Raw genomic sequence first — 56,274 nt, 5'->3', positions numbered from 1 at the left:
CCATAGAGGTTGATTCAGCCATGGCCAAAACGTCCCTGGACAAGAGCAAGATCAAGATCCTGCTGCTCGAGGGCGTCCACCAAAGCGCGGTGGACAATTTTCACAACGCAGGTTACGAAAACATCGAGCACCTGCCGACCTCGCTAGATGAGGCGTCGCTGATCGAAAAGATTCGCGATGTTCACTTTATCGGCATTCGCTCACGTACGCAGCTCAATGAGCGCGTATTTGAAGCGGCAGAAAAGCTGGTGGGCGTTGGCTGTTTCTGTATCGGAACAAACCAGGTTGATTTGACGGCAGCCCTTAAGCGTGGCATCGCGGTATTTAACGCGCCGTACTCGAATACTCGTTCGGTTGCAGAGCTGGTGCTGGCAGAAGCCATTATGTTGCTGCGGGGTATTCCCGAAAAGAACGTTCGCGCCCATCAAGGCGGCTGGCTGAAATCGGCGAAAAACTCTCACGAGGCGCGGGGCAAAACCCTGGGGATCGTAGGCTACGGTAGCATTGGCGCGCAGCTCTCAGTATTGGCTGAATCGCTTGGCTTTAATGTCATTTTCTATGATGTGATCACTAAGCTTGGCATGGGTAATGCCAGTCAGGTAGCGAGTCTTGAACAGCTGCTACAGCGCTCCGACGTGGTCAGCTTGCATGTGCCTGACTTGCAGTCCACCCGCTGGATGATTGGCGAGAAAGAGATTGCGGCGATGAAGCAGGGCGCGATCTTGATTAATGCCGCCCGTGGTAGCGTTGTTGAGATTGAGCCACTGGCAGACGCGATTAAAGCAGGCAAGCTGAATGGCGCTGCGATTGATGTTTTCCCAGTAGAGCCGAAAGGCAATGATGAAGAGTTCCAGAGCCCGCTGCGCGGCCTGGAAAATGTGATTCTGACACCGCATATCGGTGGTTCTACCCTGGAAGCACAGGAGAACATCGGTATTGAAGTGGCTGAAAAGCTCATCACCTATTCAGACAACGGCACCACGGTTACTTCTGTTAACTTCCCAGAAGTTGCGCTGCCTGCTCACCCGGATAAGCATCGCTTGCTGCATATTCATGACAACGTGCCCGGCGTGCTATCGCAGATTAACCGCGTATTGTCTGAAAATGGCATCAATATTTCAGGCCAGTACCTGCAAACCAACGATAAAGTGGGCTACGTGGTCATTGATGTTGATAAGGCCTATGGCCCTCAAGCCCTAGAAGCGTTGAAACAAGTAGATCACACGCTAAAAATTCGCGTGCTGTACTCGGCGCATAACAGCTAGATGCTGCTGTCAGCGTAACCGTCTAAAACGGCCCCTTCTTGGGGCCGTTTTACTTAGGGCGTTTTGCGCTTCAGTGGCTGGCTTAAGCTAAGTCAAACAGCAGCACTTCGGCGGGCTGCTTGCCGGTCACGCTGAACGTTTCACCCGGTTGAAACGCAGCAGCGTCACCAGTGCTTAGCGTTTCACCGTTAATATCTACCGTTCCTTTCACCACATGCAGCCACGCATAGCGCGTAGCGGGGGCATCCACTTGTTCGCCCGCGTCGAACAACCCCGCGTAAAGGTTAACGTCCTGGTTAACGCTTACCGACCCTTCGCGACCCTGTTGAGAAACCACTAGGCGCCACTGTCCTTGGCGTTCAGTGGCTGGAAAGGCTTTCTGCTCATAGCTAGGGGCAATGCCGCGCTTGGCAGGCTCAATCCAGATTTGTAGGAAGTGCAGGCCGTTCTCTTTTGAGTGGTTAAACTCGCTATGCAGCACGCCAGTACCTGCGGACATGCGCTGTACATCGCCTGGCCGCATAACCTCGCCGTTACCCATATTGTCGCGATGCTCCATTTCCCCTTCCAGTACATAGGAGATAATTTCCATATCCCGGTGAGGATGGGCACCAAAACCGTTACCCGGCGTTACCCGGTCTTCGTTGATCACCCGCAGCGCTCGGAACCCCATATAGTTAGGGTCCCTATAATTGGCGAACGAGAAAGTATGGTATGAACGCAGCCAGCCATGGTCGGCATAACCGCGTTCGTCAGAACGGCGGATGTGCATGATGTACTCCGAAAATATTATAAAGGAATGGTCTCAATATACGCCCGCTTGCTTAGCGCGTGGGGTGAAGCTTTTTAGACGGTCAGATCGAATAAATCGATGAATGACCATCAAGCCCCTAGCTATCAGCAAGCAGGGCAGCACGTTGCCTAAATTGTTTGCTAAACTATGCGCGTTTATTTACCCGGTCCGCCCTTTGCGAGGGCGACTACCAGGAGTATTCCATGACGGAAACCACCCAAATGCCGCCCATTGTGGTCGCGGCGCTGTATAAATTTGTTACGCTGAACGACTTCGAAGCGCTGCGTGAGCCGCTGCGTCAAGTGATGGTCGATAACGATGTTAAGGGCACACTGCTGCTGGCTAAAGAAGGCATAAACGGTACCGTAGCCGGCACCCGCGATGGCATTGACGCCCTGCTGGCCTGGCTGACCGCCGATCCTCGCTTAAGCGATATCGACCACAAAGAGTCCTACTGCGACGAAACGCCGTTCTACCGCACGAAGGTGAAGTTGAAGAAAGAGATCGTCACCCTGGGCGTGCCAGATATTGACCCCAACGATACCGTGGGTACCTACGTTGAACCGGAAGATTGGAACGCCGTGATCTCTGACCCGGAGGTGCTGGTCATTGACACTCGTAACGATTACGAGGTGGCGATTGGTAGCTTTGAGCGGGCAATTGACCCGAAAACGACTACCTTCCGTGAGTTTCCTGAGTACGTGCGCGAGCACTACAACCCGGAACAGCACAAGAAAGTTGCCATGTTCTGCACCGGCGGTATCCGCTGTGAAAAGGCTTCCAGCTTTATGCTGAAAGAGGGCTTTGAAGAGGTCTATCACCTAAAAGGTGGCGTGCTGAACTACCTCGAAAAAGTGCCGGAAGAGCAGTCGCTATGGCGCGGTGAGTGTTTCGTGTTTGATAACCGGGTCACCGTGCGCCACGACCTCAGCGAAGGTGAGCATGAGCAGTGCCATGCTTGCCGTATGCCCATCTCGCTTGATGATATGCAGTCGTCGGCCTACGAGCCGGGCATCAGCTGCCCTCACTGCATCGACACCCTCCCCGAGAAAACCCGTGCTGCCGCCCGCGAGCGTCAACGCCAAATCGAACTGGCTAAGGCCCGTGGCGAACCTCATCCTCTAGGCTATAACCATCGCAAAGGCAGCCGCGCAAACACGTAACTCACGAGGCCTCCTGCTTTTCAGGAGGCCTCTTTGGTCGTATCTCGCTAACATTAGCTTTTGTACGCGCTAGACTGAGCAACACTCGACTGTCTAGGAGTTTTCTATGCCTGCCTCTTCAGATACGCCACTGGCGTCTTCAGATCTGCTGCAACGCACTGACTATCAAGGGGTAACGACCCTGACGTTAAACCAGCCTGAACGCTTTAATGCACTTTCTGAGGAGATGTTGGCGACGCTGCAAGGTGCGTTAGATGACATTGCCCAGGATGAGCAGGTGCGCTGCGTGGTGTTGGCCGCGAACGGCAAGGCATTTTGCGCAGGGCATGATTTAAAGCAGATGCGTGCAAACCCTGAAAAAGCCTACTACCAGGCGCTGTTTGCTCGCTGCGGCGCGGTGATGCAGGCCATTGTTAACTTGCCTGTTCCTGTGATTGCTAAAGTTCAGGGCATTGCGACAGCCGCTGGCTGCCAGCTCGTCGCTAGCTGCGATTTGGCTGTAGCGGCTAGCAGTGCCCGATTTGCCGTGTCAGGGATTAATGTGGGGCTTTTCTGTTCGACACCTGCAGTAGCGCTGTCGCGCAATGTATCGCGAAAGCGAGCCATGGAAATGCTCCTGACTGGGGAGTTTATCAGTGCCTCCCAGGCCGCGGACTGGGGACTTATAAATCGCGTTGCCGAAGAGGGCGAGCTTGATCGTACCGTGGAAGCGCTTACTGCGAGTATTTGTGCCAAAAGCGCAGTGGCGGTACGCACTGGGAAGGCGATGTTCGCCCGTCAGCTAGCCATGCCGTTAGAGGAAGCCTACGCTTTTGCTGGCGAAACCATGGCGTGCAATATGCTGGCAGACGATGTGGCCGAAGGAATCGATGCCTTTATCGAAAAGCGCCCACCCCAGTGGCGTCATCGCTAATAAGCTCTGCGCTATCATTGGTGGAATTTGTTTCCGTAAACGCGACAGCGGCCCCGCTGGCGCGTTATCCTCACTCACTTTATGCCTTCAGGAGAGGCGCCTTCAGGAGAAAGTAAGGTGAGTGATGTTAAGCGCAGGTCAGTCGGACGTCCGGCAGGGGCCACCAAGGCGAGTGGTGGGCACAGCCAATCATTAGTACGAGGCCTCACGCTGTTAGAGTATTTGTCGGCCAGCCCATTAGGGTTAGCCCTGTCAGAGTTAGCGGAAATGGCTGATTTGGCACCCTCCACCACTCACCGCTTGTTGCAGGCGCTACAGAGCCAGGGGTTTGTAACTCAAGAGAGTGAGCAGGGGCTTTGGCGTATTGATGTTAAAACCTTCCGTATTGGTAACAGCTTTTTAGAAGCACGCGATGTCGTCACCCAAAGCAGGCTTTTTTTGCGCCGTTTAACCGCAGAAACGGGCGAAACGGCAAACTTGGGCATTCGGGATGGTGCGACGGCGGTATTTCTTGCCCAGCATGAGTCGCCGCAGATGATGCGTATGATTACTCGTTTAGGCTCTCGGGCGCCGCTGCATGCCTCCGGGGTGGGTAAAGCCTTACTGGCCTGGATGAGCGAAGACGAGCGTGCCCGTCTGCTTAAAGGTTATGACCTTGCCCGGGTGACTGAAAATACCCTGCATCAATCCGATGAACTATTGGCCGAAATGGCGGCTATTCGCACTCAGGGGTTTGCCTGTGACCGTGAGGAGCATGCGGTGGGCTTACACTGCGTTGCTGCCTGTATTCACGATGAACATGGTACGCCGCTAGCGGCCATTTCCGTGTCTGGCCCCATGGCACGCATTCCTGAAGAGCGCTTGCTAGCGCTGGGTGCATTAGTGCGCACAATCGCTAACGAAATCACCTTACAACTAGGTGGCCAACTGCCCCAATAAGCAGTGCTTTGCTCATCAGTGATGACTGATAAAGGCGGCTCTTATTATGTTTAGCCTGTTCTGGGTGGCGCTGGCTAGCGCCACCCTGCTACCGGGTGGCTCAGAAGTGTGGCTGGCTCGGTTGCGGTGCTTAGGTGAGCCAGCGCTCGGACTTTGGCTTGTCGCCACCGCTGGTAACACACTAGGCAGTATGATCAATGTGGCGCTGGGGCGTTATGCTCGCCAGTTTCAACATCGCCGCTGGTTCCCAGCGTCGCCGGCTGGCTTAGCGCGGGCAGAGCATTGGTACAAACGTTTTGGCGAAGTCAGCTTACTGCTTTCCTGGGCACCCGTTCTTGGTGACCCCCTCACTGTGCTCGCAGGCGTTTTTAGATTGCCCTGGTGGCGTGCGTTACTTTGGATTGTGGTCGCCAAGGGGGCACGCTATGGGCTGCTGTTGGCGTTAGCCCACCAATGGCTGGCGCCGCTTTGTGGTTAGGTCTAAAAAAAGCAAGCTTAAGTAACATTAATGTTGCTGGTGTTGACAAAGCGAGTGGCGAGCCACGCTCTTTTTCTCATGTTACCCTGTTTATCTTTATACAACTCTTGCACCCACGTGGAGTGCAATGTGAATAGGGTGCACTATGATGTGCATAAACGAATGATGTGCATAAAACGATGATGCGCATAAGACGAGTTAGTAATGATATTGAGTAAAAGACTCACCCAAAGGGAGGTTTAGGTGTGACGCCATTACGTTTATTCCCCTGGCTAGGCGTCTGGTTAGTGATGCTATTTGCCTTTCTGACAACGCCTGCGTTGGCTCAAACTACGCTAAGTGCAGGAAGCGAAGACACCACTAACGCAGAAGAACAGCCCTCTTATTCGGCACTGGCCGATCTGCTAGAGGATGATCAGGCGCGCCAAGAGCTGATTGAGCTGTTGCGAAATCAAGCATCCGGGTTGCCCAATGAGTTGACCAGCGAGCTGTCACCTCAAGCTGCTGCACAGGGGAGCGATATTGCCCCTGAAGATGTATCGCTGCCTCGCCAGCTTGCTGAGCTGACCAGCCGCGTGGTCGGTGATGTTGGCGGGCAGATAGAGCAGGCAGTGGCCGTTATCGGTGGCCTGTTTACTGGTCAAGGTACTAGCACGTTCGACATGGCCGCGTTCGTTAGTGCTGCGATTAACTTAGGTATTGTGATCGTTGCGACCTTCGCAATATTTATACTTTTCCGTCGTTTGGCGAAATCATTATTTACTAAGATAAGTGGTTGGTCTCAGCAAGGCAGTGGCTTAACACCTGTGCTGCGGTTAGTGCTGTGTGTTGCCATTGCCGCGGTAGTCGACGTTTTACTAGTAGCTTTCGCCTACGTTGGCGGTAACTTAGTAGCAGCGTTTGCGGTGGGTGAAACCGGTGAGCTTTCCACCCGCGCTTCGTTATTCCTCAATGCCTTCTTGGTTATTGAGCTGCTGAAGGCCGGTGTGCGTATGCTGTTCTCTTCACGCTATGAAGGGCTGCGGCTGCTACCAATTTCAGCGCAAGAAGCCTCCTACTGGAACCGCTGGTTGGCGCGCTTAATTGGCATGGTTGGTTATGGTTTAATGGTGGTTGTACCGCTAGTTAATTTCTATATCGCAGCCACCCTCGGCCAAGCAGTTGGCACCTTTATCATGCTGTTGGCGTTCATTTATGCCGTGGTGGTCGTGCTTAAAAATCGGTTGCGCCTGCGTGACAACCTAAACCTAATGGCTGGGCGCTCCACATTAACTGCTAGCCGGGTCTCACTACAGTTATTTGCTCGCACTTGGCATTTGTTTGCGCTGTTCTACTTCTTGATGGTGTTCGTACTGACACTGATACGCCCTGGCGATGCACTGCCGTTTGTCCTGTTTGCCACCTTGAAAACACTTGCTGCCGTGGTTATCGGTCTTTTAGTCTCGGCGTTTCTTACGCAAACGATTGGCCGTCGTATTCAGCTATCCGATGACCTGCGCCGCAAGTTGCCCCTGTTGGAAGTGCGCTTAAATAGTTATGTACCGAATGCGCTGCGTGTGCTGCGTACGGTCATTGTGGTGGCCGTTATTATGGTGGTGCTAGATGCCTGGGGAGCGTTCGACCTAGCCTCTTGGTACGCCTCAGAACGTGGCGCTAACCTCGTTGGTAAATTGATCAGCGTGGCGGTTATCTTAATTGTTTCGCTGGGTATCTGGCTGGGGTTAGCAAGCCTGATTGAGCACAAACTCAACCCCGAAACCGGCCACGGCGAACCCTCAGCGCGTACTAAAACACTGCTAAGTTTGTTCCGTAATGCCTTGGCTATTGCCATGGTGACGATTACCGGCATGATCGTGCTATCGGAAATCGGTATTAATATCGGGCCATTGATTGCCGGTGCAGGTGTGCTAGGCCTTGCCATTGGTTTTGGTGCCCAAAAACTAGTGCAGGACGTTATTACCGGTGTTTTCATTCAGGTAGAAAACGCCATGAATACTGGCGATGTAGTGACCGTTGGCGGTGTCACAGGTACCGCTGAGCGACTCAGTATTCGCTCAGTGGGTATTCGCGATCTGTCGGGCACTTACCATATCGTGCCGTTCTCCAGTGTTGATACTGTGTCTAACTATATGCGTGAGTACGGTAATCACGTTGGTGAATACGGTATTGGCTATAACGAAAGCATTGACGAAGCAATTGAGCAGCTGCAGCTGGCGTTTGAAGATCTGCAAGCCAGCGAAGAGCATGGCCATAAGCTGTTGGCCGATCTGACCGTTGCAGGCGTTACCGCACTGGCTGATAGTTCTGTCAATATTCGTGTGGTGATCAAAACCACGCCGGGCGATCAGTGGGGAGTAGGCCGTGCCTACAATCGTTTAGTGAAACTGCGTTTTGATGCGGCCGGTATCGAGATACCGTTCCCGCATACCACGCTCTATTTCGGTGAAACGAAAGGGGGGAAAACACCACCCGCTAATGTGCGCGTGTTGGATTCCACCGCTGAACGGAAAAAGGTAGAAACATCGCCAATCCGTGAGGGAAGCGAACCGTCAACAGGACAGTCAGGTCAGTCAACTCAGGCTACCAGTGAGCCTGACCATCTGAAGCCTGATCATGATGACGTTGACGATGTTTAAGTCGTAACGGCGTGTCATCACTGAAGACGCGATGAGAGCGTTGATACTAGGGCTGCCTGCGGGCAGCCCTAATTTTTTGGGCGTGTGGCTATCAACCTAGATAATTTTCGGAATGACGCCCTTCAAGGTTGATTGATTCGCCGCCGTCAACAAACAGAATTTGTCCAGCAACAAAATCATTGTCTAATAAATAGTGCAAGGCTTGTACAAGGTGGGCTGGGTTGCCCTGGTGCTTAACCGGAATACCTTCAATACGCCATTGAATATAGTCGCTGGTGCGTTGAGAGGCGGGCAGCACCACGCCGGGGGCAATACCGTTAATACGCAGACGAGGTGCAAATTCTAATGCCGCCATGCGTGTCATCTCGGCAAGACTCTTTTTGGACAGTAAATACGCCGCATAGGGGTATTGGTGATAAGCCACTTTATTATCAATAATGTTGATGACTTGCCCATTTTCTACGGCTTCTGAAAAGTACCGCGTCAGTAACAAAGGCGTAAACATGTTGACCCTAAATTGGGTTTCCAGCATGGCTATATCGGTCTCTGCTATGGGCGAAGGTTCATAGGCAGAGGCGCTATTAAGCAGCACACTAAGGTTCGGGAAGTGCTGTTTGGCAGTGGTAATAAGTGCTTGAGGCGAATCGCTCAAGAAATTGCATGGGACTATTTCACAGCGCTGACCCTTGGCGCGAATCGTCTTGGCAACGACTTCGGCTTCATCACGTGAGCTGTTGACGTGTAAGGCAATATCATAGCCTTTATCTGCAAGGGCTTCAGCGAAATAGCGGCCTAGGCGCGTTGCGCCGCCAGTAACGAGTGCTGCAGGTGTGCTCATTCAAAGTTCCCCAAGGTGGAGTCATGGTTCATCGTATCGCGCGTTAAGTAGAACTTTCTGCGTGAGCGTAGCGTTTGTCAATAACTTGTACAGGGCTTGAACAAATTAGCAGGCCAGCTAATCTTATCAGTCACCTTAAATGATTCAGAGTCAGTTATTGCCTTATGCGCTTTGCGCTATGCCCCCTAGATTAGGATGCAGCTATGCCACGAATGCCGTTACACACGCCCACCAATACGGCCCACCATGAATGCTTAATCTCTCTGGGCACTAACATTGAACCAGAGCGCCACTTTAATGAAGCGTTGTCCATCTTGAGCAGTGAATGCGAGCTTATCGCACGTTCAGAGGCGATCCGCACGGCGCCAGTGGGTTACCAGCATCAGCCGGACTTCCTGAACTCGGCGCTACTTGTGCGTACTTCTCTGGACCACGATGCCTTTCGCGCTTACTTAAAAGAGGTAGAAAGCCGACTGGGACGGGTGCGTGGCCCCATCAAATCAGGGCCGAGAACGATGGATTTAGATATCGTGGCATGGGATGGGGAGGTCATCGATGACGGTTACTATCAACACAGCTATGTGCGTCGTCCGGTAGATGACGTTCTTGCTGCTAGTGGTCGCAGCCTAAAGCAACGAGCACATTCATGATTTTCGTCTAGCTGCCGATAATAGGTCTATAGCCGCCACTGTTGACATGGCGAGGCTAGCCTTCTTCGGAGACGCGTGTTGCTCAGCCTAAATACGAATTTGATGTCTCTTGTCGTGCAGAACAATCTGCGTGGCAGCCAGCAGGCCATGCTCACTGCCATGGAGCGTCTCTCTTCTGGGCTGCGTATCAATAGTGCCAAAGATGACCCTGCTGGCCTGGCGATTGCCAACCGCATGGGGGCGCAAATTCGTGGTATGAACCAAGCCATTCGCAATACCAATGATGGTATTTCCATGGTGCAAACAGCGGAAGGCTCGCTCAACCAAATCAACGATAATTTACAGCGTATCCGTGAACTGAGTGTACAAGCAGCTAATGGTACTAACGCTTCCGAGGATCTTATTTCCATTCAAGACGAAATTGATCAGCGTTTAGAAGAGATTGATCGTATTGCCGAGCAGAGCAACTTCAACGGCATTGGTTTTTTTGATAGTACCAAGGCGGTCAATATTCAGGTGGGTGCTAACGATGGCGATAGCATTGCGGTGCGCTTTGCAGCCATGAATAGACAGGCACTGGGGCTGGAAGGGTTTAGCGTGTTAGACGGTGGCAGCGCAACCGACGGCCCGCTAAAGGCAATGGATGACGCGATCAAACAGGTGGATCGCCAGCGGAGTTATTTAGGCGCGGTGCAAAATCGCTTCGAGAGTGTGATTGATGGACTCAATACCAACATTATTAATACGTCTGCCGCTCAGTCACGCATTCAAGATGCTGACTATGCCAAAGAAGTCTCTAACCTAATTCGCGCGCAAATTCTGCAACAGGCCGGTATCGCTATTTTGGCACAGGCTAACCAGCAGCCGCAGATGCTTCTACGACTGCTGGAAGGGTTATGATAAAAGAGCTATCGACGGTTATTCGATAATGCCTTGTTCACGCGCCATGGCGTAGGCCGCTTGTGGGCCATTCCACAGTGATGGTAGCAAGATGAGTGAAACAGGAATCGCCGTAATTACAATAAACTGCTGCAACGCGCCAATTTGACCGGCCCCCATATACAGCAGCACCGCCGCCATTAGCGCCATGGCAATCCCCCAAAAGGCACGCACGTAAGGGTTAGGATCATCATGGCCGGCACCCACAACGGCAATGGCGTAGCTCATAGAATCGCCGGTAGTGGCGACAAAAATGGTGGTTAGTAATAGAATCGCCAGCGCCATCCATGTGCCGCCGGGCAGGGCTTGGGCCACGGTGAGCGTCGCTACATCAAACTGGAAGTTATTCAGCGCCTCGGTCAGATCAATTACGCCCGTGAGCTGATAATAAATGCCCGATCCGCCCAGCAGGGTAAACCATATGGTAGTCGCAATAGGGGCGAGTATCGCCACGGCAAGAATCATTTCGCGAATACTACGCCCGCGTGAAATACGCGCCACGAAAATCGCCATCAGCGGTGCATAGCCAATAAACCAAGCAAAGAAAAACACTGTCCACCACTGCATCCACCAATCGGGTGCGGTATCCGCAGTCATGGTGGCCATGGTGAAGAACTCGCTCACGTAAGCGCCCATGCTAGACACATAGGTGTTAACCAAAAACAGCGTAGGGCCAAATACAATAATCACCGCGCCGATAGCGAGGGCCAGTAGCACATTAAAACGGCTGAGCAACTGGATGCCTTTATGTACACCACTCATGGAGGAGAGCACGTAAATACAACCCAATACCGCAAGAATAATTAGCTGTCCTGGATAGCCTTCGGGTAAGCCGAACAGTTCGTGTAAGCCAAAGCTGACCTGGGTGGCCAGAAACCCGATGGGGCCGACCGTACCGGCTACCAACGCAATCACGCAGCAGGCATCTACCACGCCACCAAGCGGGCCGCGCATGAGGCGCTCGCCAAATATGGGGTAGAGCAGCGTGCGTGGCTGCAGAGGCTGGCCTTTTACATAGTGGGCATGAGCAAGCACCACCGCCGTTAGCGAGCCCAGTACAGCCCAGGCTAAAAAGCCCCAGTGCATGAACGATTGGGCAAGGGCGCTTGAAACAGCATCAGCAGTGCCCGGTTCAGTATCAAAGGCGGGAGGCGTTACCACAAAATGATAGACCGGCTCTCCGGCGGCAAAAAATACGCCACCACCTGCTAATAATGTACAAAGAATGATCGAAAGCCACTTAAATGTGCTCATTTCTGGTGCGTCGAGATTGCCGATTTTAGCCTTTGACGCGGGCGAAATGGCCACTCCAATAGCAATGAAAAAAGTTAATAAAAGTAGTAGTTGAAAGTAGCTGCCAAGGACTAGGGCCGTCCAGGCAAAGCCCGTACTAATTGAGTCTGCGACTAGGTCGACGTCGTATAAGGAGAGCGCGAGAAACGCAACGATGAAGCCGATGCTGAGCACCAGCACGATGGGGTCGCCAAGGGAAAACCGTGAAGGACCCTCGCTATTGTGGGCAGGTTGGTTCATTAAGAACACCTATTTTGATGGGTAGTAAGGAGGCGGAGCAAAGAGCTTAACAAAACCGTGCGTGAGCAGGCTAAACGCCTCACCACGCGCATTTTTGAAACAAAAAAAGCGCCATTCAATGAATGGCGCGAGGACAGGAAACTGGCCATAGTATAGCGTCAATTTAGACCAAGGTCTAATGATAAAAAGAAAAATGCATGGAAATGGTGCGAAAAGCGTTAGTGATGCACCATTGTGAACAGGTGAGTAATTGCCTTAATTAGTTAAAAAAATATGCTAACTATTTGATTTTTATTGATAATAAATTAGATTTTTGCTGAGGAAGTAATGGCGTGTCACCAGTGGTAGAGCAATGAGGCGCTGGTGGTGTTGTCGGTGCGTTCGCTGGCATCTTCAGGCGGCTGCGAGTTATGTTTGATTTCATGGGAAAGGCGCAACGAAAGCCGTGAGTTAAGCCTAGCCGTTAGTGATGTCAATGAACGTGCAGTGGTATTCTTGCGGGTATATTCCAGCGACATTTCCTGAGCAATATCAGCATAATCTGAAAACCCAAATCGATAGTCAAAAGCCGTATATGCAACGGCCAGTCGTTCATTATCGGCATCGCGTAGCCGATCATTTCGGTACCCAGGCCCCGCTTCCAACGACAGCGAATGCCGTTCACCGGTTAGCAACTGGCGGCCATAACCACCAATGGCGGAAAGCTGCTGATCGTAGCCAGCAAAACGGTCTTTTTCCCAGCGGGCAAAGCCAAACAAGTAGTGAGGCCCACTAAAGTCAAAACGCTCTCGGCCTGCCACCAAATATTGTTCTGCACTGGTTTCTCCATTTTTGCTTACATTGCGAACTTCACCGCGCAACGAATGGGTGAAATCTCCCGTTAGCCACGTCAGCCGCGTTTTGCCAATTAGCGTTTGGCTATTGGTATTGCCTGAAAGATGGGTAAAGCCAAGCTCGGCATCACCACTGAATACAGGCGTATCATCTTGTGGCGGTGGCGGAGCGTAAAATGGATAAGCGGTGGCGGACGTTGCCCACAGCGACAAGCTAGCCAAGACAAGCCGTAGTAAACTCAACACGTAACTCCTCCGTGAGTATTGGTCATTGTGAGAGGCAGGATGTTGCAGGATGATAGTTCGTCATGCACGCTTTAAACGTTGAGAGTATATCGATAAAAATAAATTCAGTGACTGCTAAATAAGTAAGCAGGCGAAAAAGTACAGCGGCTAACGCCACTTGGCGCTGCATGCCATAATGACGCTGTCGCGCCTAGTGAGTTCCTTTATGACCGCCCCACGCCCCCGTACGTTGGCTGAATTACAGCGCTGGCGCCGTACTCGCGCTAAACGCCGCTGGTATAAGCGCAGTTTTCGCTTGCAAGTTATGCTGCTGGTCGGCCTGCTGTTGGCTGGCATGCTGCTTGCTCAGGGTACCTACCTGAATCACCGTAAAGCAGAGATTATTACCCAGCAAATGGGTGAACGGGCATTGGCAGTGGCCAAGACCGTTGCGGGGATGCCGCACATTATTAATGCTTTCTCGACACCCAACCCCTCGCTGATTATTCAGCCGCTTGCTGAGCGAGTTCGCCAGGAAACCGGTGCCCGCTATGTGGTGGTCGGTAATGCCCAATCGATTCGCTACTCGCACCCAGTGCCTGAGCGTATTGGTCAGCCCATGGTGGGAGGGGATAACGATCAGGCGCTAATTTACGGTCAGTCATACGTATCGGAAGCTACTGGAACGCTAGGGACTGCCATGCGTGGTAAAACCCCTATCTGGGATGAAGAAGGCAATATCATTGGGGTGGTTTCAGTGGGCTTCATGCTAGAGCGGGTTGATATGGATGTGGCCCGCTATACCAGCTTAGGGTGGGCGCTGGTGGCGCTGATGATTTTGCTTGGTTTTGCAGGGGCGTATTGGCTATCGCAGCATCTTAAAAAGGTCATACTTGGTTTAGAGCCCTACGAAATAGCGCGCTTAGCCATGGAGAAAGAGGCGATTTTACAATCCATCCATGAAGGTATTCTAGCCGTTAACCGCGATGGCCAGATCACCTTAGTCAATCAGCAGGCGCGACGATTTCTAGGGCTACCCGATGAACAGGTCTTACTGGGTCAGCCAATTCGAGAGGTAGTGCCCAACTCGCGCTTGATTGAGGTGCTAAAGCACGGCGAGCAGGAATTTGACCAAGAAATGTGGCTGGGTGACCATCCTGTGGTGGCTAACCGTGTGCCCATTTTGCACGAAGGCGAAATTGAAGGTGCCGTTGCTACGTTTCGCAGTCGCCGTGAAATTATTGATCTTTCCCATGCACTTACCCAGGCAAGCCGTGATGTCGATATCCTGCGTGCTCAGGCCCACGAGTTTTCCAACAAACTTTACACCATTTCTGGCCTGTTGCAGCTTAACCGCGTTGACGAGGCGCTAGCGCTGATTCATCACGAAACCGAACGTGCCCAAGCGCAAATGAGCTTTTTAATGCGCCACGTGGCTGACGCGGTATTAAGCGGTACGCTGCTGGGTAAATTGACGCGAGCCAGAGAGCTGGGGGTAGCGCTGGAAATTGATGAACAGAGCTCGCTCTCCTGCCCGCTGACGGTCACTGGGCAAGAGGTCATGATGAGCGTTGTGGGCAATTTACTGGATAATGCCTGCCATGCTGCACTTAATGGCCCAAACAGTGATACCCCTAAAGTCCGGCTGTTCTTCACGGATTTGGGTGAGCAGTTGTTGATTGAGGTAGAAGATAACGGCCCAGGCGTCCCGGGTGAGCATGCACAATCAATTTTTCAAGAAGGATTTTCGACCAAAACCGGCAAGCATCGTGGTATTGGTTTAGCCTTGGTCGCGCGGTTGTGCCGTCAATATGGTGGTGAGGTGACTCTGGAAGAGAGCGAATTAGGCGGTGCGTGTTTTATTGCCGTGTTGGATCGCTCGCTTTGTGACCAAGTCACCGCGATGTCCTAATCATAATAACGATGCCAGTAAGAGGAATAACTATGTCTACGGCGCAATACGGTATTTTGGTCGTCGAAGACGATTTTCGCATTGCCGATATTCATAAGGTTTTTATTGAGCAGAGCGACGGTTTTTATGTGGTGGGGATGGCACGCAACGGCAGCGAAGCAAAAGCGCTGATGGCCGAGCATGCCGATGCTATCCAACTGATTTTATTGGATGCGTATTTGCCTGATGTGGAAGGTTTGGAACTGTTATGGGCGATTCGCCGCGACTATGTGCATGTGGATATCGTCATGGTAACCGCCGCCCGCGAGGTGGAAACTATCAGCGAAGCGTTGCGTGGTGGTGTATTTGATTATTTGATTAAACCGATTGAAGCGACGCGTATGACGCAAATGCTGACGCGTTTTCGTCGCGAGCGAGAGGCATTGGCGAATAGGGCTGAAATGAGTCAAGACGAGCTGGACCAGGTGCTCGCACGGCTGCAGCCAGGCGAGCCTCAGCGGCTAGCAGCGCAGACGTTGCCTAAGGGCATAGATCGCTTAACGCTGCGTCGTGTGGTGGACTCTCTGGCAGCCGAACAGGATTCCCAAACGGCGATGCAGGTAGCGCAGGCAATGGGTGCAAGTCGCTCAACAGCGCGGCGTTACTTGGAGTTCTTAGTGGCTGAGCAGGCGGTTAACGCCGAAATTGGCTATGGGGATGTTGGCCGTCCCGAACGGCGTTATCGGCTGCTGGAGTCTTCCTCAACCTGGCTGGAATCACTGTAAACGTGCCGTGATAAGCAGGCGGTGAACAAAATGAACAAAACGCACAAAAAGCACATTTTGTTATTAATCATCATAAGCTTGTTGTAGTAGAGGACAGTCTTTTAACGTTCATTGCGTAACCACACAAATATACGTTCGTAACAAAACAAACACCTGTGGAGAACGCCCATGAACACGCTTCCTCTTAAGCGCTTTGCCGTGCTTGCTTTACCCATGGCTGTCCTCGCCATGACGACGTCTGCCAATGCCCAAGAGTGGACTCCTAGCCGTTCGATCGAATTTGTTGCCCCTGCCAACCCCGGTGGCGGTTGGGATACGCTTGTGCGCACCATGTCCCGCGTTATTCAACAAGAAGCGTTGGCCGACGAAAGCTTTGCAGCCATTAACGTGCCTGGCGGCGGCGGTGCAGTAGCTTGGGCTCAAGTAGCTCGTGACAGCGGCAATCCGCATAAACTTTTTGCTACCAGTCCGCCGATGATTTTAGTACCCCTGGCAGGCGCCTCGCGTTACGACCACACTGATTTCACCCCGATAGCGCGTATTAATACCGACTATTCAATCATTTTGGTGGCGGCAGATTCTGAGTACCAAACTCTGGATGACCTTTTCACGGCGCTGAAAGAGAACCCTAGTCTTAGCGTGGGGGGTGGTAGCGCACCGGGTTCCATGGACCACATTTCGGTGGCTGGCCTTGCTTCTGCAGCGGGTATGGAAGCCTCCGCGGTCAATTACATCCCCTTCTCGGGTGGTGGTGATGCTATGACCAACCTAATGGGCGGCCATATTGAGGCGGTGATTGGCGGTGCTGGTGAAGCAGTAGGTCAGCTAGGCGAAGGTAGCCAGCTGCGCGCCTTGGGCGTTTCTTCTGAAGAACGTTTGGGTGGCGGTCTAGCCGAAGTTCCTACCTACCAAGAACAGGATTTTGACTACACCTTCGACATTTGGCGTGGCGTAATGGGTGCGCCGGAAATGCCTGACGAAGCGGTTGAATATTACGAGACGCTCTTCGCCGAGATGCTCGAAACTGAGGCATGGCGCGAAGCAAGCGACCAGCTTGGCTGGATTGATGCCTACCAGGATAGTGACGCCTTCGCTACTTTCCTGGATGAGCAACAAGAGCAGTTCAGCAGTGTGTTGACCGACCTGGGGCTAATGCGCCAGTAAGCGCTCGTCCCAAAGGCTCCCCCGGTGGCAGCGTGCCACCGGGATCATCCGTCTGAAACCGCAAGGGTCTTGCTATTTAGCAATGACATCTTCGGAGAGCTTTCCCATGACTCGATTCAATACCAACCAATGGCTAGCGCTTGTGTTGGCGTTAGTGGCGGCTGCCTATCTGGCAATGGCCTGGCAAATTCCAAACTTTCCGCTGCCCCGCCCAGTGGATTCTGATCTGTTTCCAAAAGTGTTAGGTGTTTCCCTGCTATTGCTGTCGGCGTGCTTATTTTTTGAGCGTCCTGGTCCTATTGCGGGTGTCGATCAGATTGATCAAACCGAAACCCAGGGGCCGTTGTTGCTTACGCCTTGGGCGCGGGTGATTGTCACCGCCATCGCTATCGCAGCGTATGCGTTATTACTCGTGCCGCTGGGCTTTGTGCTGGCTTCGACGCTGCTGTGCGTTGGCCTAACCGCTTACTACGGCTACCGCCGCCATGGGGTCAATCTGGCAACATCGCTTGGGGTGGTGCTGGCGCTGTATCTGACCATGACGCGGGTAATGGATGTTTACCTACCCACTGGCGTGCTGCCGTTTTAATCAAGCCGCGCTTGCCCACTGTTAGCGGGTTTAAAAGAGAGACACTCCCATGGATGCCTTTAACAATCTAATGTATGGCTTTGGCATCGCGCTTGAGCCTATCAATATCGCTTACGTCTTTGCCGGCGTTTTTGCTGGCACTATTATCGGCATGTTGCCCGGCCTTGGGCCGATTAGCGCGCTGGCGCTGATGATTCCAATTACCTTCGCTATGGAGCCTTCTTCAGGACTGATTTTGATGGCCGGGGTGTATTACGGTGCTATTTTTGGCGGCTCCACCTCGTCTATTTTGCTTAACGCCCCTGGTGTAGCAGGAACGGTAGCCACCTCGTTTGACGGCTATCCGATGGCCAAGCAAGGGTTGGCAGGTAAGGCGCTGGCGATTGCCGCTTACTCCTCCTTCGTTGGCGGTACCATCTCGGTTGTTTTCTTGATGTTGATTGCGCCACTGCTCTCCAAAGTGGCGGTGAGCTTTGGCCCTGCTGAATACTTCGCACTGATGGTACTGGGGCTAACGGCGGTTGTGTCGTTATCCGATAAGTCGCTGGTCAAAGGGTTAATTGCGGCTGTGATTGGGGTAATGATCTCGATCATCGGGATTGATATGCAAACCGGCACCGAGCGCTTTACCTTTGGCTCTATTCACCTGCTCGACGGAGTCGACTTTCTGGTCGTCGCGCTGGGTATCTTCGCGTTAGCCGAAGTGTTTTACATGCTACTGCGCGGTGGCGGTGGTAAAGAAGCGCCTCGTAATGCCATTGGTTCGTTGAAGTTGACCCGCAGTGAAGTGAAGCAGATTGCTGGTCCGGTTAGCCGCAGTTCAGTACTGGGCTTCTTTACTGGCGTACTGCCGGGTGCCGGGGCGACCATTGGCTCGTTTCTGGGTTACAGCATGGAAAAACGCATTGCCAAAGACGGGGATACGTTTGGTAAAGGCAACATCAAAGGCGTTGCTGCCCCGGAAGCGGCGAATAATGCGGCGTGTACCGGTTCGTTTGTACCGCTGTTAACCTTGGGTGTGCCGGGTTCAGGCACCACCGCTGTACTGCTTGGCGCACTGCTGGTGATGGGGGTTAATCCTGGCCCGATGATGCTCGAACAGCGCCCGGATGTGTTCTGGGGCGTGGTCGCCAGTATGTACATTGGCAATATCTTCTTGCTGGTGCTTAACCTACCGTTGATTCCGTTGATCGCCAAAATTCTCGATCTGCCCAAGCCGTTGCTGCTGTCACTGATTTTGATCTTCTGCATGATCGGTGTTTACGGCATGAGCTTCAGCGTATTCGACTTATTGCTGCTGCTTGGTTTTGGCTTGGTTGGCCTAGGGATGCGCTTGTTCGGTTTCCCCGCCGCGCCGCTGATTCTGGCATTAATTTTAGGCAACATCATGGAAGAGTCCATGCGTCGCGCGTTACAGATCTCCGGTGGTGATTGGATGACCTTTATCGACAAGCCGATTTCCCTATCGTTGCTGGTTATCGCTGTGCTGTCGCTTGGTTTGCCACTGCTGAAAAAGCGCCGCACTAAGCGTTTGAATACCGCTGAATAGAACACTGACATGCGTGTAAAGCGCCCTAGGGTTTCCTAGGGCGCTTTTTTTATGAAAAAAATGGGTGAAATAAATAGGCGCGTGAGACGGAAGGCGCTTTATTGGTGCGAGGTGCCGTTGTGGTGCATAAACAGCGTGCATTTTTTGAATATTGGCGCGCCACGATAGTGCGATGCCTGTAGATTGGGCTGCTTTTTTTAAAGCTAACCGTTTGATTTTATTTTTTTTAATGTTTCTTTTTGTAGTGTGGCGCAAACCTTGCAAAAGCTAGGAGCTAGTGGATGCACCAAGCCCCGTAATGGCCGTACCCACGTTACATAACGGGAGTCCTTGGCCGCGAAGCTCAAATAACGAGCCCCGCCATAGGGGCGCAAGGAGGTTCAAGTGACCACATTGCAGCGCAAGACACACCCTCGTATCGTTGGCCGTTTCGCCACTGCCTTAATTGCCGCCGCTGTCATGGGTGCCAGTGCCCAGGCTATCGCTCAAGATGACGATCCGATCAAGGTCGGTATTCTCCACTCGCTTTCAGGCACCATGGCGATTAGTGAGTCAGCTCTGAAAGATACCGTTGAAATGCTCATTGAGCAGCAGAATGAAGCGGGTGGCCTCCTTGGACGCCAGCTTGAAGCGGTTGTTGTTGATCCAGCCTCTAACTGGCCGCTATTTGCTGAACGCGCTAGAGAGCTTCTAGCGCAAGAAGAGGTCGACGTCATCTTTGGTAACTGGACCTCCGTTTCCCGTAAGGCGGTACTGCCGGTAGTGGAAGAACTTAACGGCCTGCTGTTCTACCCGGTGCAGTATGAAGGTGAAGAGTCCTCTGAAAACGTCTTCTATACCGGTGCTGCGCCAAACCAACAGGCCATTCCTGCGGTGGAATACCTGATCAATCAAGTGGGCATTGAACGTTTTGCGCTGATAGGTACCGACTACGTTTATCCACGTACCACCAACCGTATTTTAGAAGCGTTCTTGAAAGATGAGCATGGTGTGTCTGAAGAAGACATCATGGTCAACTACACGCCGTTTGGCCACTCCGATTGGCAGAACATCGTGGCGGAACTGCGCCGCTTCGGTGAAGAGGGTAAACCAACAGCGGTGATCTCAACCATTAACGGTGATGCCAACGTTCCGTTCTATCGCGAACTTGCCAACCAAGGCATTGATGCCGCTGATATTCCGGTCATTGCCTTCTCGGTGGGTGAGCAGGAGCTTTCCGGTATCGATACGGCCCCACTGGTCGGCCACTTAGCGGCGTGGAACTACTTTATGAGTGTGGATACCGACGCTAACTATGACTTTATCGACGCATGGATTGAATACACCGGCGACGAAGAAGCGGTCACCAATGACCCCATGGAAGCGCACTACATTGGTTTCAACATGTGGGCCGAAGCGGTGCGTAAAGCAGGAACTACCGACGTGGATGCGGTGAAAGACGCGATTATCGGCGTCACCGTACCTAACCTGTCCGGCGGCTATGCGGCGATGATGCCCAACCATCACATCACCAAGCCAGTACTGATTGGTGAAGTTCAAGACAACGGCCAGTTCGATATCGTCTGGCAAACGCCTTCTACGGTGGCGGGCGATGCGTGGTCTGACTACTTACCTGGCTCTCGTGATTTGATTGCCGATTGGCGCAAACCCATGGAGTGCGGCAACTTCAACGTGGTGAACGGCTCGTGTGGTGGTAGCACCGCAGCAGAAGAAGCCGAAGCGGCCCTCGCTGAGTAAAAGAAGATCCCTCGCTGCTTGGCTAAACGTTGAGTGGTGGGGGAGCACGCTACCTCCCTTTTTTAGATCACTGTTTCTAATATAACCAAAGGAAGAACCCCATGAGGCGTTTCCTTTCCTTCGGGTTGCTGTGCCTGCTGTTGTTAAGCATCACAGTCACCGCCCAGGCACAAACAAGCGCTGTTGTTGATGCTGACGATGCCGCTGCGCTTGAGCTACTTGAAGCGCTGGATGTACGCTCCTTTCCTGCAAAGGGTGAGGCGATTACCGCAATTGTACAAAGCGACGACGAACGCGCTCGTGACTGGCTGCAGGCGTTGCTAGATGGCCGCTTACAGCGCACTGACGACGGTCGTTTTGTTGTGGTGCTCGATAACCGTGGCCGCGACTGGCCGGTGGCCGATGCGTTAACTAACGAGCCGCTTGGCGAGATGTCTCGTCGCGATCTGGATCGTATCGGAATTAATAACAATTTGCGCAACCAGCTACGCAGCGCTATTGCCGTGGTTGATCTGTATTCACCCGATGTAGAGCGCCGCCGCACTTCCGCTGACCGCTTACTTGGTGAAGTAGACGGCGAACTGGCCGAAGCGCTAGCGCCACTGATTGCTGAAGCTGATGATGAGTACGTGCGTACTCGCTTAACTCAAGCAGTGGCAATTTATCGTACCGAACAGGGAGAGATGGCCGGTATAGACGCGCTTACGGGTAGCCTTCACCCACGCGCCCGCGTGGCGCTAAGTCGCGCAGCGAATAGTGACGATCCGGTGATAGCCAACGCCGCTGCTGGGGCGTTGGCAGGTATCGAACAGCAGCTGAAAATTAATCGTGGTCTGGAAACGCTCTATTTCGGTCTTTCGCTTGGCTCGGTACTGGTGTTAGCAGCGATTGGCCTGGCCATTACCTTTGGTGTGATGGGGGTCATTAATATGGCCCACGGCGAGCTGATCATGCTGGGCGCTTATACCACTTGGATGATGCAGCAACTGTTGCCCGGCCAGCCTGGATTGGCGCTAATTCTATCGATTCCTGCAGGCTTTTTAGTGGCCGCGCTTGTGGGCATTGCCATTGAGCGGGGTGTCATTCAATTCCTGAAGGGGCGCCCGTTGGAAACGTTGCTGGCGACGTTCGGTATTAGCCTGATTTTACAGCAGCTGGTGCGAACGGTGATTTCACCGCTAAACCGTACGGTCATAACGCCAGAGTGGATGAGCGGCTCCTTAGTGATTAACGATGCACTGTCGCTGACCCTTAACCGTATGTTTGTACTCGGGTTTGCACTAGTGGTGTTTGCCGCGCTGATGTTGATTATGCGCCGCACGCGCCTAGGGCTTGAAGTGCGCGCGGTGACCCAAAATCGTGCCATGGCACGCTCTATGGGTATCCGTGCCACCCGGGTCGATATTATGACCTTCGCGTTAGGGTCTGGCGTCGCAGGCTTGGCAGGCGTTGCGTTATCACAGCTGACCAATGTTGGCCCCAACCTGGGCCAGAACTACATTATTGATTCCTTCATGGTCGTTGTTTTCGGTGGCGTGGGTAATCTTTGGGGCACCTTGGTGGCGGGGCTTTCCCTGGGCATTATTAACCAAGTGCTGGAGCCCTGGGCAGGTGCGGTGCTGGCCAAGATTATTGTCCTGGTGTTCATCATTCTGTTTATTCAAAAACGCCCGCGTGGACTCTTCCCGCAGAAGGGCCGGGCTGCGGAGGGCTAACCTATGATGACGCAATCATCTTCAAGCCAGTTTTGGCTAACTCGCCCGTTTAGTGAGCGAGCCACGCAGATCTTTCTTGGCGTGCTGTTTGCCGCCCTGTTGATCGTGACAGTACTGCATCTCGCAGTACCTCAAGGTCACCCGCTACATGTCAATGCTTACACCGTGAACCTGTTCGGCAAGTACTTAAGCTATGCGCTACTGGCAGTGGCGGTGGATTTGGTATGGGGCTATTTAGGCATTCTGAGCCTGGGCCACGGGGCGTTTTTTGCCATTGGCGGTTATGCCATGGGCATGTACCTGATGCGCCAGATCGGTGACCGCGGTACATATGGCGACCCGGTACTACCGGATTTTATGGTGTTTCTCAGTTGGGACAGCCTGCCGTGGTACTGGCTTGGCTTTGATATGGCCTGGTTTGCGTTTGCTATGGTGCTGTTAGCCCCTGGGTTATTGGCCTTGGTATTCGGTTTTTTGGCCTTTCGATCGCGGGTCACTGGGGTGTATCTATCGATTATTACCCAGGCGCTGACCTTTGCCCTGATGCTGGCGTTCTTCCGCAATGAGATGGGCTTTGGTGGCAACAACGGTTTAACCGATTTTCGCGAGCTGCTGGGCTTCAACCTCCGCAGCAACGACACTCGCTTAGGTCTATTTATTGCCACCGGCGTTGCATTGGCACTGGGTTATATCCTGTGCCGAGCGATTGTTACCAGTAAATTAGGCCGGGTGTGTGTGGCAACCCGTGACGCCGAAGCCCGCACGCGGTTTATTGGCTATCGGGTCGAACGCTTCCAGCTATTTGTATTCGTAGTTTCCGCCATGCTGGCAGGCTTGGCTGGCGCGCTTTATGTTCCTCAGGTAGGGATTATCAACCCCAGTGAGTTCTCGCCGATTTTCTCGATTGAAATTGTGCTGTGGGTGGCACTGGGTGGCCGTGCCACGCTTTATGGGGCGGTTATCGGTGCGATCTTAGTCAACTATGCCAAAACGATTTTTACGGGTGTAATGCCTGATGCGTGGCTGTTTGCCCTAGGCGCGCTGTTTGTCTTGGTCACCGTGTTTCTACCTAAAGGCGTGGCGGGGTTGTTGCTGCACCTAAAACACCGCAAAAAATCCGAGACCTTGCCGAAGGAGGCTACCGCATGAGCTTGCTGCAATCGCTAACCACGCGGGATCGGGTGTTTGATTTTATGGCCCCTCAGGCCTCACCGGTAGATGTGCGTCATGGCCCGATTCTGTATATGGAAGATGTCTCGGTGAGCTTCGATGGCTTCAAGGCAATCAACAACTTAAACCTGACCATTGATGATGGTGAACTGCGTTGCATTATCGGCCCTAACGGGGCCGGTAAAACGACCATGATGGATATCATTACTGGTAAAACACGCCCCAACGAAGGCAGCGTGTGGTTTGGTAGCCGTCATAATCTACTGCAAATGAGTGAACCGGATATCGCCAGCTTGGGGATTGGTCGTAAGTTCCAAAAGCCCACGGTATTTGAAGCGCTGAGCGTGTTTGAAAACCTGGAGTTGGCGATGGCCGCTGACAAGCGTATTTTCCCCACGCTAACTGCTCGCATGACTGGTGAAATTAAAGACCGTATCAATGAGGTACTTGAAACGATTGGCCTGACCGAGCTGCGCTACCAGCCAGCAGGGATTCTTTCCCACGGCCAAAAGCAGTGGCTGGAAATTGGCATGCTGTTAATGCAGCGCCCGCGTCTGCTGCTGGTAGATGAACCCGTAGCCGGGATGACGGAACAGGAGATGGAGCGTACCGCAGAGCTGTTGACGGGCCTTGCGGGTAAGCAGTCGGTGGTCGTGGTAGAGCATGATATGGGCTTTGTACGTTCTATTGCCCGTAAAGTGACCGTGTTGCACCAAGGCAGCGTACTGGCAGAGGGCAGTATGGATCAGGTTTCAAGCGACCCCAACGTGGTTGAGGTGTATTTGGGTGCAGACGACGAGGAGGTTGCCTGATGCTGGCAATTGAAAAGCTCAACCAGTTTTACGGGGAAAGCCACACCTTGTGGGATTTAGACCTCGATGTGCCTGCCGGCCAGTGTACCTGTGTGATGGGCCGCAACGGGGTGGGTAAGACCACCTTGATGAAAGCTATTATGGGTGAAGTAGCCGTAAAAAGCGGTCAACTACGCTATCAGGGAGAGGGCAGCGACATTGAGCTGACCAAAAAAGCCATTGAAGCTCGCTCCCGCCTGGGAATTGGTTTTGTGCCTCAGGGGCGGCAGATTTTTCCGCTGCTCACGGTGGAAGAGAATTTACGCACCGGCCTTGCAGCGCGCAGTGATGGGCTAAAAAAAATCCCTGAGCGTATCTATGAACTGTTTCCTGTTCTAAAAGAGATGAAGCATCGCCGTGGTGGTGACTTATCAGGCGGGCAACAGCAGCAGCTAGCCATTGGTCGTGCGCTGGTCATCGAGCCCAAGCTGCTGATTTTAGATGAGCCAGGGGAAGGTATTCAGCCCAATATTGTGGCGCAAATCGGTCAGGTCATTCGCCAACTGATCAAGGAAGATGGTTTAACGGTACTTTTGGTGGAGCAGAAGCTGCCTTTTGCCCGCAAATATGCCGACCGCTTTGTGATTATGGATCGCGGCCGACCAGTTGCTAAAGGCGATATCTCAGAGCTTTCCAACGAACTGATAAAGCAGCATTTGACCGTTTAAGTTATCCACAGCCTGTTGCTCGCCCTTTAATTAACTTAAAGTGGTGAGTTTATTATTAAAAACTCTGAGCTGTGTGCGTATTGGCTCTATTATTTTGCGTGTAATATGGCTTGTTTTCGTAATAATAATTGGGTGCGCAATGCGCTATAAAGATAAACATCAGCTCGCTGCCGAATGGCAAGTGCTTTTAGAGCGCACGCCACTAGTGTTGCGCCAAGCAGTGGAAACCTTGGTAGAGTACCACTGCGACCGCTTTGCGGACCATTTCTATGGGGTAATGTTAGAAGACCCTCACGCGTCGCTTTTTCTCTCCAATGACCAAGTAAGGGAGCGTTTAAATCCCTCCATGCGGCGTTGGCTGAAGGCCATGTTTGCCGTTGAGCATGTCGACTTTAATGCCTTGGTAGAACAACAGGAGAAAGTGGGGCAAGTGCATGCCCGCGTTGATATTCCCGTTAACCTAGTGCTGAACGGAGCAAGGCAGCTAAAGCAGGCGTTTTACCAACATATTAATGCCACGGTTACCGCGCCACTGTCGCCAGGGGTAGCCTGTGTCTACGTCTCGGATCATATCGATATGGCCATGGAAATCATGAGCCACGCCTACTCCGTCGCCAATGATCGCAATGCGCGCACCGAAGAAGCGTACAAGCTGTTTTCCCTTACCCAGAATATTGGAGACGAACGCGAGCGTCAGCGCTCGGCGTTATTAAACTGGGAAAATGCGCTGATGTTTGCTGTTGCCGCGCAACAGGAAACCGCAATGCTACCCAAGCTTTCCAAGTCAGAGTTTGGTCTGTGGTATTTTCACAAAGCCTGCCATGCCTTTGAAGGCTCGCCAGAAATCGCCACGATTTCGCGCCATATTCGCCAAGTAGATCATGAGTGGCTGGCTGCACTTGATCAGAATGACATGGGCCAACGGCTCACAGCCCTAAGTGATATTCGCGATGCAGCACGCACTATTCTTATGCTGCTAGACGACGTGCTAGAGCGCGCTTCAGGGCTAGAAGCAGGACGCGACAGCCTGACGCGACTGTTGAATCGTAAGTTTCTTTCAGTGGTGCTGGGACGGGAAATTGAAATTGCCCGCCATTCGGAAAAACGCTTTGCCCTGCTGATGGTAGATATTGACCACTTTAAGTCGATTAACGATACCCATGGCCATGACGCCGGCGACAATGTATTGCAGCAGGTAGCGAGTATTCTCGATCGTTCTACTCGTGGCGGTGATTATGTTTTTCGTATGGGCGGCGAAGAGTTTTTGATTGTATTGGTGGATACCGACCAGGATGGCAGCCGACTATTTGCCGAGCGTCTACGACGGGCAGTCGCTAAAGAACCTATGCTAGCCACCGCCGATACGCTGCTTAATGTGACCGTCAGCGTTGGCGTAACACTCCACGATGGCCACCCTGATTATCAGCGAGCTATTCAGCGCGCTGACCAAGCGCTTTACCAAGCAAAGCGCGGTGGACGTGATCGGGTAGTGGTTAAAAACGCGTAGATGATCCATTTCGGTGCGACTGGCCTTTTTTTGATACTTTTTGGTGCGCAATAGGCATCGTTAGATTGCCTATTTTCACCTTATACGGGCGCTTTAGCAGCGTATTCACATTTTTCACCATTTTGGCGCATTCCTTGCATTTGAAAATGAAATGCTTATTAACAGGAAGTAAATGCGCCCATGATGCTGTGTGAACTCGCGACACCTGCTGCTGGCTCAGGTCACCGCTTTGACGAAGAGCGCCTCTGGGCGGCATCGCTGGCGCTGCGTTTTGCTAACCGCAATGGCATCACTCGGTTGGTGCAGGCGCGCCACCAAGGGCCACTGAGAGTGCAACGCCCGTTTTACCCCGAAGGCAGCACAGAGGCCTGCCATGTCTATGTGCTGCACCCGCCTGGTGGCTTGGTCAGTGGTGACGCACTGACGATCCGTGCCCATATCGAGCGTGACGCACATGCGCTGCTCACCACGCCTGCAGCCAACAAACTATATAAAGCTGATAGCCAAGGCGTCGCCTGGAACCAAGATACCGAACTGAACGTGGAAGATGGCGGCATCCTTGAGTGGCTTCCTCAAGAAACGATCGCCTTTGATGGCTCCAAAGGTACTCAGCGAACGCACATTGCGTTGCATGGCAGCGCCCGCTGCCTGGGCTGGGAGATCATGGCGTTGGGCCGCCCCGCCAGTGAACTTCCCTATGTAACCGGCCGTATTGAACAGCACTTTCGTTTAACCCTGGACGGCAAACCGCTGTGGCTTGAACGCCAGCCCTTAGACCCTGCTCATCCGCGTTTTAACGGGCGCTGGGGGCAGGGGGGCGCCACGGTGCAAGCCACGCTGTGGGCAGTTGGCTTAGAAGATGCCGGTGCCGCAATTGACGAACTACGCGAAGCGCTGCCGGACAACCCGCGTTGGGCGGTCACCGTTCGCCAGGGCGTACTGTTATTACGTTACCTAGGAAACTCCCGGAATGAAGCTTGGGCGCTGTGTGAACAGGCTTGGCACTTATTACGCCCGCGCTGGATCTCACGTGCCGCCCACACGCCGCGCATTTGGTTAACCTAATTTGATGCACCGCTGGAGACATACGCTATGGAACTGACCCCACGAGACAAAGACAAGCTGCTGCTGTTTTCTGCTGCCCAGCTTGCCGAACGCCGCAAAGCGCGCGGCCTAAAGCTTAACTACCCCGAAGCCGTCGCGCTGATCAGCTTTGAAATCATTGAAGGTGCCCGTGACGGCAGAAGTGTCGCCGATTTAATGAGCTACGGCCGTGAAATCCTTAGCCGTGACGACGTGATGGATGGCGTGGCGGAAATGGTGGATGAGGTGCAGGTAGAAGCCACCTTTCCGGATGGCACCAAGCTTGTGACCGTTCACACGCCAATCAACTAGTCGTCAGCAACCAGGAGGCTGCCATGATTTCCGGCCCAATGATTCCAGGACAGTACCAGTTAAAAGACGGTGATATTGAGCTATGCGTGGGTCGCGAGCGGATTAGCGTCGAAGTGGCCAATACCGGTGACCGCCCCATTCAGATCGGCTCTCACTACCACTTCGCTGAAGCCAACCCCGCACTGGTGTTTGATCGTAGCAAAGCCCGTGGCTTTCGCTTAGACGTGGCAGCGGGCACCGCGATTCGCTTTGAGCCTGGCCAGACCCGCGAGGTCACGCTAATTCCCTTCGTCGGTAAGCGCGAAATTTACGGCTTCCGTGGCGATGTGATGGGTGCGCTCGATGGAGGTAAGCAATGAAACCGGTTAACAAAATCAGTCGGCAAGCTTACGCCGATATGTACGGCCCCACCGTGGGCGACCGAGTGCGCCTGGGCGATACCGAGCTGTGGATCGAGGTAGAGAAAGACGCTACCCACTACGGCGACGAGGTGAAGTTCGGCGGCGGTAAGGTTATCCGCGATGGCATGGGGCAAAGCCAGCGTGTTGATCACACGGTGATGGATACGGTGATTACCAATGCGCTGATTTTAGACTGGTGGGGCATTGTGAAAGCCGATGTTGGCCTGCAAAGCGGACGCATCGCGGCGATTGGCAAGGCAGGTAATCCCGACACTCAGCCGGATGTGGATATAGTGATTGGCCCCGGCACTGAAATTATCTCAGGCGAAGGCAAGATTCTCACCGCTGGCGGTATTGACGCGCATATTCACTTTATTTGCCCCCAACAGGTAGAAGAAGCGCTGATGAGCGGCGTAACCACTATGTTGGGCGGCGGCACTGGCCCCGCAACGGGCTCTAATGCGACAACCTGCACGCCTGGCGCGTGGCATATTGGCAAAATGCTGCAAGCGGTGGACGACCTGCCGATGAATATTGGTCTGTTAGGCAAAGGCAATGCCAGCCTGCCAGAGGCATTAGAAGCGCAGCTGGAAGCGGGTGCCATGGGGCTAAAGCTCCACGAAGACTGGGGCACCACGCCTGCTTCCATTGATAACTGCCTCAGCGTGGCAGAAAAGTACGATGTGCAGATCGCGATCCACACCGACACGCTCAATGAATCCGGCTTTGTGGAAGACACCCTGGCGGCGTTTAAAGAGCGCGGTATTCACACCTACCACACGGAAGGGGCAGGCGGCGGTCACGCGCCGGATATCCTGACCGCCTGCTCAAAAGAGTACGTGCTGCCGTCTTCCACTAATCCGACGCGGCCTTATACGGTTAACACCATCGACGAACACCTGGATATGTTGATGGTCTGCCACCACTTAGACCCCAACATTCCTGAAGATGTGGCCTTTGCCGACTCACGTATTCGCCGTGAAACGATCGCCGCCGAAGATATTCTTCACGACTTGGGCGTGATCTCGATGATTGCCTCGGACTCCCAAGCCATGGGGCGAGTGGGCGAAGTGGTCTGCCGTACCTGGCAAACAGCCCATAAAATGAAGGTGCAGCGCGGTTTATTGCCCGAAGATGAAGCGTTGGGCGCGGATAACCTGCGCGCCAAGCGTTATATCGCCAAATACACCATTAATCCTGCCATTACCCACGGCATTGCCCATGAGGTAGGTTCTATCGAAGTTGGCAAGCTGGCGGATTTAGTGCTCTGGAAGCCTGCATTCTTCGGTGTAAAGCCCTCGCTGATCATTAAAGGCGGCATGATTGCGGCAGCGCCCATGGGCGACCCCAATGCGTCTATTCCCACGCCCCAGCCAGTGCATTATCGCTTTATGTTTGGGGCGTTTGGAAAGGCCGCTAGCCAAACCCGGCTACATTTTGTTAGCCAAGCTGCCATTGATGCGGGGGTTAAAGAGCGCCTGGGCCTGCATAGCACGTTGGCGGCATGCAAGAACGTGCGCGGCGTGCGTAAAAAAGATATGAAACTCAACGACGCCTGCCCAGAGCTCACCGTTGACCCACAAACCTATGAAGTGCGCTGCGATGGCGAGTTACTCACCTGCGAGCCCGCCACCGAACTGCCGCTAGCCCAGCGTTATCATTTGTTTTAATTGGGGCTATTTCATTTAGGTAGAGGTGACGGGGGAGGTCGAAGAGAGGGTCTTTTGCCATGGATTGCAAAAGTAGCGTACAGGGATGTATTCACAGCGCCCTCTCGTAGGCCTACCCCCGGCACAGCCTCATAGATAGCGAAAGGACGGTAGAGATGCTGAAATTGATAGAACGTTTAGGGCCGGTGGAAGAGCGCGCTGCCAGCGACACGCTGACACTGCCTTTTGAACTGCGCATCCGCGGGCGTTTAAAAGCGGACAGCGACAGCGGCCAAGTGTTGGGCCTGTTTCTAGACCGTGGCCCGGTGCTGCGCGATGGCGAAGGCTTAAAAGCTGAAAGTGGCGAGGTGGTGCGCATACGCGCTGCCATCGAGCCGGTGGTGACCGCGCGAGTTAGCACCGGCTTACCCCTTGCACGGCTGGCATATCATCTTGGCAATCGCCATGTACAGTTAGCGCTGGGCGAAGACGAGAAGGGCGGCTGGGTGCGTTTCCCCCCCGACCATGTGCTAGAAGAGCTGGCGGAATTACTGGGGGCTGAGCTTGAGCATCACAACGCCACCTTCGACCCAGAACCTGGCGCCTATAACCAAGTAGGTGGCGGCGGGCATTCTCACGGGCATTCTCATGGTCATGGGCACTCCCACGACCATGAGCATCCGCATGATCATTCACACACGCATGGGCATCATCATGCCCACTGAACGTGCCTTACCAGAAAACCATGACTTAGCCCTGCTAGGGCTAATGCAACTGGTCAGCCCCGCGCTGCCCATCGGTGCCTTTGCGTTTTCCCAAGGGTTAGAAAGTGCCTTTGAGCTAGGCTGGGTAAGTGATGAAAAAAGCCTTTCTGAGTGGCTTTCTGGCGTATTGGAAGATGGCCTAACCCGCTGTGAACTGCCGCTGATCGCGCGCTTGTACACCGCCTTTGAGCAGCAGGACAGCGATGCAATAGCCCAGTGGGACGAGTGGTTGGCAGCCACCCGCGAAACCGCTGAACTAGCGGCTGAGGATAGCCGCCTGGGTGCTTCACTTAAGCGCCTGTTAGGCAGCCTGGACTTACTGCCCCGCCAGGATGAGCAAAGTGAAGACTTTCTGCCGCCTTTATTACCTACCCAGGCAGGCTACGTGACGCTATTTAGCTATGCTGCCCATATGCGTGGCGTGCCCCCGCGTCAGGCGCTGTTAGGGTTTGGCTGGGCGTGGCTGGAAAACCAACTGGCAGTAGCCTGCAAAGCACTGCCCCTAGGCCATACCGCCGCTCAGCGCGTTATTGAACAGCTGCGCGGTGAACTGGTGGCCGCTGTCGACCAAGCACTATTGCTCGACGATGACGATCTTGGCCCGATACTGCCCGGCGTGGCGCTGGCAAGCGCTCTGCACGAAACGCAATATTCACGCTTGTTTAGAAGTTAAACGTTTATCTATTAGGAGAAAATAATGACGCACTGTTTACGTGTAGGCGTGGGTGGGCCAGTGGGGTCCGGTAAAACCGCACTGCTCAAGCAGCTCTGTTCGGCACTCCGCGATTATTACGATATCGCCGTCGTGACCAACGACATCTACACTCGTGAAGACGCTGACTTTCTGCTCAAACACAACGCACTGGCCGCTGACCGCATCCTGGGTGTGGAAACCGGCGGCTGCCCGCATACCGCCATCCGCGAAGACGCTTCGATGAACTTGGCGGCCATCGATGAGCTACACGCCCGCCACCCAAAACTAGAACTGGTGCTGGTAGAGTCTGGTGGCGATAACCTATCGGCCACCTTCAGTCCTGAGCTTTCCGATCTCACGCTGTACGTGATTGACGTTTCCGCAGGCGATAAAATTCCCCGTAAAGGCGGGCCAGGCATTACCAAGTCAGATCTGTTGATTATCAACAAAATCGATATTGCCGAGCAGGTGCATGCTTCGTTGGAGGTAATGGAGCGGGATTCGAAGAAAATGCGCGGCGAACGCCCCTTTGTGTTTACCAATCTCTACGATGGTGTTGGGCTTGAGGAGATCATCCGTTTTATTCTTGATAAAGGCATGTTGGATGAACGTCGGCCCCAGGTGGCGACGGCATAAGCATTGAAAAGGTGGTTACTGCACTGCCCCACTAGTTAATAGGGGCAGTGCAGGCAAAACTGAGGTGGCTAGCTGCTTGCTAAAAACGGGCCGTCCCTGGCCACCACCCACCTACAGTGAACGGATAGCCGAAAGATAACCTTAACGTAGGTTATGAAATAACGAGTTTGAGCGTTTCTTAACTGTTAAGAAACAAAAAGTGGGTGTATCCGATGTAGCCGGGACACATTCAACTCCGCTTCTCGATGTGTTGTTGGGGTAGGTACTGCTATGCGGCACTTGCATGGATGTCCGTGGCTTAACCGATAATGAGGCAGTGAAGGGCGCTGGCTGTCTTCTGGTTTAGCTTGAAAACTAAATCACAGCTAGTCAGATAAGCATATGTTTCAATTGGGTAAGTTTGGGCGAGGTGCCGTTACGCAACATGAAAAAGGCACAGATGCTGAGCTTCTACCTTTTGAAGAGGTTTCTATCTGGATAAGCAGGCCATAAACGTCAGTCTGTCAATCTGAGCACCCTAAAAAAAGAACAATAATTGGCTAAAGTTAATCCTTGTTAGGTCGATAGTAACTGCACAATATTACTAAAATTTTTCCTACGACCTACAGAGAAACCTGAATGGCCACTGCTCCTTCGACTACGAAAAAACGAAGCCTTAGCTTACAAGCTAAAGTGCTCACTCTTGTTCTGCTGCCTCTTTTTATGGTGACCGTGGGATTAGTTGCGTTTAACGCCTATGAGCGTACTCAAAACACCCGCGATACGTTGGCAAACCAGCGCGAGCTGCTGATTGAAGAGCGCCGCCACGCGGTGCGTGACATTGTGCAAGTAGCGACAACCGCTATCTCGCCTATTTATGAACGGGCAGGTGCCAACGATGAGGAAGCCAAACAGCAGGTAGCAGAGCTGGTGCGCGCGATGCGCTTTGAAGGTAATAACTACGTTTTTATCTATGATTTCGAGGGCAACAACATTGTGACAGCCCCTGCGCCAGAGCGCGAAGGGACCAACATGATGGACGTAAGAACGCCGGATGGTAGCTACCTTATTCGCGATATCCTTCAAGTAGCTAAAAATGGCGGCGGTTTCCATAGCTACGTATGGGAGTACCCAAGTACTCGTGAGATTGAGCCTAAGCATTCGTATGTAGAGAGTTTAGAAAAGTGGGGCTGGATGATTGGTGCTGGTGTTTATGTCACTGATGTTGATGTGACGGTTGCCGAGCTGGAAGCTACCGCTACTGCCAGTTTACGCCAATCTATTCTGTTTGCGATTTTGTTGGGTGCTGTCTTATTTGTGATAGTAGCACTGCTCGCATTTGGTTTTGTGCGCCGCACCGTAGGACCGATTAAGCGCACCGCTAGCGCCATGCACGATATTGCTCAGGGCCGTGGTGACCTTACCCGCCGCCTAGCGGTAGAAAGCAATGATGAAGTGGGTAACCTTGCGGTGCAGTTCAACGCCTTTGTTGAACGAATGCAGGACACCCTGCGTGACGTGCGTCGTAGCACTGTCAGTGTTTACCACTCGGCAGGCGAGATGTCCCATAGTTCAGAAGAGCTGGCTACCCGTACCGAACAGGCTGCCGCTAATCTGCAAGAAACGTCGGCCTCTATGGAAGAGATCACCTCGACCGTAAACCACAGTGCGGATAACGCCCAGCAAGCTAATCAGCTGGTTCAGTCCACCGCTGAAGTGGCCCACCAGGGTGAAGAAGCCATGGGTCAGGTTGAGCGGACGATGCACGACATCAATGATTCAGCGGCGCGCATTAGCGATATCATCACGATGATCGATGCGATTGCCTTCCAAACCAATATTTTGGCTCTGAATGCGTCGGTGGAAGCTGCGCGGGCAGGTGAGCATGGCCGTGGCTTCGCGGTAGTTGCGCAAGAAGTACGCACACTTGCCAGTCGTTCAAGCGATGCATCAAAAGAGATTCGCACGCTGATTGATAGCTCTGTTAAGCACACCCACGCTGGTGCCGAGCTTGTGCGTAACGCTGGCGCTACCATGCGTGACATTGTTGAAAGCGTTTCCAAAGTGACCGATGTGATCGGCGAGATTAGTGCGGGCGCCAAGGAGCAGAGTAGCGGTATTGGCCAGATCAACACTGCCGTTGCGGAAATGGACACCATGACTCAGCAAAACGCTGCCATGGTACAAGAGTCTACCGCCGCTGCTGCTGATATGCGTCGCCATGCCGAACACCTTAACGAGTTGATCAACTCCTTCGTGCTTGGTGGCGATGATCCACAGGCCTCGTCAACGCGGCAGCTGTCCAATCAGCCGCATCAACCCCAACCGGCGAGTTCTCCAAGTGACCTCCAGGCACTCAAACGTCCCACGCTTTCGTCTCAGAAGGCTCCGGTCAAAAGTAGTGAAGACGCCTGGGAAGAGTTTTAAGCCTTACGTTGTTTATAAATCGCGCGTAGTTTAAATCGCGCTCAGCAAAAAACACACGATGCGCGGTAAAAACAAAAGGGGGCTGCCAAATGGCAAGCCCCTTGTTCATATCAACGCATTTCATATCAGCGCATTTCGTCTCAGCGTTAATGTCTTGCTAACTACCCGACCAGCCGAGCAGGATCGGTACATAAACCACCAATAGCAACACGCCAATTAGCCCTAAAAGATACGGGATAATTGCCTGGGTGATGCGCTCCAGCGGTAGCTGAGTGACTGACGAAGCCACATAGAGGTTGATTGCCACTGGCGGGGTAATCATGCCAATTGACAGTCCCACCACAATAATCAAACCAAAGTGGATAGGGTCGATTCCCAGCTGGAGCACCAGCGGTAGCAGCACTGGGGTAAGAATAATCAAGGCGCTGGCGGTCTCGATAAATACCCCCGTGAGCAGAATCACGGCCACGACCAGCAGCATAATCACGTAGGGGTTAGTGGAAAGCGACAACACTGCTTGGGCTATCGCGCCGGGTACCTGCCAGCTTGAAAGCGTCCAGCTGAGTACTGCCGACATGGCAATTACCAGCATAATGACTGCGGTGGTCATCGCCGAGCGAATCAGCAGCTTATACACCTGGGGCAGGGTTAAATCCCGGTACACAAACAGTGATACCAGCAGCGCGTAGTTAACCGCCACCACCGCCGCTTCCGAAGGCGTGAAAATACCCGAGAAGATACCGCCCAAAATAATCACCGGCGTCATCAGCCCCCAGCTAGCCGCTTTTAGCGTGCGCCAAATGGTAGGCAGTGACAGCGGTGTGCCTTTGGGGTACTGACGCTTATAGGCCTGAGTGATGGCAATCGCCATTAGCCCCAGCCCCATAGCCAGCCCCGGCAAAAAGCCGTTCAAAAACAGCTTTGAAACCGACTGCTGAGCAATCACCGCGTAGATAATCATCGGCACCGAGGGAGGAATCACCACGCCAATCGTGCCGCTGGCAGCAATTAAGCTGGCCGCCGAAGCGGGGTCGTAACCTTTACGCTTAAGTTCTGGCACCAGGCTTGAACCCACCGCAGCGGTGGTTGCTGCGCCAGAGCCAGAGATAGCCGCGAAAAACATGCCCGCCATCACCGATACAATCGAAAGCCCGCCACGCATAAAGCCGACTAGCGAATCGGCAAAGCTTACCAACCGCTCGCTGACCTTACCCTGGGCCATTAAGTCACCGGCCAGAATAAACATCGGGATAGCGACCAGGGCAAACGAGTTAATGCCCTGGAACATCTGCTGGGTGACCACCATCAGTGGCACGCCCGACTGGTACAGCGCATAAAGCGTGCTTGCGCCAATTGCAAAGGCAATCGGCACGCCCAGCAGCATAAACAGGAAGAACAGCCCGAACAGCACCAGTGTCATAGCGGCTCCTCCGGAGTGGCGACCGTTGGCTCACCGTTCACCAGCACGTCAATCATATCGACCAGGGCGTACCACGCCATGATGGCGGCAGAAAGTGGGATGACTGCATAGATGTAGGTCATCGAAAGCCGCAGCGAGGCGGACTTCTGAAAACTTTGCACCTGCATATAGCGGTAGCCAATCACGATTAGCGCAATCATAAACGCCAGCACTACTGCCAGCGCCGCCAAACGTGCCAGCTTGCGTAAGGACAGAGGAAGCGCATCCACGGCAAAGGTCACTGCGATATGCCGCCCGCGCTGGAACGCCAGCGTGCTGGCTAAAAACGTAATCCACACCAGCAGAAAGCGCGCGACCTCTTCCGTCCAGCCGACGGCGCTGAACAGCACTCGCGACACAATCTGCAGAGTAATCACGCCAATTAATGCTGCCATGCCCGCAAACACCACGGGCTGGATGATGGCATCCAGCCCGCGTTCAATGCGTTGCAGCAGCGTCAAAAGAGGCTGTGCAAAGGCCATCACTGATTCAGCGCCTCCCGAATGCGTGGCAGGTAGTCACCAAACTGCTCGCCGTACTTCTCATATACAGGCGCCACGGCTGCTTGGAAGGCTTCCATATCCGGTGTCTCGTTGATTTCCATACCCGCTTCGCGCAGCGCCGCCAGTTGGTCGGCTTCCATATCGGCGTTCACTTGGCGCTCATGCTCGGCGGCTTCTTGGGCGGCTTCTTTCAGTACGGTTTGTGCCTGTTCTGGCAGTTGGTTCCAAACGGGCATGCCCATTACAAAAATGGCCGGGGCGTATGTATGGCGGGAAAGGGTCATGTAGTTCTGGGTTTCATCCAGCTTGAATGAATGAATCACGTTCACCGGATTTTCCTGACCGTCGATGGTGCCCTGCTGCATGGCGGTCAGTGCTTCTGTCCACGCCATGGGAATAGCGTTAGCGCCCAGCTCACGGAAGGTATCGGTGTACACCGGGTTTTCCATCACGCGAATACGCAGGCCATCCAGGTCTTCCGGTGAATTTACCGCCCGCTCGCTGTTGGTCAAGTTGCGGAAGCCGCGCTCAGCGTAGGCTAAGCCTTTCAGGTTCACGTCAGACAGCTTATCCAGCAGCTCCTGGCCAATGGGGCCATCCAGCACGCCATAAGCTGCTTCTGGTGAAGGGAACAGGAACGGCAGTTCAAAGACCGCCATCTCTTCCACAAAATTAGCCACCGGCCCGTTGGTAATCACCCCCATATCCACCGTGCCGATCTGCATACCTTCCAGCAGCGTGCGTTCGTCACCCAATGAGGCGTTAGGGTAGATCTCGATGTTGACCTTGCCTTCGGTGCGTTCTTCCACCAGTTCTTCAAACTTGGTAGCAGCGATATGGAAGCCATCTTGCTCGTTGACCACGTGGGCCAAGCGCAGGGTGACGGGGTCCATATCAGCAAAATCAGCGGCGTTCGCAGCGCTTGCCAGCGCCAGTGAAATGCCCAATGCCAGCGTGTTACGTGCAAAAGTTTTCATTATAGTGTGTTCCCAGTTTTACTAAGGATTGGCAGTGCTTCGAAAGCATGCACCAGAGAGACGAAAACGGTCAATCAAAGCGGCTGTAAAACCGCAAGGCAACTGGACACAGCGCGCCCACACGGGTACGATACGCACCCAAAGCGCCCGTAGCTCAGTTGGATAGAGTGTCGGCCTCCGAAGCCGAAGGTCGTAGGTTCAATTCCTACCGGGCGCGCCAAACATATCAAGGGCTTACGTTAACGCGTAAGCCCTTTTGTTTTGGTCAGTCAGCAGCTATAACCACGCTAGTAACCACAAACGGCAATCCCAAAGTGTTTTGAGTCGGCATTATTTGGTGTTGCGTTTTGTTGCCTTGATCGTTGCGCTGTTGAAGCCAAACACTGAGACAGCCTTTTTTAAGGTGGGCGAAACGCACTAAGCGCTATCCCTCTCAATCGGCTTAAAACCTAGCCCATTAGCGTTACCCAGCAATCGGGCATCGTCGGAAAGTTGCGCTTTTGGTGGATACCAAAGTGGATACCAGCCGATGAAAGCCTGCTTTCTGCTGGAAACCTAAGTGGAAACCATCGCCGCCATTGGCGTAAAGCTGTCGGGCATGGGCTAACTGTGACGATAATCATAATTTGCTGTTGCGTTCTGTTGTCTTGGCTGTTGCGCTCCCCTTTTTTAAGCTGAGGGAAGCGCGGGAAAGCTAGCACTACGAAACTTTCGTAATACCCGGCATTGGGGGTATTTGTGAGTAGCTTTAAACGACTCTCTCAGCGCCTGGGGCAATCGGCTAGATTCCAAGCCTATTAGCGCTGTGCATTTCTGCATATCGCCGGGAACGCCAATTTGGCCGTCTGGGGGTGGTCAGCGTGACCGCGGCTAGAAGTGACTCAGGCTCACATTTGAATGCGGGATAATCTCGCAATTAGAAGTGGGGGTTTCTTTAGTCCCTAAAAGAAAAACCCCAGCGGTTGCCAGGGCTTCAAGTGCCTGCCGCCACCGAGGAAGAAGTGCGCAGGCTGTCGGGGTTTTCTTCATGGTGGGGCACTGTCCGACTGATCCCCGTTTTAATTGGTAAAGGCTCGCTGCAAGGTTTCCCGGTAACGCTCAAGCCGCTGGCTGTTGGTCTGGCAATGATCCTTATGGCTGCCAGTATGAAAGCCTTGGCGCTTAAAGCGTGCTATCCGCTTGGCCTGCCATTCGCTTTCGCGTCCGTGACTCATGCCGCTTTGCTCACGTCGATGCTTGCCGGGTCGCCGTAACGATGCCCACCGCGTGGCGTGACGATCTGCACCCATTGGCCTAGCTGGGATTGCAGTGCATTCAGTTCAGCCGATAGCGGTGCGTGGCTAAGGCTGCCGATTGAATCCAAGCTAGCGTCGATCTCTTGGGCAATCGCGCCCATCTCTGAACGCAGGTCGCTTGTGTTGCTGAGGCTGGAAAACTCCCCCATGGCTTGCTTGAGGCTAGCGAGTGCCTTTTGTGCCTTATCCGCTGCCTTGCTGGCCTGTTCCCGGCGTTCGCTTAGGCGTTTGGTAATGGCATCAATGCGAGGCTTGGCGGCTGTTCTACGCGCCTCTGGCAAGTGGTCGCTGAGGGCTTCGGCTTCGATACGCAGGCGTCGCTCTTTGCGTTCAGCATCCGCTTGGCGTTGCTCGATAGCGTCCAGGTCGCCACCGTCGATAGTGGCTTGGCGCATCTCTGCATCAAAGTCGATGGCTGCCAGTGCGTCGCGCTCGGCTTCGATCTCGGCTAGGCGCTGTTCAATTTGGGCGGGAGATTTCATTGGCCAGTCTCCTGAATGCGGTTAATCATTTTGGCGCGTGCTTCTTTCGCGCCTGTGCCTGCGTTATCACCACGCTTGGCCTTTTCAATCGCATCGTGTCGAGCGTCCCGGCTGTTCTTGGGGCGTTCCGCTGCCTTCAAGCGGTCAATATCAATTTGGGCCTGTACACGTTGCTGCGCGTCGCTTTTCATGGTGCTGCTCTCCTTAGTTTTCGGCTTAGGTGCTGAGGTTTGGGTATCAATGTTTACGCTTGGGTCGTCAGTTCTGAATGCCATGGGCTAAACCTCCAGGCGGTCGAGTTGCTGTTGGGCATAGGTGTTGAGGTCGATGTCGTCAGGGCAGGGTGGAATGATGATGGCGTCTTCAGGCGGTGTGACTGACTCGCAGGCGATAACGACGCGGTTCCCGGCGGGATAGGCCAGCCAGTACATCGCGGCCAACACGTCCTTGCCTTCGTCCGGATCGCCGGGGAAGTACAGCATCCGGCCTGCCAGTTCCAAAGACGTGCCGATGGCCACCCGGTCAGGATGCGGTAGCACCAAGCGGATAATGCGCGGCCCTTGGCTGTCTGCCTGTGTGCAGCCCTCCAAAGCCTCCAGGCGCTTGATAGTGTCACGGCTGGGCATGGCCACCCCTCAAGGCCAGAACGGCCTCCAGTGCAGCGCTGGGCACCCGTTTGAGCCATGTTGGGGTATCTTCACCGGGTAAAGGCTCAGGCGCTTCGATACCGTGGTAGGCCATCACCTCATGGATGCGGGCCGGGTCGCTACTGCCGTGCCTGCCCCCGATACGCTCGAGCGCTTGCAGGCGTCTGCGAGTGTCACGCATCTTGTCGAGCCTCCAGTTCATCCAGGCGGCGGCTGATTTCGTCGATCTCCGTCACCTTCACCAGTGAGCCAATGGCATCAATAAGCGCCTTGCCTGTCTGGGGGTCTAGCTCGCCAGTAGCGACAGCGGTCAATATCGAATTGGCCCTTTCGGTCAGCGTGTCGCCTTGCATCGTAAAGCTAACGGGTTCAGCAGTAGGGCGGTACGCAGGTATAGCGCGATCAATGCACAGCTTGAGCGCTTGCGAATCGCCAGCCAGGGCAAGCTCTACCGCTTTGGCTACTAGGTCGCTGCCATGCTTCTCTAGCTCCTTGCGCCACTGTGCGCGCTTGTCTGGGCGTCCCGCTGGGCGTCCCTTTGGGTTGCCTGACTTACCCGGCTTAAACGCCATGGCGCTTGTTCTCTGGCTGTTCTGAACAACTGAGGCGGATAAGCTCAGCCGCTGCCTTTACGTCGCCAGCATCGGCGGCGCTGCGAAGCATGGCGTAATAGCTAGCTACTTCGCGGCGGCTAGGCTTTGCGTTCTTTGCTCCCTTGGGTCTTGGCATTTGCTTTACTCATATATGTATATATAACCAGTATAATAGCATTTAATTGCGTATTTAGTAGTTTTTGGGCAATAAAAAGCCGCCATGTGAGGCGGCTTTTGGCATTCGTTGTCGTTGTGGTTCGCTAGCGGTGGTTTATCCGTTGCGCGTACTCCTCAACAACGATGCTGTTGTGAGGCCATCGGGCTTTAGCTGACTCTAGCGCCTCCTCATAGGTCATTATCTTGCCAAGCATAGTCATGGGCTTGCCGTCCCTTAGCACCCGCCAAGCCATACGCCGGTTATCATTAGCGGGCACCAGTTCACGCAGTAGTGCAGCCTTGTGCGACTTGATCCAAACACGAATGTCGTCAGTAATACGCTCGCTAGGCCATACATAAAGGCGTTCGCCGGGTAGTGGGTCGGCATGTAGTCCGTGGTTTCTGAGGTAGTCGAGCGCAGCCATTAGAACTCCTCCCCATTGCTTGCTAGCTGGCGGGGCGTTTTATCCGAAACATCGAAACAACCCGCGTGGTTGCTGGCCTCGTGGTGTTTCCCATGCGAAACATGGCCGCTTTCTGTTTCGCTTGGAATGTCGCTGTAACCCGCGTGGTTACTGGCTTGTTTCGTTGTTTCGCTTGGCTGGGGGGTAGCGGGAGAAAGATAGCGCCTAAACGCTTCGGTAAAGTCTTTCCGGTCGTACCCTTTTTTGGTTTCGTAGCCGATGCGTAACTGTTTCGACTTGATACCAAAGTCACCTAGCTTGGTCGCTACTTGGCGGGCGGTAATTGGCTGCCCTCTGTTCCATGAATTCCAGGGGGCTTCGCTGTTGGCATGTAGCGCGTTAACCAGCTCAGCGCTAAACAGGCGATCAACGCTTTTCTCCTCAAATGCCTCCTTGATGTCCTTCAGCAGTTCAGTGCCCACGTCTGGGGCTTGCTCGGCATCGTCCATACGGGTGATTGTTATAGCAATACGCTTAACGCGCTCTGGCCACTCCCCGCCGATGGCCACGGCAATTTGCTGTAGCGGTTCCCAATTATCAGCGGCGCGGTTGCTCAAGCCAGGAATAGGATCAGGCCGGGCGCTGGATACCATCTCGGCTAAGTCCTCATGCAGCCGGGCAAACTGTCGCTTGAGTCTGTCGCGTAGGCTTTTTGGCATGAAGCGGATGTTCTCGACTGCCTCATGGGGTAGCTTGCGGCGTAGCTCCAAACGAATAGACCGACTCGCCAGTGTGTTAGCAATGCTACCGATGCCACACAGCGCTTTAGCGCCCCAAGTAGCGAAGCGCTTAGGCTCGTGATCGTCACCCACCACGCGAATAATGAAGCCATTGCGACGGTGGCCCGAATTGAGCACACCTCTGGCGTCCTCGTTATCACGCAGGAAGGTATCCACCTCATCAATCAGCAGCGTGGGCGTCCACTTGTCCATGGAACGAAACAGCGCAGCCGGGCTTATGCCATCGCACTTGAGCGGCTGGAAAGCGAACGTCTCTAGGAATTCCAGCAGTGTTGACTTGCCGCAATTTGGTAAGGGGGCGGTGATATTTGCCAGCGGGGCGACATGCACCTCATCAATGAACCACGTAAAGGCGATCCATAGCGCGGCGGCATCGGCTACTTCAGGCTCACAGATAACATACTGTCGTAGGGTGTCCGATAACTCCCTTACCAGCGCTGCACCGTCTACGTGGTCTTGCCAAGGCTCGATAGTGGGGAATAGCTCCCCACCTTCACCGCTTGATAACGTCCGGGTCAGTTTATCCAGCTCGGCAACCTGCACCTTTGCCTTTTTGGCAGCGGCACGGATGCGCTGCCAATCAGCAGGGCTGTTCTGTCTAATGCTGGTGATATGGTCGAGAATGCTCTGCTCGAAAAGCGCGCCGGGATCATCCGAGGCGCCATCAATAGCGCTCTGCACTATGTCCATCGGCTTTAGTGGCTCAGGCGCATTATCGACCACTTCTTTGATATTGGGCTGACTCATAACGCCAGCCCTCCACCTAGTCGCGCTAGGTCATTAAAGTCAGTGACGCCCTCGTGAGTTTCAGGCCACACACAACGCGCCCCAATGGCTGAGGCGGCTTCCTTGCCCTTGGTCACGCCAGGATTGCCAGCGGTGCCATGGTCGTTATCAGCGCAGACGATGATTGGCTGAGTTGGGTAGCGTTCACGTAGGCTTCTCGCCACGGGTAGCAGGTTCCCCGCATTCATGGCAGCGGCTACCGCGTAGCCTGTCGCTTCGTGAAGCGTGGCAGCGGTTGCCCACCCTTCACAAACCAACAGCGGTTGGTGTGGCTCAATGTTGCCTATGGGGGAATAGCAGCCTTTTACCTTGCCCCCTGTCTTGAAGTATTTGGCCCCATCCGGTGCGATGGTCTGCCAATTAATCAGGCGTTGCCCATCGGTAAGCGGCACCACCAGCAAGCCGCGCATTTGGCGCAGGTTATGGGGCATTACTCCCTTGGCGGCTAGGTAAGCATGGGTAGGGCTTGCAGGCGTCAGCAGCGGCCATTCTCGGCGCGTTTGGCTGGCTACCAGGGCATACCCACGTTCACGCTCTGCCTGCCGCTCAGCACGGCGCTTGTTGGCCTCATTTCTGGCCTTTTCGGCTGCCCTCGGGTCTGGGGTGTCGCTAGCAAATACGCTGTGCTGTTCCCCGGTAGACCAATCGCCATGTACGCCAAAATCATGATGCAGCACGTACCAAAGGCGGTTATTGCCCTTGCGGCCTTCAGGGTGGTCGTGTCGGTGAATCTCGCCATCACCAATAGGGCTGACACTGAGGCCATAGTGGGCGATAATACTTTCAGCCAGTTTGTTCTCTATGGCGATTTGTTCAGAAACGATCTTTGATAGCGCCCATGCCCCCCCAAGGCTGGGCGTTTTTATTGCGTTATTCGTCGCCATACTCACCCCCGAAACCAAGCTCCTCTTGCTGCGCTATCAGGAATTGGGCGCGGTCGTCCAGGCTATCGGTGATAAAGCTCATTGCATAATGCAGCCCGAAACGTAAACGCGGGTTCTCTGCAACATGCTCACTGTCTAGCACGTCGATAATCGCCTCCATTGCGGAAACTGCTTTGTTAAGCGTGCGGATATTGCCGACGCGCTCAGCGCTGGCGATGTTGGCGCGGTCATCATTGGTAATGGTGGTTTTCATGCGACTACTCCCCGATTGCGCTTGCCTTGGTGATCCTGAATATCTGCCCGGTGCTGTTTCAGCGCTGCCACAGCGGTCGCGGCATCGTCCGACCAGTGGCCGCCAGGAATTTCAAACACGTCATCAATGCCTGCCATGGCTAGAAAGCGTTGGCCTGGCTTCGGGTTGGGGTACTCCACCACGATGTAGCAAGGCACTGGCGCTTGCTCTAACGCGGCTAGCTCACAGTCAGCGCTCACGGTGTAAGGCGTATCATCTGCGAAGGCGTAAACGGTGTAGTCGTGAACGGGAAGGTTCAGGTTTTGGGCGTGATTGCTCATGAGCGCGCCTCCTTGGCAAGTGCCAGGGCAAGCTCAACAATCGGGCGAGACAGTTTTTCCCCGCGGTAGGGGGCGAGAATAGCCGTAAGGCGGGCGAGTTGGTCGCGGGTAAGCATCATGCCGTTGCCCCCTTGGTCACTTGCTCGATCCAGGCGTCTAGGTCGGCAATGTCGTAGCGAACGGCACGGCCTAATTTTTGGTGTTTAGGTGGTTTGGTTCCGGCGAGAATCCCCATGCAGCGGGATTGGCGGAAAGTGGCGGGGCGATAGCCAAGGTACTCGGCGGCTTCGCGTTCGGTGAGTAGCTTTCTCGGAATTGCAGTAGTCATACGGACTTACCTTTAGTAAGGCCAGTTTGACTAACAGGAATAGGCGGGGAGCGATAACCACAGACCGGAAGTATTTTCCCTTTCTGCTTGTACCGTGTGGATAACTTGTCCTAATATGAGGACACCCATATAGCTCTATGCTATATGGCCTGCTCTTTACACAATCTGCGCACTGCTCCGCATGACGTTGGCGCGTCAAGCATTTAAGGAGTGGTGCGTTTTTTGTGTGTCTGAGCATCCGCTTTTCCCTTGTCAGTCTCACTGGCTTGGGGTGTAACCCTCGGTTCCTCGATCTTTGGAAGGTGAAAGGAACCGGGGCGTTTTTTGCCGTCTAAATCGACAGCGCTCAACGATTATTAGCAATGACGTACTTATATGCAATGCTCAACAGGGCATTTTTCGCTATATGTGGTTTATTTTTTCCTATTGCTATCAACATATTGTTTTTCTCATCTTCGGTCTCTAGAATGCGCATCCCTCGCTTACCCGGCTCGCCTTTTACGGGGTTTAGGGGGGTGGTCACTAGCCCTTTTTAAAATATTCCATTACTCAGCTTTCCTCATTGGCACCACGTTACTTTGCTCGGCTGCCTCTGCATCAGCGACTAAATGCCCCCATGCCTGCCAAGCTAGGTGCTGCTCTTTGGCGTAGTCGTGGCGCTGGTATGTCTCTATTAAGCGATCCGTGGGCGCGTGGTTCAGCATTTGCTCGACAACATGCGGCGCGGTGCCAAAGTGCTTTAGCAGGCCCGTAGCGAATGAACGGCGCAGGTCGTGAACGCTGAAACGTGGCATATCGGCAAGTGGTGCTTTCATGTCCTGTTTTGCCAGCTTGCGCCCCTGTAAGCGCGCAATGGCAGTGGTTAGGCTGGCGTCACCAATCGGTTGGCTGCTGGCACGCTGGCTTTCAAACACGTATTCCAGGTTTCCCGTTACGGCTTGCTGCTCCTTCAGCAAGTCAATAGCGGCGCTTGAAAGGTAAACGGTATGCTCCCGGCGTGACTTTGTGGTTATGGCTGGTAGTGTCCAGCAGGCACCATCTAGGTCGATATGATCCCACTTGGCTTGTAGCAGCTCCCCTCGGCGTTGCCCTGTCAGTATTAGCAGCTTGAGCGCAGAGGCGGCGCTGGTATCCAGGCGGGCGCTTTCTATGGCATCCCATAAGCGCTTGATCTCTGAAAGGCTTAGCACACGGTCACGCGGTGCTGACTTAGTAGCGCCTAGTTGGCTTGGCTGGATGCCTTGAGCGGGGTTGGTGTCGATCTGGCCATGCCCTTCCGCATAAGTCAGCATTGCCCGCAGCATGGTTAAGCACTTGCTTGCTTGGTTGCGGCTCTGGTTTTCGGCTATTTCTTTAACCGTACTTTTTACCGTGCGGGCATCAATTCGCTTGACCAGCAATGAACCTACACGTCCCTTTAGATAGTGGCCCCAACGCCAGCGCGCTTGCTCTACAACAAGTGGTGAAGGTGTGCGCCTAGTACGTACCGTGGGCGTCTTTGCGTAGCTCTGAAGCCAACGCTCGAACAGCTCGGCCATTGTCCAGGCTGACTCATTTCGTGCCTTTTCATCGCGCTGTGCGTGCTTTGGGTTAATGCCTTGGGCGTGAAGGGCTACGGCTTCACCGTGGCTTTCCCTCGCTTCCAGCAAGCCCACGCTTGGGTATCGACCAAGGCTGTAGGTGTCTTGCTTACCATTGAAGCGGTAGCGGTAATACCACGCCTTTGATCCAGTGGGCTGCACACGAATAGCCAAGCCGCCACCATGAGGTGACTTCACGCTTTCCCAATAAACGGTACCTTTGGGCTTTAGTGCCTGAAGCTGGCGATCTGTGGTTATCATGGCTGACTCCTATTCAGTACCACTCTGGTAACTGCAATTTGAGTCTATAACCACAGACGTAAATAGACAAGCGCTAACAATAAAAAATGATAGATGCCTTGTTTTATGGGGTTTTTATTGTCTATTGGGATATGTGAAAGTTAAAGAGTTTAGTCCTCCGAAGCCGAAGGTCGTAGGTTCAATTCCTACCGGGCGCGCCAAACATATCAAGGGCTTACGTTAACGCGTAAGCCCTTTTGTTTTCCCATCGCTGAGGCTGACACTTTCTGAATGACGTTCGGCTATTTCAAGGCACAACGTTGGGCATACCCATCATTAGGTAATGCCCACCCATTCTGCTAACTGCTGATTTGCCTTCAATCGTTGGCGTTGCAATAACGCGCTATTGAAAATCTCATCCAGAGGTGACGTTGGTGTAGCAAGCGGTAGCGCAACGGTTGCTTCATTACGAAACTGCTGGCAGATCGTTGCGCTGTCATCGAGACATTGTCACCAGTGTAAAATATCCAGCTTAGCTCTCTGCATTACGTCAGCAGCAGGCAATCAATCCGATTTCGCTTGTTTGGCTTTTTCCGTTGTTGGCAGTAGATTCCATAAATCGTTGTTGTTCCAACGTGCCCAAGGAAAGCAGTGGTCTATGGCGTACTTTTGTCGGTGCAGATCACTATGTGACCATACACAAGGTAATGGGGCAGGGTTTTGTAAACGTTGGGAAACGAGCTGGCGCATCTGCCGTGTGTCTCGACAGCTTTCTTGCTACTGTAAAGCGAGGTGCAAAGTATCCGTATCGTAGGAAGTATCATATCGCTGCATTAACTAAACCCGCTCATGACGGAGCGCTCGCAAAATAACTGAACGAGGCAAACGTAACGCGGATCGCCTATAATGAATATGATATTTTATGTGCTTGGTTACTCTAGAAGTTATTATGAAAACCATTCTTGGCTAGGGTATCGTTGATGTAGTTGATCATTTGGAAATTTGTGCAGCTATACCCAGCCATTAGTAGTGTTTCAAGCGTATCAGTTATGTGTGGAAGAGAGCCTGCTTAAAATCGCTGTCTAGCCATGAAGCAGTCAGGCTATATGCGTTAGCCTGACTGCCGTCATAGGCGTATAGGAAAAATCAACAAATTAATCGTACCGATGTTCAAACTCGACCACACTGCCATCGGCGCGTGTCAATTGACGTGCATATACCTCTCGTGGGCCAAAGCCATCATCTACAAATCCCATCACCTGAATGGCTTCGCCTATTTGGGCAGGCACCCAGTTAGGACCTACATAAATATTAATACTGCCCGTATCGTCTGACAGGCGAAATTCATCAGTGTCAGAAATACGTTCTATCGTGCCTGACAATGTCACTATGCTGCCTTTTTCTGCTTCGCTTATCGGTGTTATCTGATTTGCCATCAGTGGTGATAGAGGTAGCAATGCCAATATGGCGATAGTGAATGCCTTCATTTTTTAGTTCCTCGCTTAATTCAGGGCAAGCAAAACAAGAATGACAAAAACGGCGGCGGCAATGACAAGCCATTTTTTAGGTACTCGGATGTCAATATCGCCGGAGAGCCACTCGTTGGTATTTCGTAAATTGATTTGCTTTAAGTCTTTCATGGTGCCCCCTAAATCGGATTGTGGGCTAATCGTGACTGACCCTTGCAGCTTACTGCGTCAAGCTGACGGGAACCTGACGACTCCCTATTTTCTAGCGTCATTCTCAGTGCTGTAGAAAAGCGTGAATTCAGCACCGCCCTTGGGAGACGTGGAAAGCGTCACGCTGCCTTTCTGTGCGAGCTGTAAGCGTTGCACAATAGCCAGACCAAGACCGCTGCCTCCTTCAGCAGCCTCTTCGCCTCTCCAAAAGGCATCAAAGACATGGTGAAAAGATTCAGTTGGAATACCACGGCCTTCATCACGTACGCTGAGCGTGGCACCGGGGCCCACCGTTATCTCGATGATTTGAGTACCGGAATGCAAAACTGCATTCTCAACTAGATTGACCAGCGCCAGTTCAACACCTTCCTGAGTGGCACGTACAATAACCGGATTGGTATGCGGGCGTAATGAAAGCGTCACTCCTCTTTCATAGGCGAAAGGAGCTAAGTTCGCGGTTATTCGGGTAGCAATCTGGTTGAGTTCGCAACGAGACTCTGACGATATATCAAGCGCGTCCGCTTTTGAGCAAGCCAATACTTGATGAACGGTTCTGGCAAGTGACGCTAGGTCAGTGCGTAACTTTTCGGTGTTATCTCCGGCAGGCAGCAGTGCGAGTCGTGCGGTCAAGACGGCAATAGGAGTACGTAATGCATGAGCAATTTCTGCCCCCCGGCGCTGCTCGGCCAGAAGGGCAATATTCAAACGCTCCAGGGTGCGTTGCGTAGAGTGAACTAGGTCGTCAATTTCAGCAGGCAAATTTTCCTCTTCAATGGGAGGAGCGGGTATGCCAGGTTGAATGGTACGTGCCCAGTTGGCAGCATGTCTGACCGGCCTGAGACCGCGACGAATCATGAAGTGATTGGCACCAATCATCATTACGGCAACCGGCAAAATGGGTATCCAGATATGGGTTAGAAATTCGCTGGCGAGGGCGCGTAGGATGAGATGGCCAGGATCATTGTGCATGGCAAATATAAGTCTTGCCGTACCTGACGGTAGCTCGACAGGCTGAGACATCAGGAGGGTAACCCCATCTGGGGTCGTCAGGCGTGTTTGCCAGTGTTGAGCAAAGAGATCTGTGTGCAATGCCTGTTGGGGAATCAATGCTTCGTTTTCAGCGTCAAGCAGATTGCCTTGATGATCTAGTAATGCAAAGGCATACCCCTGCGGATGTGAACGGAAGAGTGTTTTTGCATGGGAGCGGATGTTTAGGTCAGTGTCATCAAAGGCTTTAGTCAACAAAGACAGCTGTTTCTCAATAGCCTCTCTTTCTAGCGACTCTCGATCAGAGCTGTAGTAGATACCGACCACGATGACATTGATCACGATGGCAAACAGCAATATCCAGGTAAGCCGATACGTTAGGTTTTTGGCCAGTGTGGGCTGGCGGGAGCTCATCGTTTTTGCTCTTTTATCAGCATCCAGCCGACACCACGAATGGTTACAATCGTTAGTTCACAGTCTGTTGGCTTGAGCGCTCGCCGAAGGCGCGATATGGCCGCTTCTAATGCGTTGGGGCCAACCTCATCATCAAAGCTGTACACCGAAGCCTCCAGCGCTTCGCGTGATAGCACCTGCCCCTGCGCTCGCATAAGCTGCTCCAGGACGCCTATTTCACGCTGGCCCAAAGGCAAAGGAATATCGCCAACGGTTGCTGTTCGCGTTGAGGTGTCAAAGGCCAGGAGGCCATACGTTAAGACTTTATTGATGCGCTTGCCTGGCCGTCGCAAGATGGCACGGCAGCGTGCAATAAGTTCTGGCATTTCAACAGGTTTGACAATGTAGTCGTCAGCTCCGCTATCTAGCCCGGCCAGCCTCTCAGAGAGCTGGTCACGTGCAGTCAGTACAACTATGGGTGTCTGTCCATTAGCACTAAGGGAAGGCAACAGGTCCAAGCCATTTCCATCTGGCAGACCCAGATCCAGCAATACTAGATCGTAGGAAGCCGCTTGATGCATCGCCAGCGCGCTGTTTGCAGAATACGCATTGTCCACAGCAAATCCAGCTTTCACCAGAGCGCTGGCAACGGCTTCAGCGAGAGCAGGGTGGTCTTCAATTAGCAGCATCCGCATTGCAATCTCTCGCCTATAAATAACTAGCCATTCAAAGACGTAGTGGTCTTGATCCCATGCTACAAAGTGATTGTAGTCACTTCAATGAGACCTCGTATTGCTTGATTTTGTTTTCTACTCGTACGGTGATGCTCTTTTGGTTTACCCGTCGTCATGTATTACCTCTTTGAAGCATCCATTGCTATTGGCCAGAGCCATTCATACAAAACCTAAGCCACTGGGAGTGATTCATCGCGTCCCCAGTCGGCCCAAGAACCGTCGTACAGCGATAGCTGATGGTATCCCGCCAGTTCGGCAGCCAGCAAAATGATGCAGGCGGTGATGCCCGAGCCACAGGAAAATACCAATTGGGGTTCACTGCTAGATTGGAGGGGCGGAGCAAGCGTTATAAAGATGGCCTTCAGCTCGCTAGCAGGTTTAAAACAATTTCCCTCTAGCACCTCTGTAAACGGCAGGTTGTGAGAGTTGGGGATATGACCACTGCGCACCCCAGGGCGGGGTTCAGGCACCTGTGCCAAGAAGCGTGAACGTGATCGGGCATCAATAACGGTTACCCGGCTATCGTCCAGATGGTGCAAAACGTACGCTGAGTCTCGCACCCGGCTGTGATCAAGGTTGGCGACGAAGTTGCTAGGTGTGGCGGTATTCTCAGCGATAGTAGAAACAACGTCCCGCTTTTCGGCTAGCCACTGTGGCAGTCCTCCATCCAGAACAAAAACGTGTTTAACGCCCATTGACCGGAAAATCCACCAGGCCCGAGGCGCCGAATAGATGCCTTGATTATCGTACAGTACGACGAGGCTGTCGGTCGTAATGCCCAGCCGTTGAGCTTCCTCAGTGACTTGTTCCTCTGTTGGAAAGGCGTGGGTCTGAGAAGAGCCGGTGTCACAGAGCACGCCTTCGAGATCGATCTGGCGGCTACCCGGTATCCACATCGGGCGGTCATAAACGATCGGGTCTTTACCAATGACAGTCGCCATGCTCGCATCAATAAGCACTAACCGTTCGTTGTCTAGGTTGTCTTGCAGCCATTGGGTCGTCACGAGGGGGGATGGCATGGTGTTCTCCGGTCAGGGGCTGGCAGTTTGTGTGATTCTAGCGATAAGCAGCTGTGCACTACAGCGTCTCCACCTCAAACGTCACAATTTGTCGCTGTACACTGGAGAACTCTATCATCCACATCGAAGCGGCCTAACAGCTGCGCTTGTGTCTGAAGAGTGTTGAGTTGAGGGGTGAACACTCCGCGCTTTTTCAATAGGTCAATCAAACGAGCAAATAGTTTGCGTTGTCAAGAGGTCAAATCTGGCCAAAAGCAGGACGCAAAATAGTCACGTTGTGGGGAGGCTAATGAGACTGTGCTGTCCATTTACAGCAAGGTGGTGTCTTGGGAGCATCAACGCTATTTGCTGCTATGATGTTTAAAAATACCGTACTATTTTAGGTATGGTGCGCCAATGACGTGTTCTTCGAAGTAGTGTGTCTTTTTATGAAAAAAATCTGCTAACTGATATCTGCTGAAAAAACATAAATTTCAAGTGGTTAGGTTGGTGGGTGCGCGACACAAGTGGTTATAGTTAGTGCTTCTGTCACAGCCTGTACTGGTTTTACAGCTTTGGAGGTTAAGTGATGCTTAAGTTTTTTACTATAAACGCACTTTTTTTGTCATTGGCTGCGTTGACTACCAACAATGCACAAGCTCTCGATGCTCCTACGGGCAGCGTCATTCTGAAAGTGACAGGCAATATTACTCAGACCAATGTGGGAAGTGAGGCTCACTTCGATAGCGAGATGCTAGAAGCGTTGACTCAGCATACTACCCAGACTAGCACGCCTTGGCATGATGGCGTCGTGAGCTTTGAAGGCCCCTTAGGGAAGGCGCTAATAGAAGCTGTCGGTGTTGAAGGTGAACTATTGAAGGTCGTAGCGTTGAATGACTACTTCGCGATGGTACCGGTCAGTGATTTTTATGACTACGAAGTCATCTTAGCCATGCGTGTGAATGGTCAGCTACTCAGAATCAGAGACCATGGACCGCTGTTTGTTATTTATCCTTTTGATGATAACCCTTCCCTGTTAAGCGAAGAGATCCTCACCCGTTCCGTATGGCAGGTTAAGCGGATAGAGGTTGAGTAGCGGGAGAGATGTTGTCAGGTATACATTATGTTGCCTATTCTGAAGCACTATTTTTCTCGTCGAGTGAGAGGCGCTACTTTTTCTGCGATCCTTTTTTTCCTTTCTGCGATTATTATTGGTGGTGTTATTTATCAACGCCAGCATGCAATTGAAAATAGATTGTTAGCAAATTTGGTGTGGACAAGCTATCAATTTGATAGAGAAGTTAGAGAGCTTCATCTTACACTAGTAGATATGAAAGTTGGTAACAACTCTGTTGATGATCTTCTACTCCGGTTTGAAATATTATATAGCAGAAAGACTCTTTTTCAACGTGGCGATATTTATTTAGCGGTCTCTAAAATTGAAGGTGTAAATGAGTTAGTAGAGAAAGCTAGTGAGCTGATTGAAGAAATAGATGTCATTGTTTCACCGTTATGGAATAGTTTAGACGTTGTTAATGAAATTACGATTGAAGAACTTTTGATCAAAGTAGTCGAGCTACAGCGTTATACAGGAAATATACTAATAGATACTAATGCCAATGTTGCTATGCTGAGAGCATCTGAACGACAGGCAATGACACGGCTGTATGCATTGGCGTTGATCATATTGCTTTCATTAACGATCTCTGGTGGGGTGTTGGTGAGAGCATTATTTCGAGAGGTAAAGACAAGTCTTCACAAAGCTCAAGCACTGGAAGAAAAGAGTAAAGAGCTTAGAGAAACCGCTAAGCGTGCTGAAATTGCCAGCCAGGCTAAGTCTGAATTTATGGCCATTATGAGCCATGAAATTCGCACGCCTTTGAACGGCGTGGTAGGGATGGCTGATCTGTTGAGTGAAGAAGTCCATACGGCGAAGGCCTATTCTTATCTGTCGGCGCTTAAGAGAAGCGCTGATAGTTTACGAGCTGTTGTCAGCGATATTTTAGATTACACCAAAATAGAGAACGGTCAGCTGGATTTAGATACGCGGCCTTTTGATCTAAAAGAGTGTATAGAGTCACTTTGTGTAGGCTATGCGCTGCAGGATAATACTAAGCCAGTCGTATTCAGTTACTCTATTGATACGTCGTTGCCGACTTATGTAGCGGGTGATGCTGCTCGCCTACGTCAAGTCATCATGAACTTGATTAATAACGCTTTAAAATTTACAGATAAGGGATTTGTTAAGTTTTACGCCTCAGTAGATTTAAATGGTCGGTTGTTGTTTGAGGTGCATGACACAGGGGGCGGTATTGCTGTTAAAGATCAGAAGCGCCTTTTCTTAGCTTTTTCTCAGGTGGATTCGTCGATTTCGCGTCGTCATGAAGGTACGGGGCTGGGACTTGCCATCTGTAAGCGTCTTGTTCATGCAATGGGTGGAGAAATAGGCGTGACCAGCCAAGTAGCGCGGGGTAGCCACTTCTGGTTTTGGCTACCACTAGTTGAAGCGGAATGTGTTGATGATTATTGTTGTAGCGAACAACAAATGATTCTGGCGAACCATCACCACATATTAGTCGTGGAGGATAATGCGATTAACCAAACTGTGGCCAAAGCAATGCTGGAACAGTTAGGGCTACGCGTTGCAATTGTTAATAATGGCCAATTAGCGCTAGAGTTTCTTCAAGAAAAATACTCGACAATTGATCTTGTTTTAATGGATATGCAGATGCCAATCCTAGATGGCCCTGAGACTACGTTACGTTGGCGTGCCTTTGAAGCCGCAAACTCATTGGTGAGATTACCCATTGTTGCGATGACTGCCAATGTCATGCCTGAACACCGTAACCTTTGTTTTAAGAGCGGTATGGACGATATCATTACTAAACCGTTCACTCGGGTAGAATTGCATAATTTAATCAAACAATACATTGCCCTTGGAGATGAACCGTGTGGACCTAAAAACTCACTCTGTGTAGAAAATGCCAAACTTTTTTATACTCCTAAAGAGGGAGGTGTATTGGATTATAAAGTGTGTGAAGAGCTAAAAGAAATGCTTGATCCAATTGCCCTCAGTGCTCTCATTGATAATTTTTTAATTCGTTTAGAGACTCGGATCGTCAAATTGCATAATACATGTGTGTTAAAAGATTATGGGTTACTTCGCAATGAGGCTCATTCTCTAAAAGGGGCTGCGTTGTCTTTAGGCTGCATTTCTATAGCGGCCTGTGCCGAAAGACTTGAAAAATATGACGATGATAGTGAAGAATATTTGCTTTCTTTAATTGATGATCTAAAAGTTGCCAAAATAAAAACTGTGGATGCTCTGGATATCAGTGGGTTGCGGTAGATTTTTCAGCATTAAAAATATATCGTTTCACATTGGCTTTTTACGCTTTCTATAAAGTGTCGAGGGGGCCACGCCTAAAATTCTAGCAGCAGTTTCGATACATCCGTTATGTTCTGAAATTGTGGTTTCAATGATATTTTTTTCAATTTCTTTTAGAGTTTTACCCGATGTGCTAAAAGACATAATGTCTGGTTCTGAAGATAAATGATATGCCCCACGGGTTATGTCGGAGATTAAGTGTTTCTCTTGTAATTCGACTCCTTGATAAATAATGGCTGCGCGTCTGAGAGTGTTTTCAAGTTCTCTTACGTTTCCAGGCCAAGAATGCTCTTTCAAGAAATGAATAGCACTGTTTGTAAGCGTGCAGGGAAGGGTATGTTCTTCATTTGTAATATTAGACAATAGCTTATTGGCAATTATGACAACATCATTATCGCGCTCTCTTAAGGGGGGTAGCTTGATGCTAAGCACATTAAGCCGATAATAAAGATCTTCTCTAAATTCACCCTGGTTTACCGCTATTGTGAGATCTCTGTGACAAGCACTCACAATACGACAATCAACTGAAATTGGCTTGGTACTGCCTACAGGTAAAATAGTACCGGTTTGTAAGGTTCTCAATAGCTTCGCTTGAAACGTCAGTGGCATATCACCTATTTCATCAAGGAACAGAGTTCCACCATCGGCAGCTTCAAAAAAACCTTTTTGGTCGCGTGTGGCACCACTAAAAGCCCCCTTTATGTGTCCAAAAAGCATGGATTCAATCAGTGACTCAGGAAAAGCTGCGCAGTTAACAGCAATAAACGGCCCATTTGAGCGAGAGCTGCAATAGTGGATACTACGTGCCGCCAGCTCTTTCCCGGTACCGCTTTCCCCATGTAGCCAGAGCGGAGCACTGGAGAGAGCTAATAGTGGGATTTGCCGCCGTAAATTATGCATTACCTTGCTTTTACCTAGTAATAAGGCTTCGGGGGAAGCATCGTTCGAAGCGGAATGAGATGGTTGTTGATGAAGTTTTTCGATTAGCCTTCCCGTCCAATCCAATAGTGCTTTGCAACCCAGCGGTTTTACAAGGCGAACGATCTCGCCACAGGACGCATTTTCTGCTGATAAATCGTTGGCAGAAATAATCAGACAAGCAGTAGGGATGTCTAGATCTCGACATGTGGTCATGACATCAATGCCGGTCATATCCGGTAACTGGTAATCTAAGATAACCGCTGCTGGACCTTGATGTGTCATTAGCGTAGAGACTGCATCACAACCATTTCTCGCTACTTTTACGTTTTGGTAGTGAGGCATTAGTATTGCTTGGTAAAGTGAGGCGGCATCTTCATCGTCCTCAACAATCAGCACAAGATATTGCTGTTTACGATCTGTTTGATTTTCTAGAACGTTAATACTGTGGGCAGGGTTAATCGGTTGTTGGTTTTTTTTAGTAGAAATAAGAGTGCTCATAATGGTGCCCCTACTGATTGCTGCCAGATTAAATGAAATCTGCTTTCAGCATATCACTATTTTTAACATGGGCATGTTGAGACACACTTGTTCACATTTTTAACTAATTAAAAATCATCAATTAATAGTAATTTATTCCTCAATGTTTTCATCTAAAAGTATTAAGTCGCTGCTGTTTTCTTGCATGTTGAGT

General features: G+C 52.4%; 59 protein-coding genes and 1 tRNA gene (1 of these 60 only partly in view). 30 read left to right on the top strand and 30 right to left on the bottom strand.

Annotated elements, in window-relative coordinates:
* Positions 1-20 precede the first annotated feature (20 nt).
* Positions 21-1,265 carry a phosphoglycerate dehydrogenase gene (serA, locus tag CR46_RS0106530; protein ID WP_030071094.1) on the top strand — a complete coding sequence of 415 codons (1,245 nt, stop codon included), beginning with the start codon at positions 21-23 and terminating at the stop codon, positions 1,263-1,265.
* 82 nt (positions 1,266-1,347) lie between these two features.
* Here the strand turns inward: serA and CR46_RS0106525 are convergent, their stop codons facing one another.
* Positions 1,348-2,037 carry a pirin family protein gene (locus tag CR46_RS0106525; protein ID WP_030071093.1) on the bottom strand — a complete coding sequence of 230 codons (690 nt, stop codon included), beginning with the start codon at positions 2,035-2,037 and terminating at the stop codon, positions 1,348-1,350.
* A gap of 224 nt (positions 2,038-2,261) precedes the next feature.
* On the opposite strand from CR46_RS0106525, the gene trhO reads away from it, so the two are divergent.
* The 5 genes from trhO to ybiO all read left to right on the top strand — a co-directional run bounded on the left by trhO (position 2,262) and on the right by ybiO (position 8,187).
* Complete coding sequence (gene trhO, locus CR46_RS0106520) at positions 2,262-3,221, top strand: oxygen-dependent tRNA uridine(34) hydroxylase TrhO (protein WP_030071091.1); 960 nt, start codon at positions 2,262-2,264, stop codon at positions 3,219-3,221.
* A gap of 106 nt (positions 3,222-3,327) precedes the next feature.
* Positions 3,328-4,134: an enoyl-CoA hydratase gene (locus CR46_RS0106515; protein WP_030071089.1), complete on the top strand. Its 807-nt coding sequence runs from the start codon at positions 3,328-3,330 to the stop codon at positions 4,132-4,134.
* Positions 4,135-4,251: 117 nt separating this feature from the next.
* On the top strand, positions 4,252-5,073 hold the full coding sequence (locus tag CR46_RS0106510) for an IclR family transcriptional regulator (protein WP_030071087.1): 822 nt from the start codon (positions 4,252-4,254) through the stop codon (positions 5,071-5,073).
* 46 nt (positions 5,074-5,119) lie between these two features.
* Complete coding sequence (locus tag CR46_RS0106505; RefSeq protein WP_030071085.1) at positions 5,120-5,551, top strand: YqaA family protein; 432 nt, start codon at positions 5,120-5,122, stop codon at positions 5,549-5,551.
* A 245-nt stretch (positions 5,552-5,796) separates the two neighbouring features.
* A complete protein-coding gene (gene ybiO / locus CR46_RS0106500; RefSeq protein ID WP_030071082.1) occupies positions 5,797-8,187 on the top strand; it encodes a mechanosensitive channel protein in 2,391 nt (796 codons plus the stop codon).
* Between the two features lie 91 nt (positions 8,188-8,278).
* On the opposite strand, the gene CR46_RS0106495 is transcribed toward ybiO, so the two are convergent.
* A complete protein-coding gene (locus CR46_RS0106495) occupies positions 8,279-9,025 on the bottom strand; it encodes an SDR family oxidoreductase (RefSeq protein WP_030071081.1) in 747 nt (248 codons plus the stop codon).
* A 203-nt stretch (positions 9,026-9,228) separates the two neighbouring features.
* Between CR46_RS0106495 and folK the strand changes: the two genes are divergently transcribed.
* The gene (gene folK, locus CR46_RS0106490) at positions 9,229-9,675 is read left to right on the top strand and encodes a 2-amino-4-hydroxy-6-hydroxymethyldihydropteridine diphosphokinase (protein WP_030071079.1); all 447 of its coding nucleotides are present in this window, start codon (positions 9,229-9,231) and stop codon (positions 9,673-9,675) included.
* Between the two features lie 78 nt (positions 9,676-9,753).
* Positions 9,754-10,575, top strand: coding sequence for a flagellin N-terminal helical domain-containing protein (locus CR46_RS0106485; protein ID WP_030071077.1), 822 nt, complete (start codon positions 9,754-9,756; stop codon positions 10,573-10,575).
* Positions 10,576-10,593: 18 nt separating this feature from the next.
* Here the strand turns inward: CR46_RS0106485 and CR46_RS0106480 are convergent, their stop codons facing one another.
* Positions 10,594-12,147: a BCCT family transporter gene (locus CR46_RS0106480; RefSeq protein ID WP_030071075.1), complete on the bottom strand. Its 1,554-nt coding sequence runs from the start codon at positions 12,145-12,147 to the stop codon at positions 10,594-10,596.
* A 335-nt stretch (positions 12,148-12,482) separates the two neighbouring features.
* Positions 12,483-13,223: a DUF481 domain-containing protein gene (locus CR46_RS0106475; protein ID WP_084180392.1), complete on the bottom strand. Its 741-nt coding sequence runs from the start codon at positions 13,221-13,223 to the stop codon at positions 12,483-12,485.
* 208 nt (positions 13,224-13,431) lie between these two features.
* On the opposite strand from CR46_RS0106475, the gene CR46_RS0106465 reads away from it, so the two are divergent.
* The 19 genes from CR46_RS0106465 (at position 13,432) to CR46_RS0106365 (ending at position 34,776) form a co-directional block, all read left to right on the top strand.
* Entirely contained in the window at positions 13,432-15,117 is a 1,686-nt protein-coding gene (locus CR46_RS0106465; RefSeq protein ID WP_030071071.1) for an ATP-binding protein, read from the top strand.
* A gap of 32 nt (positions 15,118-15,149) precedes the next feature.
* The gene (locus tag CR46_RS0106460) at positions 15,150-15,881 is read left to right on the top strand and encodes a response regulator (protein ID WP_030071069.1); all 732 of its coding nucleotides are present in this window, start codon (positions 15,150-15,152) and stop codon (positions 15,879-15,881) included.
* A gap of 168 nt (positions 15,882-16,049) precedes the next feature.
* Positions 16,050-17,045 (top strand): Bug family tripartite tricarboxylate transporter substrate binding protein, encoded by a 996-nt coding sequence (locus CR46_RS0106455; protein ID WP_030071067.1) that lies wholly within the window; start codon positions 16,050-16,052, stop codon positions 17,043-17,045.
* 106 nt (positions 17,046-17,151) lie between these two features.
* Positions 17,152-17,634: a tripartite tricarboxylate transporter TctB family protein gene (locus tag CR46_RS0106450; protein ID WP_030071066.1), complete on the top strand. Its 483-nt coding sequence runs from the start codon at positions 17,152-17,154 to the stop codon at positions 17,632-17,634.
* 49 nt (positions 17,635-17,683) lie between these two features.
* On the top strand, positions 17,684-19,183 hold the full coding sequence (locus tag CR46_RS0106445) for a tripartite tricarboxylate transporter permease (protein WP_030071064.1): 1,500 nt from the start codon (positions 17,684-17,686) through the stop codon (positions 19,181-19,183).
* 384 nt (positions 19,184-19,567) lie between these two features.
* Positions 19,568-20,920 carry an urea ABC transporter substrate-binding protein gene (urtA, locus tag CR46_RS0106435; protein ID WP_030071062.1) on the top strand — a complete coding sequence of 451 codons (1,353 nt, stop codon included), beginning with the start codon at positions 19,568-19,570 and terminating at the stop codon, positions 20,918-20,920.
* 101 nt (positions 20,921-21,021) lie between these two features.
* On the top strand, positions 21,022-22,635 hold the full coding sequence (gene urtB, locus CR46_RS0106430; RefSeq protein WP_030071060.1) for an urea ABC transporter permease subunit UrtB: 1,614 nt from the start codon (positions 21,022-21,024) through the stop codon (positions 22,633-22,635).
* Between the two features lie 3 nt (positions 22,636-22,638).
* Positions 22,639-23,784, top strand: a complete 1,146-nt coding sequence (gene urtC, locus CR46_RS0106425; RefSeq protein ID WP_030071058.1) for an urea ABC transporter permease subunit UrtC — start codon at positions 22,639-22,641, stop codon at positions 23,782-23,784.
* Entirely contained in the window at positions 23,781-24,617 is an 837-nt protein-coding gene (gene urtD, locus CR46_RS0106420; protein ID WP_030071056.1) for an urea ABC transporter ATP-binding protein UrtD, read from the top strand. Before urtC ends, urtD begins: the two co-directional genes overlap by 4 nt.
* Positions 24,617-25,324: an urea ABC transporter ATP-binding subunit UrtE gene (gene urtE, locus CR46_RS0106415; RefSeq protein WP_030071054.1), complete on the top strand. Its 708-nt coding sequence runs from the start codon at positions 24,617-24,619 to the stop codon at positions 25,322-25,324. Before urtD ends, urtE begins: the two co-directional genes overlap by 1 nt.
* 139 nt (positions 25,325-25,463) lie before the next feature.
* A complete protein-coding gene (locus tag CR46_RS0106410; protein WP_030071052.1) occupies positions 25,464-26,831 on the top strand; it encodes a diguanylate cyclase in 1,368 nt (455 codons plus the stop codon).
* Between the two features lie 180 nt (positions 26,832-27,011).
* Positions 27,012-27,896 (top strand): urease accessory protein UreD, encoded by an 885-nt coding sequence (locus CR46_RS0106400; protein WP_030071050.1) that lies wholly within the window; start codon positions 27,012-27,014, stop codon positions 27,894-27,896.
* A gap of 27 nt (positions 27,897-27,923) precedes the next feature.
* Entirely contained in the window at positions 27,924-28,226 is a 303-nt protein-coding gene (locus tag CR46_RS0106395; RefSeq protein WP_009723133.1) for an urease subunit gamma, read from the top strand.
* Positions 28,227-28,264: 38 nt separating this feature from the next.
* Positions 28,265-28,585 (top strand): urease subunit beta, encoded by a 321-nt coding sequence (locus CR46_RS0106390; protein WP_030071048.1) that lies wholly within the window; start codon positions 28,265-28,267, stop codon positions 28,583-28,585.
* A complete protein-coding gene (ureC, locus tag CR46_RS0106385) occupies positions 28,582-30,297 on the top strand; it encodes an urease subunit alpha (protein WP_030071046.1) in 1,716 nt (571 codons plus the stop codon). Before CR46_RS0106390 ends, ureC begins: the two co-directional genes overlap by 4 nt.
* Before the next feature lie 155 nt (positions 30,298-30,452).
* Entirely contained in the window at positions 30,453-31,001 is a 549-nt protein-coding gene (gene ureE / locus CR46_RS0106380; protein WP_030071043.1) for an urease accessory protein UreE, read from the top strand.
* Positions 30,991-31,713 (top strand): urease accessory protein UreF, encoded by a 723-nt coding sequence (locus CR46_RS0106375; RefSeq protein ID WP_030071042.1) that lies wholly within the window; start codon positions 30,991-30,993, stop codon positions 31,711-31,713. Before ureE ends, CR46_RS0106375 begins: the two co-directional genes overlap by 11 nt.
* A gap of 24 nt (positions 31,714-31,737) precedes the next feature.
* Positions 31,738-32,370: an urease accessory protein UreG gene (gene ureG, locus CR46_RS0106370; protein WP_030071039.1), complete on the top strand. Its 633-nt coding sequence runs from the start codon at positions 31,738-31,740 to the stop codon at positions 32,368-32,370.
* A 618-nt stretch (positions 32,371-32,988) separates the two neighbouring features.
* Entirely contained in the window at positions 32,989-34,776 is a 1,788-nt protein-coding gene (locus CR46_RS0106365; RefSeq protein WP_030071037.1) for a methyl-accepting chemotaxis protein, read from the top strand.
* 157 nt (positions 34,777-34,933) lie between these two features.
* On the opposite strand, the gene CR46_RS0106360 is transcribed toward CR46_RS0106365, so the two are convergent.
* The 3 genes from CR46_RS0106360 to CR46_RS0106350 are packed head-to-tail and all read right to left on the bottom strand — an operon-like array spanning position 34,934 to position 37,715.
* Complete coding sequence (locus CR46_RS0106360; protein ID WP_030071035.1) at positions 34,934-36,196, bottom strand: TRAP transporter large permease; 1,263 nt, start codon at positions 36,194-36,196, stop codon at positions 34,934-34,936.
* Positions 36,193-36,717 (bottom strand): TRAP transporter small permease, encoded by a 525-nt coding sequence (locus CR46_RS0106355; RefSeq protein ID WP_030071034.1) that lies wholly within the window; start codon positions 36,715-36,717, stop codon positions 36,193-36,195. The genes CR46_RS0106360 and CR46_RS0106355 overlap by 4 nt, the downstream gene beginning before the upstream one ends.
* Positions 36,717-37,715, bottom strand: coding sequence for a TRAP transporter substrate-binding protein (locus CR46_RS0106350; RefSeq protein WP_030071032.1), 999 nt, complete (start codon positions 37,713-37,715; stop codon positions 36,717-36,719). Before CR46_RS0106350 ends, CR46_RS0106355 begins: the two co-directional genes overlap by 1 nt.
* A gap of 143 nt (positions 37,716-37,858) precedes the next feature.
* Here CR46_RS0106350 and CR46_RS0106345 point away from each other — a divergent pair.
* Positions 37,859-37,935 (top strand) — tRNA-Arg (locus CR46_RS0106345).
* 838 nt (positions 37,936-38,773) lie between these two features.
* Here CR46_RS0106345 and CR46_RS18305 read toward each other — a convergent pair.
* The 21 genes from CR46_RS18305 to CR46_RS0106240 form a co-directional block, all read right to left on the bottom strand.
* On the bottom strand, positions 38,774-38,929 hold the full coding sequence (locus tag CR46_RS18305) for a hypothetical protein (RefSeq protein ID WP_156963049.1): 156 nt from the start codon (positions 38,927-38,929) through the stop codon (positions 38,774-38,776).
* A complete protein-coding gene (locus CR46_RS0106335; protein WP_030071030.1) occupies positions 38,926-39,492 on the bottom strand; it encodes a hypothetical protein in 567 nt (188 codons plus the stop codon). Before CR46_RS0106335 ends, CR46_RS18305 begins: the two co-directional genes overlap by 4 nt.
* Complete coding sequence (locus CR46_RS0106330) at positions 39,489-39,683, bottom strand: hypothetical protein (protein ID WP_156963048.1); 195 nt, start codon at positions 39,681-39,683, stop codon at positions 39,489-39,491. The genes CR46_RS0106335 and CR46_RS0106330 overlap by 4 nt, the downstream gene beginning before the upstream one ends.
* A gap of 87 nt (positions 39,684-39,770) precedes the next feature.
* Positions 39,771-40,118, bottom strand: coding sequence for a hypothetical protein (locus tag CR46_RS0106325; RefSeq protein ID WP_030071026.1), 348 nt, complete (start codon positions 40,116-40,118; stop codon positions 39,771-39,773).
* On the bottom strand, positions 40,105-40,320 hold the full coding sequence (locus CR46_RS0106320) for a hypothetical protein (protein WP_030071024.1): 216 nt from the start codon (positions 40,318-40,320) through the stop codon (positions 40,105-40,107). The genes CR46_RS0106325 and CR46_RS0106320 overlap by 14 nt, the downstream gene beginning before the upstream one ends.
* Positions 40,313-40,711 (bottom strand): DUF5681 domain-containing protein, encoded by a 399-nt coding sequence (locus CR46_RS0106315; protein WP_030071022.1) that lies wholly within the window; start codon positions 40,709-40,711, stop codon positions 40,313-40,315. The genes CR46_RS0106320 and CR46_RS0106315 overlap by 8 nt, the downstream gene beginning before the upstream one ends.
* The gene (locus CR46_RS18300; protein WP_156963047.1) at positions 40,701-40,868 is read right to left on the bottom strand and encodes a hypothetical protein; all 168 of its coding nucleotides are present in this window, start codon (positions 40,866-40,868) and stop codon (positions 40,701-40,703) included. The genes CR46_RS0106315 and CR46_RS18300 overlap by 11 nt, the downstream gene beginning before the upstream one ends.
* 124 nt (positions 40,869-40,992) lie before the next feature.
* A complete protein-coding gene (locus CR46_RS0106305) occupies positions 40,993-41,313 on the bottom strand; it encodes a hypothetical protein (RefSeq protein ID WP_051690135.1) in 321 nt (106 codons plus the stop codon).
* Positions 41,313-42,839 carry a DUF3631 domain-containing protein gene (locus tag CR46_RS0106300; protein ID WP_051690134.1) on the bottom strand — a complete coding sequence of 509 codons (1,527 nt, stop codon included), beginning with the start codon at positions 42,837-42,839 and terminating at the stop codon, positions 41,313-41,315. Before CR46_RS0106300 ends, CR46_RS0106305 begins: the two co-directional genes overlap by 1 nt.
* Entirely contained in the window at positions 42,836-43,762 is a 927-nt protein-coding gene (locus tag CR46_RS0106295) for a toprim domain-containing protein (RefSeq protein ID WP_051690133.1), read from the bottom strand. Before CR46_RS0106295 ends, CR46_RS0106300 begins: the two co-directional genes overlap by 4 nt.
* Positions 43,749-44,015 (bottom strand): hypothetical protein, encoded by a 267-nt coding sequence (locus CR46_RS0106290; RefSeq protein WP_030071013.1) that lies wholly within the window; start codon positions 44,013-44,015, stop codon positions 43,749-43,751. The genes CR46_RS0106295 and CR46_RS0106290 overlap by 14 nt, the downstream gene beginning before the upstream one ends.
* A complete protein-coding gene (locus CR46_RS0106285; RefSeq protein ID WP_030071011.1) occupies positions 44,012-44,335 on the bottom strand; it encodes a hypothetical protein in 324 nt (107 codons plus the stop codon). The genes CR46_RS0106290 and CR46_RS0106285 overlap by 4 nt, the downstream gene beginning before the upstream one ends.
* Positions 44,332-44,454, bottom strand: coding sequence for a hypothetical protein (locus CR46_RS18625; protein WP_269556843.1), 123 nt, complete (start codon positions 44,452-44,454; stop codon positions 44,332-44,334). Before CR46_RS18625 ends, CR46_RS0106285 begins: the two co-directional genes overlap by 4 nt.
* Complete coding sequence (locus CR46_RS0106275; RefSeq protein ID WP_035536438.1) at positions 44,451-44,663, bottom strand: helix-turn-helix transcriptional regulator; 213 nt, start codon at positions 44,661-44,663, stop codon at positions 44,451-44,453. The genes CR46_RS18625 and CR46_RS0106275 overlap by 4 nt, the downstream gene beginning before the upstream one ends.
* 545 nt (positions 44,664-45,208) lie before the next feature.
* Entirely contained in the window at positions 45,209-46,504 is a 1,296-nt protein-coding gene (locus CR46_RS0106265) for a tyrosine-type recombinase/integrase (RefSeq protein WP_030071008.1), read from the bottom strand.
* A gap of 543 nt (positions 46,505-47,047) precedes the next feature.
* Positions 47,048-47,233: an HNH endonuclease domain-containing protein gene (locus CR46_RS18100; RefSeq protein ID WP_084180390.1), complete on the bottom strand. Its 186-nt coding sequence runs from the start codon at positions 47,231-47,233 to the stop codon at positions 47,048-47,050.
* Between the two features lie 404 nt (positions 47,234-47,637).
* Positions 47,638-47,970 (bottom strand): hypothetical protein, encoded by a 333-nt coding sequence (locus CR46_RS0106260; protein ID WP_030071007.1) that lies wholly within the window; start codon positions 47,968-47,970, stop codon positions 47,638-47,640.
* Positions 47,971-47,985: 15 nt separating this feature from the next.
* Complete coding sequence (locus tag CR46_RS18415; protein WP_198023700.1) at positions 47,986-48,123, bottom strand: hypothetical protein; 138 nt, start codon at positions 48,121-48,123, stop codon at positions 47,986-47,988.
* 84 nt (positions 48,124-48,207) lie between these two features.
* Positions 48,208-49,563 (bottom strand): sensor histidine kinase, encoded by a 1,356-nt coding sequence (locus CR46_RS0106250; protein WP_030071005.1) that lies wholly within the window; start codon positions 49,561-49,563, stop codon positions 48,208-48,210.
* The gene (locus CR46_RS0106245; RefSeq protein ID WP_030071002.1) at positions 49,560-50,237 is read right to left on the bottom strand and encodes a response regulator transcription factor; all 678 of its coding nucleotides are present in this window, start codon (positions 50,235-50,237) and stop codon (positions 49,560-49,562) included. Before CR46_RS0106245 ends, CR46_RS0106250 begins: the two co-directional genes overlap by 4 nt.
* A gap of 209 nt (positions 50,238-50,446) precedes the next feature.
* A complete protein-coding gene (locus CR46_RS0106240; protein ID WP_030071000.1) occupies positions 50,447-51,295 on the bottom strand; it encodes a sulfurtransferase in 849 nt (282 codons plus the stop codon).
* A gap of 568 nt (positions 51,296-51,863) precedes the next feature.
* On the opposite strand from CR46_RS0106240, the gene CR46_RS0106235 reads away from it, so the two are divergent.
* Positions 51,864-52,370: a putative pterin-binding protein gene (locus CR46_RS0106235; RefSeq protein WP_030070999.1), complete on the top strand. Its 507-nt coding sequence runs from the start codon at positions 51,864-51,866 to the stop codon at positions 52,368-52,370.
* Positions 52,371-52,397: 27 nt separating this feature from the next.
* Positions 52,398-54,623: an ATP-binding protein gene (locus CR46_RS0106230; protein ID WP_030070997.1), complete on the top strand. Its 2,226-nt coding sequence runs from the start codon at positions 52,398-52,400 to the stop codon at positions 54,621-54,623.
* Positions 54,624-54,650: 27 nt separating this feature from the next.
* Here the strand turns inward: CR46_RS0106230 and CR46_RS0106225 are convergent, their stop codons facing one another.
* Complete coding sequence (locus CR46_RS0106225) at positions 54,651-56,081, bottom strand: sigma-54-dependent transcriptional regulator (RefSeq protein ID WP_051690132.1); 1,431 nt, start codon at positions 56,079-56,081, stop codon at positions 54,651-54,653.
* Positions 56,082-56,213: 132 nt separating this feature from the next.
* On the bottom strand, positions 56,214-56,274 hold the 3' portion of the coding sequence (locus tag CR46_RS0106220; protein ID WP_030070993.1) for a hypothetical protein. It continues 437 nt past the right edge of the window; 61 of the gene's 498 nt are visible here — the last part of the coding sequence; its start codon lies beyond the right edge, outside the window; the stop codon is at positions 56,214-56,216.

Origin of the sequence: Vreelandella neptunia (assembly GCF_000712975.1) — a bacterium.
Classification (GTDB): Bacteria; Pseudomonadota; Gammaproteobacteria; order Pseudomonadales; family Halomonadaceae; genus Vreelandella; species Vreelandella qaidamensis.
Note: the sequence above shows the minus strand (reverse complement) of the source record. Positions and strands in the feature narration are given on the sequence as shown.

Bases quoted from the DNA above. Each gene is read 5' to 3' on its own strand.
- CR46_RS0106245 (WP_030071002.1), bottom strand. From the start codon at position 50,237: ATGCGGATGCTGCTAATTGAAGACCACCCTGCTCTCGCTGAAGCCGTT.
- CR46_RS0106295 (WP_051690133.1), bottom strand. From the start codon at position 43,762: ATGGCGACGAATAACGCAATAAAAACGCCCAGCCTTGGGGGGGCATGG.
- CR46_RS18305 (WP_156963049.1), bottom strand. From the start codon at position 38,929: ATGAGTCACGGACGCGAAAGCGAATGGCAGGCCAAGCGGATAGCACGC.
- CR46_RS0106455 (WP_030071067.1), top strand. From the start codon at position 16,050: ATGAACACGCTTCCTCTTAAGCGCTTTGCCGTGCTTGCTTTACCCATG.
- ureE (WP_030071043.1), top strand. From the start codon at position 30,453: ATGCTGAAATTGATAGAACGTTTAGGGCCGGTGGAAGAGCGCGCTGCC.
- CR46_RS0106285 (WP_030071011.1), bottom strand. From the start codon at position 44,335: ATGAGCAATCACGCCCAAAACCTGAACCTTCCCGTTCACGACTACACC.
- trhO (WP_030071091.1), top strand. From the start codon at position 2,262: ATGACGGAAACCACCCAAATGCCGCCCATTGTGGTCGCGGCGCTGTAT.
- CR46_RS18625 (WP_269556843.1), bottom strand. From the start codon at position 44,454: ATGATGCTTACCCGCGACCAACTCGCCCGCCTTACGGCTATTCTCGCC.
- urtE (WP_030071054.1), top strand. From the start codon at position 24,617: ATGCTGGCAATTGAAAAGCTCAACCAGTTTTACGGGGAAAGCCACACC.
- CR46_RS0106335 (WP_030071030.1), bottom strand. From the start codon at position 39,492: ATGAAATCTCCCGCCCAAATTGAACAGCGCCTAGCCGAGATCGAAGCC.
- urtC (WP_030071058.1), top strand. From the start codon at position 22,639: ATGATGACGCAATCATCTTCAAGCCAGTTTTGGCTAACTCGCCCGTTT.
- CR46_RS0106480 (WP_030071075.1), bottom strand. From the start codon at position 12,147: ATGAACCAACCTGCCCACAATAGCGAGGGTCCTTCACGGTTTTCCCTT.
- CR46_RS0106390 (WP_030071048.1), top strand. From the start codon at position 28,265: ATGATTCCAGGACAGTACCAGTTAAAAGACGGTGATATTGAGCTATGC.
- CR46_RS0106400 (WP_030071050.1), top strand. From the start codon at position 27,012: ATGATGCTGTGTGAACTCGCGACACCTGCTGCTGGCTCAGGTCACCGC.
- CR46_RS0106445 (WP_030071064.1), top strand. From the start codon at position 17,684: ATGGATGCCTTTAACAATCTAATGTATGGCTTTGGCATCGCGCTTGAG.
- CR46_RS0106265 (WP_030071008.1), bottom strand. From the start codon at position 46,504: ATGATAACCACAGATCGCCAGCTTCAGGCACTAAAGCCCAAAGGTACC.
- urtD (WP_030071056.1), top strand. From the start codon at position 23,781: ATGAGCTTGCTGCAATCGCTAACCACGCGGGATCGGGTGTTTGATTTT.
- CR46_RS0106230 (WP_030070997.1), top strand. From the start codon at position 52,398: ATGTTGCCTATTCTGAAGCACTATTTTTCTCGTCGAGTGAGAGGCGCT.
- CR46_RS18415 (WP_198023700.1), bottom strand. From the start codon at position 48,123: ATGAAAGACTTAAAGCAAATCAATTTACGAAATACCAACGAGTGGCTC.
- CR46_RS0106300 (WP_051690134.1), bottom strand. From the start codon at position 42,839: ATGAGTCAGCCCAATATCAAAGAAGTGGTCGATAATGCGCCTGAGCCA.
- CR46_RS18300 (WP_156963047.1), bottom strand. From the start codon at position 40,868: ATGCCAAGACCCAAGGGAGCAAAGAACGCAAAGCCTAGCCGCCGCGAA.
- CR46_RS0106275 (WP_035536438.1), bottom strand. From the start codon at position 44,663: ATGACTACTGCAATTCCGAGAAAGCTACTCACCGAACGCGAAGCCGCC.
- CR46_RS0106315 (WP_030071022.1), bottom strand. From the start codon at position 40,711: ATGGCGTTTAAGCCGGGTAAGTCAGGCAACCCAAAGGGACGCCCAGCG.
- CR46_RS0106360 (WP_030071035.1), bottom strand. From the start codon at position 36,196: ATGACACTGGTGCTGTTCGGGCTGTTCTTCCTGTTTATGCTGCTGGGC.
- CR46_RS0106235 (WP_030070999.1), top strand. From the start codon at position 51,864: ATGCTTAAGTTTTTTACTATAAACGCACTTTTTTTGTCATTGGCTGCG.
- CR46_RS0106525 (WP_030071093.1), bottom strand. From the start codon at position 2,037: ATGCACATCCGCCGTTCTGACGAACGCGGTTATGCCGACCATGGCTGG.
- ureC (WP_030071046.1), top strand. From the start codon at position 28,582: ATGAAACCGGTTAACAAAATCAGTCGGCAAGCTTACGCCGATATGTAC.
- CR46_RS0106410 (WP_030071052.1), top strand. From the start codon at position 25,464: ATGCGCTATAAAGATAAACATCAGCTCGCTGCCGAATGGCAAGTGCTT.
- CR46_RS0106290 (WP_030071013.1), bottom strand. From the start codon at position 44,015: ATGAAAACCACCATTACCAATGATGACCGCGCCAACATCGCCAGCGCT.
- urtB (WP_030071060.1), top strand. From the start codon at position 21,022: ATGAGGCGTTTCCTTTCCTTCGGGTTGCTGTGCCTGCTGTTGTTAAGC.
- CR46_RS0106260 (WP_030071007.1), bottom strand. From the start codon at position 47,970: ATGAAGGCATTCACTATCGCCATATTGGCATTGCTACCTCTATCACCA.
- CR46_RS0106240 (WP_030071000.1), bottom strand. From the start codon at position 51,295: ATGCCATCCCCCCTCGTGACGACCCAATGGCTGCAAGACAACCTAGAC.
- CR46_RS0106450 (WP_030071066.1), top strand. From the start codon at position 17,152: ATGACTCGATTCAATACCAACCAATGGCTAGCGCTTGTGTTGGCGTTA.
- CR46_RS0106355 (WP_030071034.1), bottom strand. From the start codon at position 36,717: ATGGCCTTTGCACAGCCTCTTTTGACGCTGCTGCAACGCATTGAACGC.
- CR46_RS0106460 (WP_030071069.1), top strand. From the start codon at position 15,150: ATGTCTACGGCGCAATACGGTATTTTGGTCGTCGAAGACGATTTTCGC.
- CR46_RS0106465 (WP_030071071.1), top strand. From the start codon at position 13,432: ATGACCGCCCCACGCCCCCGTACGTTGGCTGAATTACAGCGCTGGCGC.
- CR46_RS0106325 (WP_030071026.1), bottom strand. From the start codon at position 40,118: ATGCCCAGCCGTGACACTATCAAGCGCCTGGAGGCTTTGGAGGGCTGC.
- ureG (WP_030071039.1), top strand. From the start codon at position 31,738: ATGACGCACTGTTTACGTGTAGGCGTGGGTGGGCCAGTGGGGTCCGGT.
- serA (WP_030071094.1), top strand. From the start codon at position 21: ATGGCCAAAACGTCCCTGGACAAGAGCAAGATCAAGATCCTGCTGCTC.
- CR46_RS18100 (WP_084180390.1), bottom strand. From the start codon at position 47,233: ATGCGCCAGCTCGTTTCCCAACGTTTACAAAACCCTGCCCCATTACCT.
- CR46_RS0106375 (WP_030071042.1), top strand. From the start codon at position 30,991: ATGCCCACTGAACGTGCCTTACCAGAAAACCATGACTTAGCCCTGCTA.
- CR46_RS0106365 (WP_030071037.1), top strand. From the start codon at position 32,989: ATGGCCACTGCTCCTTCGACTACGAAAAAACGAAGCCTTAGCTTACAA.
- CR46_RS0106350 (WP_030071032.1), bottom strand. From the start codon at position 37,715: ATGAAAACTTTTGCACGTAACACGCTGGCATTGGGCATTTCACTGGCG.
- CR46_RS0106495 (WP_030071081.1), bottom strand. From the start codon at position 9,025: ATGAGCACACCTGCAGCACTCGTTACTGGCGGCGCAACGCGCCTAGGC.
- CR46_RS0106505 (WP_030071085.1), top strand. From the start codon at position 5,120: ATGTTTAGCCTGTTCTGGGTGGCGCTGGCTAGCGCCACCCTGCTACCG.
- CR46_RS0106320 (WP_030071024.1), bottom strand. From the start codon at position 40,320: ATGCGTGACACTCGCAGACGCCTGCAAGCGCTCGAGCGTATCGGGGGC.
- CR46_RS0106515 (WP_030071089.1), top strand. From the start codon at position 3,328: ATGCCTGCCTCTTCAGATACGCCACTGGCGTCTTCAGATCTGCTGCAA.
- folK (WP_030071079.1), top strand. From the start codon at position 9,229: ATGCCACGAATGCCGTTACACACGCCCACCAATACGGCCCACCATGAA.
- CR46_RS0106250 (WP_030071005.1), bottom strand. From the start codon at position 49,563: ATGAGCTCCCGCCAGCCCACACTGGCCAAAAACCTAACGTATCGGCTT.
- CR46_RS0106330 (WP_156963048.1), bottom strand. From the start codon at position 39,683: ATGAAAAGCGACGCGCAGCAACGTGTACAGGCCCAAATTGATATTGAC.
- CR46_RS0106305 (WP_051690135.1), bottom strand. From the start codon at position 41,313: ATGGCTGCGCTCGACTACCTCAGAAACCACGGACTACATGCCGACCCA.
- CR46_RS0106225 (WP_051690132.1), bottom strand. From the start codon at position 56,081: ATGAGCACTCTTATTTCTACTAAAAAAAACCAACAACCGATTAACCCT.
- CR46_RS0106395 (WP_009723133.1), top strand. From the start codon at position 27,924: ATGGAACTGACCCCACGAGACAAAGACAAGCTGCTGCTGTTTTCTGCT.